Origin of the sequence: Rhizobium subbaraonis (assembly GCF_900220975.1) — a bacterium.
In the GTDB taxonomy this organism is placed as follows: Bacteria; Pseudomonadota; Alphaproteobacteria; order Rhizobiales; family Rhizobiaceae; genus Mycoplana; species Mycoplana subbaraonis.
Genome location: NZ_OBQD01000028.1, coordinates 1 through 53,880, shown reverse-complemented (window position 1 = coordinate 53,880; position 53,880 = coordinate 1). Strand labels below are relative to the sequence as shown.

At 59.2% G+C, this 53,880-nt stretch carries 48 protein-coding genes and 2 pseudogenes; 34 read left to right on the top strand and 16 right to left on the bottom strand.

Annotation, left to right across the window (positions count from 1 at the left end; all coding sequences use genetic code 11):
• Positions 1-568 precede the first annotated feature (568 nt).
• The 5 genes from katE to CRO48_RS27725 all read right to left on the bottom strand — a co-directional run bounded on the left by katE (position 569) and on the right by CRO48_RS27725 (position 8,455).
• Positions 569-2,719, bottom strand: coding sequence for a catalase (gene katE / locus CRO48_RS27745; RefSeq protein ID WP_097142944.1), 2,151 nt, complete (start codon positions 2,717-2,719; stop codon positions 569-571).
• 69 nt (positions 2,720-2,788) lie between these two features.
• Positions 2,789-3,292, bottom strand: a complete 504-nt coding sequence (locus CRO48_RS27740) for a YciE/YciF ferroxidase family protein (RefSeq protein WP_097142941.1) — start codon at positions 3,290-3,292, stop codon at positions 2,789-2,791.
• A 43-nt stretch (positions 3,293-3,335) separates the two neighbouring features.
• A complete protein-coding gene (locus CRO48_RS27735) occupies positions 3,336-3,839 on the bottom strand; it encodes a DUF3597 domain-containing protein (protein WP_097142940.1) in 504 nt (167 codons plus the stop codon).
• Positions 3,840-4,288: 449 nt separating this feature from the next.
• A complete protein-coding gene (locus tag CRO48_RS27730; RefSeq protein ID WP_097142939.1) occupies positions 4,289-6,439 on the bottom strand; it encodes a sensor histidine kinase in 2,151 nt (716 codons plus the stop codon).
• Positions 6,440-6,763: 324 nt separating this feature from the next.
• Positions 6,764-8,455 (bottom strand): FAD/NAD(P)-binding protein, encoded by a 1,692-nt coding sequence (locus tag CRO48_RS27725; protein WP_097142938.1) that lies wholly within the window; start codon positions 8,453-8,455, stop codon positions 6,764-6,766.
• A gap of 275 nt (positions 8,456-8,730) precedes the next feature.
• Between CRO48_RS27725 and CRO48_RS27720 the strand changes: the two genes are divergently transcribed.
• The 8 genes and pseudogenes from CRO48_RS27720 (at position 8,731) to CRO48_RS27685 (ending at position 17,990) form a co-directional block, all read left to right on the top strand.
• A complete protein-coding gene (locus CRO48_RS27720) occupies positions 8,731-12,177 on the top strand; it encodes a response regulator (RefSeq protein ID WP_097142937.1) in 3,447 nt (1,148 codons plus the stop codon).
• Positions 12,174-13,007, top strand: coding sequence for a CheR family methyltransferase (locus CRO48_RS27715; RefSeq protein WP_097142943.1), 834 nt, complete (start codon positions 12,174-12,176; stop codon positions 13,005-13,007). Before CRO48_RS27720 ends, CRO48_RS27715 begins: the two co-directional genes overlap by 4 nt.
• Entirely contained in the window at positions 13,004-13,576 is a 573-nt protein-coding gene (locus tag CRO48_RS27710; RefSeq protein ID WP_097142936.1) for a chemotaxis protein CheB, read from the top strand. Before CRO48_RS27715 ends, CRO48_RS27710 begins: the two co-directional genes overlap by 4 nt.
• Complete coding sequence (locus CRO48_RS27705) at positions 13,573-14,751, top strand: hybrid sensor histidine kinase/response regulator (protein ID WP_097142935.1); 1,179 nt, start codon at positions 13,573-13,575, stop codon at positions 14,749-14,751. The genes CRO48_RS27710 and CRO48_RS27705 overlap by 4 nt, the downstream gene beginning before the upstream one ends.
• 485 nt (positions 14,752-15,236) lie before the next feature.
• Positions 15,237-15,644 carry an IS66-like element accessory protein TnpA gene (gene tnpA, locus CRO48_RS27700; RefSeq protein WP_097142934.1) on the top strand — a complete coding sequence of 136 codons (408 nt, stop codon included), beginning with the start codon at positions 15,237-15,239 and terminating at the stop codon, positions 15,642-15,644.
• Positions 15,641-15,991 carry an IS66 family insertion sequence element accessory protein TnpB gene (tnpB, locus tag CRO48_RS27695; RefSeq protein WP_060583062.1) on the top strand — a complete coding sequence of 117 codons (351 nt, stop codon included), beginning with the start codon at positions 15,641-15,643 and terminating at the stop codon, positions 15,989-15,991. The genes tnpA and tnpB overlap by 4 nt, the downstream gene beginning before the upstream one ends.
• A gap of 60 nt (positions 15,992-16,051) precedes the next feature.
• Positions 16,052-17,691: pseudogene (tnpC, locus tag CRO48_RS27690) on the top strand (IS66 family transposase).
• On the top strand, positions 17,691-17,990 hold the full coding sequence (locus CRO48_RS27685) for a hypothetical protein (RefSeq protein WP_097142933.1): 300 nt from the start codon (positions 17,691-17,693) through the stop codon (positions 17,988-17,990). Before tnpC ends, CRO48_RS27685 begins: the two are co-directional and overlap by 1 nt.
• A gap of 10 nt (positions 17,991-18,000) precedes the next feature.
• On the opposite strand, the gene CRO48_RS27680 is transcribed toward CRO48_RS27685, so the two are convergent.
• A complete protein-coding gene (locus CRO48_RS27680; RefSeq protein WP_097142932.1) occupies positions 18,001-19,236 on the bottom strand; it encodes an HWE histidine kinase domain-containing protein in 1,236 nt (411 codons plus the stop codon).
• A gap of 304 nt (positions 19,237-19,540) precedes the next feature.
• On the opposite strand from CRO48_RS27680, the gene CRO48_RS27675 reads away from it, so the two are divergent.
• The 3 genes from CRO48_RS27675 (at position 19,541) to CRO48_RS33570 (ending at position 22,616) form a co-directional block, all read left to right on the top strand.
• On the top strand, positions 19,541-20,368 hold the full coding sequence (locus CRO48_RS27675) for a hypothetical protein (protein ID WP_141402139.1): 828 nt from the start codon (positions 19,541-19,543) through the stop codon (positions 20,366-20,368).
• 350 nt (positions 20,369-20,718) lie between these two features.
• Entirely contained in the window at positions 20,719-21,915 is a 1,197-nt protein-coding gene (locus CRO48_RS27670) for a GGDEF domain-containing protein (protein WP_097142930.1), read from the top strand.
• Entirely contained in the window at positions 21,912-22,616 is a 705-nt protein-coding gene (locus CRO48_RS33570) for a transposase (RefSeq protein ID WP_210202033.1), read from the top strand. The genes CRO48_RS27670 and CRO48_RS33570 overlap by 4 nt, the downstream gene beginning before the upstream one ends.
• 377 nt (positions 22,617-22,993) lie before the next feature.
• Here the strand turns inward: CRO48_RS33570 and CRO48_RS27660 are convergent, their stop codons facing one another.
• The 5 genes from CRO48_RS27660 to dsbD form a co-directional block, all read right to left on the bottom strand.
• Entirely contained in the window at positions 22,994-23,752 is a 759-nt protein-coding gene (locus tag CRO48_RS27660) for a L,D-transpeptidase (protein ID WP_077549660.1), read from the bottom strand.
• A 104-nt stretch (positions 23,753-23,856) separates the two neighbouring features.
• Entirely contained in the window at positions 23,857-24,468 is a 612-nt protein-coding gene (locus CRO48_RS27655; RefSeq protein WP_077549659.1) for a DsbA family protein, read from the bottom strand.
• Positions 24,469-25,164: a L,D-transpeptidase gene (locus CRO48_RS27650; protein WP_097142929.1), complete on the bottom strand. Its 696-nt coding sequence runs from the start codon at positions 25,162-25,164 to the stop codon at positions 24,469-24,471. It abuts the gene before it with no gap.
• Positions 25,161-25,976 (bottom strand): TlpA disulfide reductase family protein, encoded by an 816-nt coding sequence (locus CRO48_RS27645; protein WP_077549658.1) that lies wholly within the window; start codon positions 25,974-25,976, stop codon positions 25,161-25,163. The genes CRO48_RS27650 and CRO48_RS27645 overlap by 4 nt, the downstream gene beginning before the upstream one ends.
• A complete protein-coding gene (dsbD, locus tag CRO48_RS27640) occupies positions 25,973-27,817 on the bottom strand; it encodes a protein-disulfide reductase DsbD (protein ID WP_097142928.1) in 1,845 nt (614 codons plus the stop codon). The genes CRO48_RS27645 and dsbD overlap by 4 nt, the downstream gene beginning before the upstream one ends.
• A 104-nt stretch (positions 27,818-27,921) precedes the next feature.
• Here dsbD and CRO48_RS27635 point away from each other — a divergent pair, with 104 nt between their 5' ends.
• Positions 27,922-28,584 carry a response regulator gene (locus tag CRO48_RS27635; RefSeq protein WP_077549657.1) on the top strand — a complete coding sequence of 221 codons (663 nt, stop codon included), beginning with the start codon at positions 27,922-27,924 and terminating at the stop codon, positions 28,582-28,584.
• Positions 28,581-29,948 (top strand): ATP-binding protein, encoded by a 1,368-nt coding sequence (locus CRO48_RS27630; protein ID WP_097142927.1) that lies wholly within the window; start codon positions 28,581-28,583, stop codon positions 29,946-29,948. The genes CRO48_RS27635 and CRO48_RS27630 overlap by 4 nt, the downstream gene beginning before the upstream one ends.
• 31 nt (positions 29,949-29,979) lie before the next feature.
• Here CRO48_RS27630 and CRO48_RS27625 read toward each other — a convergent pair.
• A pseudogene (locus CRO48_RS27625) lies at positions 29,980-30,428 on the bottom strand (hypothetical protein).
• 119 nt (positions 30,429-30,547) lie between these two features.
• On the opposite strand from CRO48_RS27625, the gene blh reads away from it, so the two are divergent.
• The 7 genes from blh to CRO48_RS27590 all read left to right on the top strand — a co-directional run bounded on the left by blh (position 30,548) and on the right by CRO48_RS27590 (position 35,537).
• Positions 30,548-31,846 carry a bifunctional sulfur transferase/dioxygenase Blh gene (gene blh, locus CRO48_RS27620; protein WP_097142926.1) on the top strand — a complete coding sequence of 433 codons (1,299 nt, stop codon included), beginning with the start codon at positions 30,548-30,550 and terminating at the stop codon, positions 31,844-31,846.
• Positions 31,837-32,184, top strand: coding sequence for a sulfite-sensing transcriptional repressor BigR (gene bigR, locus CRO48_RS27615; protein ID WP_097142925.1), 348 nt, complete (start codon positions 31,837-31,839; stop codon positions 32,182-32,184). Before blh ends, bigR begins: the two co-directional genes overlap by 10 nt.
• Positions 32,181-32,591, top strand: coding sequence for a YeeE/YedE family protein (locus tag CRO48_RS27610; RefSeq protein WP_097142924.1), 411 nt, complete (start codon positions 32,181-32,183; stop codon positions 32,589-32,591). The genes bigR and CRO48_RS27610 overlap by 4 nt, the downstream gene beginning before the upstream one ends.
• The gene (locus CRO48_RS27605; RefSeq protein WP_097142923.1) at positions 32,588-33,019 is read left to right on the top strand and encodes a YeeE/YedE family protein; all 432 of its coding nucleotides are present in this window, start codon (positions 32,588-32,590) and stop codon (positions 33,017-33,019) included. Before CRO48_RS27610 ends, CRO48_RS27605 begins: the two co-directional genes overlap by 4 nt.
• Positions 33,001-33,798, top strand: coding sequence for a sulfite exporter TauE/SafE family protein (locus CRO48_RS27600; RefSeq protein ID WP_097142922.1), 798 nt, complete (start codon positions 33,001-33,003; stop codon positions 33,796-33,798). Before CRO48_RS27605 ends, CRO48_RS27600 begins: the two co-directional genes overlap by 19 nt.
• Positions 33,799-33,998: 200 nt before the next feature.
• Entirely contained in the window at positions 33,999-34,802 is an 804-nt protein-coding gene (gene dsbG, locus CRO48_RS27595; protein WP_077549651.1) for a thiol:disulfide interchange protein DsbG, read from the top strand.
• A 114-nt stretch (positions 34,803-34,916) separates the two neighbouring features.
• Positions 34,917-35,537: a tyrosine-type recombinase/integrase gene (locus CRO48_RS27590; protein ID WP_097142921.1), complete on the top strand. Its 621-nt coding sequence runs from the start codon at positions 34,917-34,919 to the stop codon at positions 35,535-35,537.
• 254 nt (positions 35,538-35,791) lie between these two features.
• On the opposite strand, the gene CRO48_RS27585 is transcribed toward CRO48_RS27590, so the two are convergent.
• Entirely contained in the window at positions 35,792-36,901 is a 1,110-nt protein-coding gene (locus CRO48_RS27585) for a sensor histidine kinase (RefSeq protein WP_176526923.1), read from the bottom strand.
• Between the two features lie 509 nt (positions 36,902-37,410).
• Between CRO48_RS27585 and CRO48_RS27580 the strand changes: the two genes are divergently transcribed.
• Together CRO48_RS27580 and CRO48_RS31905 are read left to right on the top strand one after the other, a co-directional pair.
• Positions 37,411-38,967 carry an ISL3 family transposase gene (locus CRO48_RS27580; protein WP_097142919.1) on the top strand — a complete coding sequence of 519 codons (1,557 nt, stop codon included), beginning with the start codon at positions 37,411-37,413 and terminating at the stop codon, positions 38,965-38,967.
• Positions 38,968-39,092: 125 nt separating this feature from the next.
• The gene (locus CRO48_RS31905) at positions 39,093-39,317 is read left to right on the top strand and encodes a hypothetical protein (RefSeq protein ID WP_141402138.1); all 225 of its coding nucleotides are present in this window, start codon (positions 39,093-39,095) and stop codon (positions 39,315-39,317) included.
• Positions 39,318-39,580: 263 nt separating this feature from the next.
• Here CRO48_RS31905 and repC read toward each other — a convergent pair whose 3' ends face one another.
• The 3 genes from repC to repA all read right to left on the bottom strand — a co-directional run bounded on the left by repC (position 39,581) and on the right by repA (position 43,252).
• Positions 39,581-40,825, bottom strand: coding sequence for a plasmid replication protein RepC (gene repC / locus CRO48_RS27575; RefSeq protein WP_097142918.1), 1,245 nt, complete (start codon positions 40,823-40,825; stop codon positions 39,581-39,583).
• 156 nt (positions 40,826-40,981) lie between these two features.
• Entirely contained in the window at positions 40,982-41,977 is a 996-nt protein-coding gene (gene repB, locus CRO48_RS27570; protein ID WP_097142917.1) for a plasmid partitioning protein RepB, read from the bottom strand.
• An 84-nt stretch (positions 41,978-42,061) separates the two neighbouring features.
• Positions 42,062-43,252, bottom strand: a complete 1,191-nt coding sequence (gene repA / locus CRO48_RS27565; RefSeq protein ID WP_097142916.1) for a plasmid partitioning protein RepA — start codon at positions 43,250-43,252, stop codon at positions 42,062-42,064.
• Between the two features lie 375 nt (positions 43,253-43,627).
• Between repA and traI the strand changes: the two genes are divergently transcribed.
• From traI to trbI, 12 genes are read left to right on the top strand one after another with little or no spacing between them, the layout of a single operon-like run.
• Positions 43,628-44,263, top strand: a complete 636-nt coding sequence (gene traI / locus CRO48_RS27560) for an acyl-homoserine-lactone synthase (protein WP_097142915.1) — start codon at positions 43,628-43,630, stop codon at positions 44,261-44,263.
• Positions 44,260-45,231 (top strand): P-type conjugative transfer ATPase TrbB, encoded by a 972-nt coding sequence (gene trbB / locus CRO48_RS27555; RefSeq protein ID WP_064334923.1) that lies wholly within the window; start codon positions 44,260-44,262, stop codon positions 45,229-45,231. Before traI ends, trbB begins: the two co-directional genes overlap by 4 nt.
• Entirely contained in the window at positions 45,221-45,625 is a 405-nt protein-coding gene (gene trbC, locus CRO48_RS27550; protein ID WP_097142914.1) for a conjugal transfer pilin TrbC, read from the top strand. The genes trbB and trbC overlap by 11 nt, the downstream gene beginning before the upstream one ends.
• Positions 45,618-45,917, top strand: a complete 300-nt coding sequence (locus tag CRO48_RS27545; RefSeq protein WP_097142913.1) for a conjugal transfer protein TrbD — start codon at positions 45,618-45,620, stop codon at positions 45,915-45,917. Before trbC ends, CRO48_RS27545 begins: the two co-directional genes overlap by 8 nt.
• Before the next feature lie 9 nt (positions 45,918-45,926).
• A complete protein-coding gene (locus CRO48_RS27540; RefSeq protein ID WP_097142912.1) occupies positions 45,927-48,395 on the top strand; it encodes a conjugal transfer protein TrbE in 2,469 nt (822 codons plus the stop codon).
• Complete coding sequence (gene trbJ / locus CRO48_RS27535) at positions 48,367-49,176, top strand: P-type conjugative transfer protein TrbJ (protein WP_097142911.1); 810 nt, start codon at positions 48,367-48,369, stop codon at positions 49,174-49,176. The genes CRO48_RS27540 and trbJ overlap by 29 nt, the downstream gene beginning before the upstream one ends.
• Positions 49,173-49,403: an entry exclusion protein TrbK gene (trbK, locus tag CRO48_RS27530; protein WP_097142910.1), complete on the top strand. Its 231-nt coding sequence runs from the start codon at positions 49,173-49,175 to the stop codon at positions 49,401-49,403. The genes trbJ and trbK overlap by 4 nt, the downstream gene beginning before the upstream one ends.
• The gene (gene trbL, locus CRO48_RS27525) at positions 49,397-50,593 is read left to right on the top strand and encodes a P-type conjugative transfer protein TrbL (protein ID WP_097142909.1); all 1,197 of its coding nucleotides are present in this window, start codon (positions 49,397-49,399) and stop codon (positions 50,591-50,593) included. The genes trbK and trbL overlap by 7 nt, the downstream gene beginning before the upstream one ends.
• A gap of 16 nt (positions 50,594-50,609) precedes the next feature.
• Complete coding sequence (locus CRO48_RS27520) at positions 50,610-51,287, top strand: conjugal transfer protein TrbF (RefSeq protein WP_097142908.1); 678 nt, start codon at positions 50,610-50,612, stop codon at positions 51,285-51,287.
• Positions 51,288-51,303: 16 nt separating this feature from the next.
• Complete coding sequence (gene trbG / locus CRO48_RS27515; RefSeq protein ID WP_097142907.1) at positions 51,304-52,158, top strand: P-type conjugative transfer protein TrbG; 855 nt, start codon at positions 51,304-51,306, stop codon at positions 52,156-52,158.
• Complete coding sequence (trbH, locus tag CRO48_RS27510) at positions 52,158-52,631, top strand: conjugal transfer protein TrbH (protein ID WP_097142906.1); 474 nt, start codon at positions 52,158-52,160, stop codon at positions 52,629-52,631. The genes trbG and trbH overlap by 1 nt, the downstream gene beginning before the upstream one ends.
• 11 nt (positions 52,632-52,642) lie before the next feature.
• A complete protein-coding gene (trbI, locus tag CRO48_RS27505; protein WP_245423689.1) occupies positions 52,643-53,833 on the top strand; it encodes an IncP-type conjugal transfer protein TrbI in 1,191 nt (396 codons plus the stop codon).
• Positions 53,834-53,880: the final 47 nt, after the last annotated feature.

Here is a 53,880-nt window from a genome sequence, read left to right as displayed (position 1 = left end):
CGGCCGGTAATTGATTGGAATAGTGGCCGGCTTCAAATCGGAACGGTGGCCGGTAATTAATCGGAATGCCGGCCGGCTTCAGACCGGAATCCGCACGTCGCTGGGTGCGGCAACTTTGCAGTATCACAACAGCGCTCGACGATGCCCCGGACGATCAACACGCCTTCTTGATTGAGCGGATTGCTTAGCGCGGAACTATCCAGGCCGAAGACCGTTGTCTGACTGGGAAATGCGCCGTGTCAACCGGACACGATGATATGGAAAACACGAGGATTTTTCCGGTTTCTTCTCATGGCCAACGAAACGGCAGACGAGTTCCTACGTCATCCGGCGCATTTCCCATCCCCGACATTGTCCTTGCCGAGAGGCAGGTCGGTGGGAATGGCCACGTCTTATTGCAGCCGTCCGCGGAAGAACTGCACCAGTCGCGATCTAACTCCGACCTATGCAAATTTGGCCTGAAGTGACAGGATCGCAGGCCGATACTGATTTATCGCATCCACCGTTTTCCCAAATGGATAGGATGCTGTCGCCTCTGCGACAGCATCCTACGTGGATGATCTCGCACTTAGGTTTCAGGTGAAGATGCCTTACCCAGCTTGATACCAGGTTCTCTGCCCCAGACCCGAAGCTTTCCGAGCTCGGATACGAAGGCGGCAAGTCCCTCGTCGCCAGGAAGCAAAATCGTACCCTCGTCGAGATCGTTCGCAATGCCAGCTTTGACGAGAAGCGGGAAGGCGTTCTCATCATAACCAATGAACTTGCAGTGCTGAAAGGCATCCGCCACGAAGTCTCTTGCGGTTGCCTCCATCTCTAAGTCCTCGATCCCAGCTGGAGACGCCAGAACGGCGACCGCGTCGAACAGCACTGAGGGACCGCCATCTATCATGTGATGCGCCTCAACTCGAGACCCATCCGACGCCGTCACGCCGCCAACCTTCGGCGCGATCAGCTCAAGCAAAGCCTTCTCCTTCTCGATTGTGGTCTTGAGCTTTTTGAGGAGCTTTGCGTCAACGCCATCGGTAACAAGCACGCCTAGCTTGCGACCTTCAAACCGTTTGGGGCCGTTCTCGACGATGCTGAGCGCGGGGGAGCGTTCCAGATCCTGACGAGTCGGGATGGCAGCGTCAGCCGGCTTAGGCATGGCTTGGATACCAAGCTTTTGGGCGACAGTCGTGGCAAGTGTCTCGTCGATGTTTAGCAGGTGCGAAATCATCCGTTCGCGTATAGCAACGGTTTCGACCTTACTCAGTTCGAACGTCAGAGCCATCGCGATGTGTCGCTGTTCAGCCGGCGTTTGGCTGAGGAAAAACTGTCGGGCTTGACTATAGTGGTCGGCGAAGCTCTCCGGGCGTAGCCGAACTTTTTGCCCGTTTTCGTCAGCTGCGAAGTGTTGATACCCCTTGGACGGAGACTGCCGTGGACCTTCTCCGAATGAATTCGGCTGGTAGTTCACCCGGCCGACTGGATTGCGCATTGCCATGTGTCCGTCTTGCTGGAAGTTGTGGAAGGGACACTTTGGCGCGTTGATTGGGAGGTGCGTGAAGTTTGGACCGCCAAGGCGCTTGAGCTGGGTGTCTAGGTAGGAGAAGTTTCGGCCCTGCAGAAGTGGATCGTTGCTGAAGTCTATTCCTGGCGGCACGTTCTGTGTCATGAACGCAACTTGCTCGGTTTCCGCAAAAAAATTACCGGGCATACGGTCTAGCACCATCCGCCCAATCGGCTTCACCGGCAAAACTTCCTCGGGGATGATTTTCGTCGGATCGAGAACATCAAAGTCGAAATTGTCGGCAAATTCCTGATCGAAAAGCTGAACGCAAAGTTCCCATTCCGGAAAGTTGCCTGACTGGATTGCTTGCCAGAGGTCACGACGATGGAAGTCGGGGTCAGCACCGTTGATCTTGACAGCCTCGTTCCACGCCACCGACTGTAGGCCGAGCTTGGGCTTCCAGTGAAATTTGACGAATGTCGACGCGCCTTTCGCGTTAACGAATCGGAAGGTGTGGACCCCGAACCCTTCCATGAACCGAAAAGATCGCGGAATTGTGCGGTCTGACATGATCCACATGACCATGTTCATGCTTTCTGGCGTCAGGCTAATGAAGTCCCAGAAATTGTCATGGGCGGTTTGCGCTTGAGGGAACGCGCGATCAGGTTCTTGCTTGGCAGCATGAATGAGATCTGGGAACTTGATGGCATCCTGAATGAAAAAAATTGGAATGTTATTGCCAACGAGATCCCAATTACCTTCTTGGGTGTAGAATTTGACGGCAAAGCCGCGTACGTCGCGGGCAAGATCCGCAGACCCTTTGTTGCCGGCGACGGTTGAAAAGCGGACGAAGACAGGCGTCTTTTCACCTGCCCGCTGAAAAAGATCCGCTCGTGTGATCTCCGTTAGAGGCTCGTATGTTTCGAAGAACCCGTGAGCGCCGTAGCCTCTTGCGTGGACCACCCGTTCAGGAATGCGTTCATGGTCGAAATGGAAAATCTTCTCCCGGAAATGGAAATCGTCCACGAGCAAAGGACCTCGGGCACCGATCCGGAGAGAGTTCTGATCGTCTGCGACAGGTCCGCCCTGCGACGTGGTAAGCAATTCGGCGCCGTCTTCCGCAATCTGGTGAAGCTCGCCGCCTTTCCCGCGGTGAAGCTGCTGGTCATGGATGGTGACGATATCCGTCGATGATGTCGAGCCGGTAGCCCGTGTCGTACGTTTTGCCACAATGGTCCCCTGCGATAGGTTGAACACGGAAAAGGCCGCCCCGGAGGACAGCCTCTAGAGGTCAGGACCTCAAGCCTTTTTGCTTTTGCCCTTGGTGTTTGCGGAAGCCTTGGCGAGCTTCGTGAGCTTTTCGTCCGTCGCCTTCTCTTCCGCGAGGTTAGCTTCTAGCAGGGGAACTGCATCCTTCAGCCCGAGCTGGTTGGCCCACTCAATAAGGGTACCGTAACGCGCAATCTCATAGTGCTCGACGGCTTGGGCCGAAGAGATAAGGCCTGCATCGAGAGCCGGAGAATCCTTGAATTCTTCCATAATTTCTTCGCCCTCGGCGATGATCCCCTGGATGGCTTCGCAGGTCTTGCCGCGTGCCGCCTTGCCAAGCAGCTCGAACACCTGTTCCAGGCGGTCAATCTGGCCTTGGGTTTCTTCACGGTGCTGCAAGAAACCTGCCTTGCCCTCTTCCGATTGAGCAGCGCGGGCCATTTTCGGAAGAGCCTTAAGGATCTGCTTTTCCGCAAAGTAGATGTCCTTGAGTGTGTCGAGAAACAGGTCATCCAGTGTCTTTGTAGCTGCCATGTTCAGTTCTCCTTGGTGTCCAGCTTTTGATCTGGGGAAGGGTTCAGTCGAGAAGCTCCGCGGGCACCTTGCCGCCGTTCTCCGACAGTTTCTTCATCAGGGCCTTGTGGAGGAAGGTGTTCATCTTGGCGCTGTCGCCGGGATCACCTGTATAGCCAAGCTCACTTGCGAGCTCTTTGCGCTCGGCCAAGCTTGCATCCATACCTAAGGCCTTCATCAGATCGACGATGGAATGGCGCCAGTCAAGTTGTTGGCCGGATCGTGCGACTGCCCGATCAAGCATAGTCTCGACATCAATCGAGGTTGTTTCCCTCTCTGTGTCGGACGCGCGACCGTTAGCCGTATCCTGAACAACAGCCGGCTGGGCCGATGTTGACCCTGCTGCCGGAGCTGGAGCAGGAGTAGCCGCCGGGGCAGATGAAATTGCAGCTTCCTCGTGAACAGTCGATTGCATGGAGGGTGGTGATGGATCGCCAGATGTCTTCGCCGCGGGCTCGGCACGGGCTTCGCCGAAGATCGCATCCTTAATACGGTCGAAAATACTCAATGAGGCCTCCTCAAAATGGGTGGTCGTAAATGACCGGCTTAGTGGCATCGGCACTGTGTCGCGTGCCGCGACAACCCCCTGTCGGACACGATCCGTGAGACAGTGACCAAAAGGTGATGGCCATTAACGCGGTCCCTGCACGAGTGTTCCACCTGCATGCCATGGTTGGGGAATGAGGCCGACGAGTTGAGCAAAGCAATGGAAGATGTCTGCCCGCAGTCGGTCTGCATCATCGTGTTCACGAGATCTGATGCTGGTTGATTGCGGAATACCGGGCCATGTTGCAGGCGGTTGACCCGTTGCAGCTTAAGGGCAGAGCTCCAGCCGTACCTTTGCGCCAGTGCGAGACGCAATTCCTCGAATTATCGCGCGCTGAAGGGACGTGCGATGTGTCAGGTCTGGACAGCAAATGGTGCTACTGTCTCGTCGTGCTGAGGTGCTCTGTCTCGTCAGCTTGAGCGAAATGCGTCGCCGAACGGGAGTTTCACGTCGACCTGCAAGCCTTCTTCCCGCCAAATGTGATCAAGCTTGGCATCCAGCTGGGCTGTGACTGCTTTGCCGAGGAGGAATGATCCAAAACCCAGTTGAGCGGGCGGTCCGGCAATATGCGGCCCGCCCGTCTCTTGCCAGCGAAGCAGGATAGAGCTTTCGCCTATCGACCATTGCACAGAGACTTTTCCGGCGGGAACTGACAACGCGCCGTACTTCACTGAGTTGGTTGCCAGTTCGTGGAACACCAGGGCCAAGGGCGTCAAGGTATGTCCGGTGCACAGGATCGCCGGTCCGGCAAGAGCGCATCGCGTATCATCGGCCCCAACGAAAGGTCCGAGAATGCGATCAAGAAGTTCATTGAGACAATAGGCGCCAGGCTGTTCGGTGTTCTGCTGCGGCAGAATGATGTCATTCGATGAGGCCAAGGCATTCAAACGCGTCCGGAAGTCCGACACGAATTCTCTAGCCTCGGGATGGTATCGGCTCGAAAGTTGAGCGATGCTTTGGATGACCGAGAAAAGGTTCTTGATGCGGTGAGACAATTCGCGCGCAATGAGTTCTTTTTGCGCTTCGGCCGTTTTCAGATCGTGGACGTCCGTACACGTCCCGTACCAACGGACGATGGTCCCATCTGAGCCGCGAAGAGGAAGTGCTTTTCCAACAACCCACCGATAGACCCCTGTTCGGTGTCTTAACCGGTATTCAATATGGTAGGGCTCTCCGGTGCTCAATGAGTGACGCCATGTCTCCCAAGTTCGCGCCTGATCATCTGGATGAAACAATTCGCTCCAGCCGTCTCCGTCCGTGGTTCCCTTCTCAACGCCTGTAAACTCATACCAACGCTCGTTGAAGTAGTCATGATGGCCATCAGGCAATGTCGACCAGATCATTTGGTCAATCGAGTTTACGATCGCCTTCAGCCGCTGCTCACTGTGGAGTAGCGCATCCTCCATTCGTCTGCGAGCCGTGACGTCGATCAGGACGCCCGGAAAATTCACAGGATTGCCATTGGCCGTTTTGCATTGGCCTCGAGCCATGGCCCAGCGTTCCCTACCTTCTGCGTCAGTAACTCGATACTCAGCGACGAAATCGCCTCCAATGGCTAAAGCCTCGGCAATTTTTGCCTGGACTTGCGCTCGGTCGTCGGGATGAATGCGGTCAGTGAATGCTGAAACCGGTAATCCCACTTCGCGGTCGTAGCCGATAGTGCCGAAGAAGTGGAGAAACGCTTCATCGGCGTAGACGCGGTCGTTCACGATGTCCCAGTCCCAGGCGCCTATTCCTCCGCCTGCCTGAAGTGCGAGCCGGAAACGTTCCTCCATGGCAGTGGAGCGCGCCTCGGCGCGCTTCTGTTCCGATAGGTCTGCAAACATGACGGCAAAGCCATCATTCACTTTCGTGGCGACGGCGCGGACGAAAATGTCCAATCCTTCGTGTCTGTATGGAAAATTCTGAACCCAGGGTGTCCCCCGTTCAACGACACTCTTATACGCATCGAACAAGCCGTCAGTTCGATTGCCGGGCATCTCTACCAATAAGCGGCGCCCTTCAAACCAGATCGGATCTTTCCCTATGATCTCTGCCGCAGCAGAGTTTGCGTACGACCACTGGAAGTCGACGATTTGACCACTCCCGTCGCGCACGCTTTCAAACAGCATGAAGCCATCGAGGGCTCCATCGAGAGCCAGTCTGAATTGAGCGTTCCTCGGCTCGCTGTTCGGGCAAGAAGATGCGTCTTCGTGTTGCTGCGGCAGATCACTGACCAGCGTGAACATCACAGCGGGGTCAGCGTCCGTCTCTCCCTGGCGTTGCGCTGAGATTCGAACCGTCACACCATCAGCGAGGGCGAGATCGTTAGTCACGAGTCCTGTCTGGGACAGAGCGATCCTTCCAACCTCTCGCAGCTTTCCAACCAGGGCTTTGTCGATGGATAAGCAATCGATCGAGGTGTCGGCCAACCTTGTATGATCGCCAGGCCGTGCTGGGGCAATCCATTGCACGATGTCCATCTGCGCATTGCACGCGAATACGACCAACTGCTGCTTTACAGTCTCCCTGAGGTCGTCGCGCATCTCCGTTTGAGTTCGGTCGTCTGCAGCGTTCAGCATCTTCCAACCCCCCGAAGTCTCCGCAACCCCGCCCTCATCATGTAGTCAGCAGCCACAGATCTGTCTTGCAACAACCATTTTGCTTAAGTCAATGGCGTCGTGATGCACAATTTCGTTGAGGTCTTCAAATCATGCAACCGACCCTGACATCGGCGATTAGTTCCTGCGCATTAAACCCAGACCGTTTCAATCGCCAAGTCCATTGACGTCCTAACTACTCATGTCGTCTGATGGCAAAGGGCGAAAGTCCTTGGAAAGTCATTAAGGCATCTTTTTCTACCTTGCGCCCACAGCACCGGTGACGATCTCCGTGGGCGACCCGGTCTACGCAGAAATCTGAAAGAGCGGTTCGTCGGACTTTGCGACATCCGCCAGGATCGCCTTGCCGACGGTTTCCCCGATGTCCCTCGCGCTGGTGATCCCTTGCACGAAGGGCTCCTTGTGCAACAGGAAGGCGATCGCCGCGCAATAGAGCCTGGCCGTCGAAGGCAGACCGAGCCGCGGACGATAAAACTCATCGACGTCGATCCCGCCGGTCCGCACCATGGCGGGGTCCCGATGGGGCAACTGGAACGCGCCCGGTTTCGGCGTCGCCGATTCCCGCACCCCGCCCTGCGCGACAAGGGTCGGAAATGGCAGATCCGTTGCCGACAGCGTCTCCTGTCCGGTCGCATCGATGAAGGCGCCGAAGCGATGGGTGGTCTCGCCCACCACGACCTCGGCGCCATGATCCAGGCCGTCCTCGGCGGTGCGGATCTTGTAGTCTTCGCCGAGCCGCAAGATGGACAGTTTGCCCGAGCGCGACAGCGCAAGCAGACGCCGGATCGACATCAGCGGCACCGTTGCATAGTCGTCGATGAAGATGCCCTTGAAGTGGCGATGGAAGCGCTTGAGGTCTTTCTCGTCCAGATGCGGAATGACGCGCGCGACAATCTCGTGGGTGATCAGGATCGCATAGCGCCACGGCACGGTATAGCGCTTCGCGCGGTTTTCTTCGGTCTCGGCCAGGTTCTTCGCGGCCCAGACAAAGGGATCGTTTTCGGTACGGTCGGCATAGTAGGCCGCCGCGAAGGTCTCGACCGTCAGCTGTGACAGGCCGATGCGCGCGGCATAATCCGGATCGCGGGCAACGATTTCACTGCGGAAGAGATCGAAGACGTCGTCGAGCAGGTCGTGACGACCTGTTGCGATCAGCGCGTCGACGGCTTCCTCGGTGCAGACGAGCGGCGTCACATAAGGCAGCGGACAATAGAAGTCCGCTTCCGGCAGGATGCCCTTGCGCGACATCAGCGTGGCGGTGAGGCCTTCGGTATCGGCTGCCGGCTGGTATTGCAGGTCGCCTGCCGCATCGCTGTAGAACATGCCATGCGCGGTCGCCACCGTCATCAGCGCGTCGATGCCGCTCAAGGATGTGCCGAGAATGCCGACGGCCTCGTTGCGGATCGACGTCAGCACGGTCGCCGGCCAGGGTGAGACGAAATAGCCGGGGCGGATTTCCGTGCTGTCCGGCCAGTTGTGGCCCGTCGCCATCACGACGTGATCGAAACTCGCATCTTCCTCACCCTCGGAATGGGCGACGCGCAGGCGGATCGCTTCCGGCTGGATTTCGATGTCCACCACCTTGTGGCGCGCGCGCACATAAATCTCGTGGCCGTGATCGGCGGCAATGGCCAACATCCGCTCTAACTGCGCCTGCATGTAATCGCCCAGCACGAGGCGCGGGTAGAACTCCCGCTCGTCGATCGTCTCGCGGCGAATGCCATGACGCATCAGCGCCTCGTCATCCTGCCGCCGCAACCAGTCGACCAGGGTCTCGGTGAAGGCCGGCAGTTCGATGCTCGGGATGTTGGAGAGCATCGCCGGATCGTTCATGTCGGGGTGGTAGGGCGTTCCCTTTCCGGGCTCACCTTCCGCTTCGTAAAGGGTGATCGAGAGGGGAGTTGTGGGGCTGATCAGTTGTTTGAACGTGTAGAGGCCGGTGGGACCGGTACCGATAATCGCAATTCTGGGACGCATGGACACCTCGCTTGCCCAGAACTTGTCTGTCTCAGGCTCCGGATAATGGCAGCGGCGTGAACAGGTTCCCTGTACCCCCCGAAGAATCGGACACCTTGTCGTGACCCAAGCTGCAAATGCATTTCAATGGCTTCTTCACGACGGGGGCGTCGGTACCGTAGCAGCCGACACGCGCCCATCGCCGAATGGTGAGGACCTCATTGAATTCGAGCGCTAGACTCAATACCTTCCAGCCGAGTTGGGCGGCAAATCCTACAAACGAAAAGAGTTATCTGATGCATCGAAAAGCGTCCGCGACGGCAGCTACGCACTCATTTGGCTTGGAGCGGAATGTCTTCATCGGTCTTTCTTGCGCGTTCATCTTTCTACTCATCAGCACCGCAGTTTCGATTTACACCATCGACAATGTAAGGAGAAGCAACGCGAGTGTGACGCAAACACACGGGTTCATCGTCGCACTTGACCTGCTACTAATCGACATTCAAGACGCCGAAAGCGGACTGCGAGGGTTCCTGCTAACCTCCGATGAGCCCTATCTTTTGCCCTATCTCCGCGCCGTCCCCCAGATCGAAAGCCGCATCGCGAGCATCAATTCGACCGCCACTGATGAGATGCGTCAACGCGGAACCGTTGAGGCACTACGGGCCTACGTTTCTTCGAAGTTGGAAATTATGGCGCAGACCCTTCAGTTATTCCAGCGACAAGGAGAAGTGGAGGCGTTGGCCCTCGTGGCGTCGGACCGCGGCCGCAGTGACATGGAGGGTATTCGCGAAATGGTGGGCCAACTGCGGGATGAAGCGGGGGAAGATCGTAGCCAACGCCTGGCCGCGATGGAGACTTCGTACCTCATCGCGTGGGCCAGTGCTTTGTCTGCCGGCGTACTTGGTATTCTCCTGACACTCGTGATTTCGGCGCTGGTTCGCAAATCAGCCTTGAAGCAAAAGCGCGAGCAATGGTTGCGCGAGGCACAACTCGGGCTTACGTCTTCTGTGACAGGCGATCAGCCTATTAGTGAACTTGGAGCCAACATCCTTCGTTTCCTGACAAACTATCTCGGTGCGGTAGCCGGCGTTATGTATGTCGAGAACGCTGGCAGGTTCCATCGGCTAGCCGCACATGGCGTACCATCAGACGCTGTTATGCCCACAAGCTTCGGTCAAAATGATAGTCTTTTTAGCCACGTTCTGCGGGATCACCATCCCATCGCGGTCGGGGAAGTGCCCGATGGCTACATCAACTTCGGCTCCGGCCTTGGACGAGAGAAACCCCGTTATCTTGCCTTGGCGCCTGCGATCGTCGAAGGCGACATCCGGTGCATGATTGAGCTCGGCTTTCTCTCGCCCATCAATGACCAAGTCCTGAAGCTTCTCGAGCACGTCTCCGAACTCATTGCGGTTGCGATCCGGTCGGCGGAGTTTCGAACGCGTCTCCAAGCGCTGCTTGAAGAGACGCAGCGGCAAGCAGAAGAACTGCAGGTTCAAGGAGAGGAACTGCGCGTTTCGAACGAGGAGCTGGAAGAACAAGGGCGCGCGCTGCGCGAACAGCAGGCGCGCCTTGAGCAGCAGCAGGCCGAACTTGAGCAGACAAATTCGCAGCTTGAAGAGCAGGCAGAGGAACTGGCGCAACAGCGCGACAGTCTCGAGCGCTCCAAGAATGCTATCGAAGCCAAGGCTAGAGAGGTCGAACAAGCAAGCCGCTACAAATCAGACTTCCTGGCAAACATGTCTCACGAACTGCGGACGCCTCTTAACTCATCGCTGATTCTGGCGAAGCTGCTTGCTGATAATCCGGAAGGCAACCTGACAGCACAGCAGGTGCAGTTTGCCCAGACGATCCAGTCCTCCGGCAACGATCTGCTGAACCTGATCAATGACATCCTTGATCTTTCGAAAATCGAAGCGGGTCACGTAGAGATCCATCCTGAAGCTGTATCTGTTGAGCGCATGGTCAATAGTCTGCGCCACATGTTCGAACCGCTGGCAACCAGCAAGGGACTGGAGCTGAATGTCACTGTCGCGGCATCAGTGCCCCCCATCGTTCAGACCGACGGACAGCGTCTCGAACAGGTGCTCAAAAACCTCTTGGCCAATGCTTTAAAGTTCACCGAGAAAGGTAATGTGTCGCTGGACGTTCGCCGACACGCCGATAGGCAACTTGCATTCGACATAAAGGACACAGGCATCGGCATACCCGAAGAGCAGCAAAAGCAGATATTCGAAGCCTTCCACCAAGCAGACAGCACGATAAGTCGCAGATTCGGCGGCACGGGCCTAGGGCTGTCGATCTCGCGCGAGCTCGTCCGACTGCTTGGCGGCTACCTGTCACTGGAAAGCAGGGTTGGTAGCGGCAGTACGTTTACGGTTGTCATCCCCGCTGAATTCAAAACCAAGCTCGCCCCGCCAGCAGGGCAAGAGGTCGCTCGTCAGACTGAGACAGCCGCGATGCCAGTGTTGTCTCCCCCCTCCGAGAACTTTGCGAGTAAAGCAGAGGCGATTGCCTTCATCGAGGATGACCGGGCCACAGTCACCGATGCGGAGCGTAAGCTGCTCATCGTCGAGGACGATAAATCTTTCGCGCTCATCCTGCGCGATCTTTCCCAAGAACTTCGCTTCAAAGCCTTGGTGGCCGGCACCGCACACGAGGCTTTAGAGCTCGCCCATAAGTTCCTGCCGAATGCCATTCTTCTCGACGTGGGCCTTCCTGACCAGTCTGGATTGTCTGTGCTCGATCGCCTTAAGCGTGACGTTCGGACACGCCATATTCCTATCCACATTATCTCTGCTGAGGATTACTCAGAGCGTGCGCTTTCACTCGGCGCCGTCGGGTACGAACTTAAACCCGTCCAGCGCGATCATTTGATTTCAGTAATGGAATCTCTGGGTGCCAGGGCTGAACAAACACAGCGGCGCGTGTTGATCGTCGAGGACAACGTAGTGCAGCGCGAGGCCTTATCGAAGCTTCTCTCCTCGCACGACGTTGAGACAATCGGTGCCGGCACAGCTGCGGAGTGCATCGCTCTCCTTGCAGAACAGACCTTCGACTGCATGGTGCTGGATCTCTCCCTACCGGATGCTTCCGGCTTCGCGCTTCTGGAGACACTGAGCCAGGAAGGCATGCACTCGTTCCCGCCTGTCATCGTCTACACCGGTCGCGTTCTTTCCGCGGAGGAAGAGCAGAGGCTGCGCCGCTATTCGAAATCGATCATCATCAAGGGCGCCAAATCGCCGGAACGGCTCCTGGACGAGGTCACCCTCTTCCTCCACCAGGTGGTATCCGAACTGCCCGACGAGCAGCAGCAGATGATCCGCAAGGCGCGCAATCGCGACGAACTGCTGGAGGGACGCCGCATCCTGATCGTCGAGGACGACGTGCGCAATGTCTATGCGCTGACCAACATCCTCGAACCGCGCGGCGTGCTGGTTGAAATCGCCAGGAATGGCGAGGAGGCGATCGACAAGCTGGAGCAGTCGCTCGACAAGCCGGACGGACGCATCGATCTCGTTCTGATGGACGTCATGATGCCGGTGATGGACGGACTGACGGCAACACGGCATATCCGCAAGAATGCGGCCTGGCAGAAGCTGCCGATCATCACGCTGACGGCCAAGGCCATGCCGGACGACCAGAAGCGCTGCATCGAGGCGGGCGCCAACGACTATATGGCAAAGCCGCTCGACGTTGAAAAACTGCTGTCGCTCGTGCGCGTGTGGATGCCGCAGTGACCGAGACATTCGAAAAGGTCGAGGACATCGAGATCCGGCTTTTGCTGGAAGCCCTCTATCATCGCTACCATTACGATTTCCGCAGCTATGCGATGTCGTCGCTCCGTCGACGGCTCCGCCAGGCGCGGGAGCAGCTGGGCTTTGCGACGATTTCGGCCATGCAGGAACGGGTGCTGCACCATCCGGACATGCTTGCCGACATGCTGCGCTATCTGACGGTGCAGGTGAGCGAGATGTTTCGGGATCCCACCTATTTCGCGGCCATGCGCGAAAAGGTCATTCCGCACCTGCGCACCTATCCCTCGCTGAAAGTGTGGATCGCCGGATGCAGCTCGGGTGAAGAGCTCTATTCCTTTGTCATCCTGTTTCGTGAAGAGGGTCTTGAAGAGCGCACCATCTTCTACGCCACCGATATCAACCCCAATGCCCTCGCCCATGCAGAGGCCGGGATCTACGACATCGAGCGGATCAAGCTGTTTACGGAGAACCATCGCGAATCCGGCGGCAAGGGCTCTCTGTCCGACTACTACTCCACCGGCTACCGCCGCTGCATTTTCGACAAGAGCCTACGCCGAAACGTGGTGTTTTCGGATCATAGCCTGGTGACCGACCAGGTTTTCGGAGAGATGCAGCTCGTCTCCTGCCGCAATGTGATGATCTATTTCGACAGGGAACTGCAAGACCGCGCGGTTGGCTTGTTTCGGGATGCATTGCCGCGCCACGGGTTCCTCGGCCTTGGCTCGAAAGAAACGCTGCGGTTCTCCGCCCATGCCGAAAACTTCCGGGAGTTCGTTCGCGAAGAGAAGATCTATCAGAGGATCGGCTCATGAGCGACCAGGCTAAGGGGGCTGTGATCATTGGCGCATCGGCCGGCGCCCTTGAGGCTCTCACGGTGATCCTGGCATCGCTGCCGCCAAGATATCCGTTTCCAATTTTCGTTATCGTGCATCTGCCGCCGAAAAAGCGCAGTGTGCTCGCCGAAATCTTCGGAAGAAAATGCCAGCTCCGGTCCATCGAGGCGGAAGACAAGGAGCCGGTCGAGGCCGGCGTTATTTACTTCGCACCACCGGATTACCATTTGTTGCTCGAGGGGCGCGGTCAGATTTCCCTGTCGAATGAAGAAGAGGTGCTGTTTTCGCGCCCGTCTATAGACGTGGCTTTTGAAAGTGCGGCAGATGCATGGGGTGACAAGCTGACTGCCATCGTTCTCACAGGTGCCAACAATGACGGGGCGCATGGGCTCGCCGCTGTTGTGCGCGCCGGTGGCAAGGCAATCGTTCAGGAGCCGAGCGGCGCCTATGCGCAGGCCATGCCCCAAGCCGCCATTCGCGCCTGCCCGCAAGCACAAATCATGACGTTGTCCGACATTTCAAGCTTTTTGCAGAATAAATCCCAATGAACCCCGCTGTTAAATTCCTTCTCGTCGACGATCTGCCGGAAAACCTCCTCTCCCTGGAGGCCCTGCTGCAGCGCGACGACCGCGTGCTCCTCAAAGCCCGCTCCGGTAACGAGGCGCTGGAATTGCTTCTTCATCATGACGTGGCGCTGGCTTTGATCGACGTCCAGATGCCGGGCCTCAACGGTTTCGAACTGGCAGAACTGATGCGCGGAAACGAGCGCACCCGACGGGTTCCCATCATCTTCGTCACCGCCGGAACCCATACCGCCGAACGGCGCTTTCAGGGGTATGAAGCGGGCGCTGTCGATTTCATCCAAAAGCCGATCGAGCCGGATGCGCTTCGGAGCAAGGCGGAAGTGTTTGCCGAGCTTTACCGTCAACGCAAGAAGCTCGCCGAACAACGCGATTTGCTGGAAGACCAGACGCGCGCTCTGCAACTAGCGGATCAGCGCAAGAATGAGTTCATCGGGATCCTCGTCCACGAGTTGCGCAACCCCTTGGCAGCGCTGAACGGCGGGCTAAAGCTTCTTTCGAGACAGCCGGATAAAGCCAAGACCGAACAAATCCACGGCCTCATGCATGAGCAGATGGACCACATCATCCGGCTGGTTGACGATTTGCTGGACGTTTCGCGCATTACGCAGGGCAAGATCAATCTCAGCAAATCGGAATTCGAGTTAAAGGAAGCGATATCGACCGCACTGGAAATGACGCGCCCAACCGTCGAGGAGAAGCGCCATGCACTGACTTTGAGCGCACCCGAGCAGCCATGTATGATCTTGGCGGATAAGGTCCGATTGACGCAATGCGTTTCGAACCTTGTCAACAATGCTGCGAAGTACACCCCTCACGAGGGTCGTATCCAGATCACGCTAGAGCAGCATCCAGCCGGTTACCAAATCACCGTGACGGATAATGGACTGGGCTTAACCAAGGAAAGTTCAGAGGCGATCTTCAAGCTGTTCGAGCAAGTCGAAGAGCATAGAGACCACGCACATGGGGGCTTGGGCATAGGCCTTGCACTCGTCAAGCAACTCATCGAATTACATGGGGGTAGCGTTTCTGTGTCGAGCGACGGGCCGGGTCAGGGCAGTACCTTTAAACTCTATCTTCCTAAAGTGACTGAAGCGCCTGCGTGGGCGCCCGCTGCACCAGAGGACGATCGCGCTCTCTAAAGGAGAAAATTCGCTCCCTTGAACGACAGTAGCCCGGCCCTAAGCCGCCAGCGCTTGCCAATCGCAGAGCGCGCATTTGCAGTCATCGTTTGCCGTTCCATGTTCAATGCGTCGTCCCATCGGAAATCGAGCTCAGCGGGATATCGATCTTCATAAGGTAGCGCTCGTGAACCTGGACATCGATGGTCCCGTGCCATTTGCTGACTACGAGCTGTTGGATCAGTTTCGTCCCAAAGCCATTTGACGATGAGGACGGGGCCCGCGCGACTTTTGTCACAGGATCGTCCCAGCGTATATGAAAAGTGCGGCTCTCTGGTTGCCCGGAGATATTCCAGGCCAAGGAAACAATACCATCGTCACCACCCAGACTTCCGTACTTGACGCTGTTTGTGCAGAGCTCATTCAGTACAAGACCTAGGTCAAAAGTATCCCTCCGCCGAAGGCCGTCTGCCCTGATTTGCTGATTGGCTTTAAGTCCATGCCTTATGTCATGCGCTACAGTAATTTCTCCCATTGAGGTCTTGTCCGCCGACGATCTTGGTCGTCGTCGGGATTGGTCGGACGAAGAGAAGGTTCGGATCGTTGAGGAAAGTCTGCAAGGCTTTCGGCAGGGATCGGTGACGGCGCGGCGATATGGATTGTCGCGGTCATTGTTGACCCGTTGGCGTCGGGAATACCGTAGGGGCCTTCTGAACGGTTCCGCTTCAATGGGCTTCGTGCCGCTTTCCATTTCGCCGCCAGCGGCAGCCTCTTGCGAGGCGGCCCCCACTCAGCGATCTGATGAGGGCCAAACGATTGAGATCGGCCTGCCGAACGGCCGACGGCTGACGATCCCGGCTTCGCTTGATCCCACCATTCTTGCCCGCCTGTTGCCCGTCCTGGATGCGCCATGATCGCGTTTCCGGCCGGGGTGAAGGTATGGATCGCGGGCGGGGTGACGGACATGCGCTGTGGCATGAACAGCCTGGCGCTGAAGGTGCAGGAAGGCCTTGGGCGCGATCCTCATGGCGGCGAAGTCTTCTGCTTCCGCGGCCGCAAGGGTGATTTGATCAAGGTCCTGTGGCATGACGGGGTCGGCATGTCGCTCTACATAAAGCGTCTCGAGGCCGGTAAGTTCATCTGGCCGGTCAGCCAGAACGGCTCCGCTGTGTCTGTGTCGGCGGCGCAGTTGGGCTACCTTCTGGAAGGGATCGATTGGCGTAATCCGCGTTGGACGCAGCGGCCTTCCAAAGCAGGTTGATCGCTTCTATTTTCCCTGTTTTTGTTGGGCTTTCGGCGTGCTCCATGATAGCTTTTGGCCATGGATGACACTGCTTCGGAGATAGCCGGATTGCGCGCCGCGCTTGCGGCGTCCGAAGCGCGTGCTGCCTCCGCCGAGGCCGACCTTGCGCAAGTGCGAGCCGTCGTGACAACCTCAGAGGCGATGATCCGGCACCTCAAGCTCGAGATCGCCAAAATGCGCCGCGAGCAGTACGGACAAAGTTCGGAACGGCGCGCTCGGCTGATCGATCAGATGGAATTGCAGCTCGAAGAACTCGAGGCCGACGCCACCGAGGATGAGATCGCCGCGGACCGCGTGGCAGCGAAGATCACAAATGTCTCCGCCTTCGAGCGCCGCCGGCCTGCCCGTAAGCCGTTTCCCGAGCACCTGCCACGTGAGCGCCTATTCATCGAAGCTCCGGCGACCTGCACCTGCTGCGGCTCGGCCCGGATCGTGAAGATGGGCGAAGACATCACAGAGACGCTGGAGACGATCCCGCGTCAGTGGAAGGTGATCCAGACGGTGCGCAGCGAGAGAAGTTCACCTGCCGAGACTGCGAGAAGATCAGCCAGTCACCGGCCCCCTTCCATGCGACACCGCGGGGATGGGCAGGTCCCAACTTGCTGGCGATGATCCTGTTCGAGAAGTTCGGCCAGCATCAGCCATTGAATCGCCAGGCCGAGCGCTACGCCAGGGAAGGCGTCGATCTCAGCCTCTCCACGCTGGCCGATCAGGTCGGAGCCTGCGCGATCGCCCTGCAGCCGATCCATGAGCTGATCCGCGCCCATGTGCTGGCAGCCGAACGGCTGCATGGTGACGACACCACCGTGCCGCTCCTGGCCAGGGGCGCAACACGGCAGGCAAGGTTATGGACCTACGTGCGCGATGATCGTCCGTTTGCGGGCGGTGCACCGCCTGCAGCACTCTTCCACTTCTCACCCGATCGCGAGAAGACCCATCCCAATCGGCACCTCGTCGGGTGGCATGGCATCCTGCAAGCCGATGCCTACGGAGGCTATAACGATCTCTATCGTGCCGATCGAAGTCCGGGGTCGGTCAAGAGTGCACTTTGTTGGAGCCATGCGCGGCGCAAGTTCTTCAAACTGGCAGACATCGCCGGCAACGTGCGCAAGGGCAAGCCAGCCCATGAGATATCGCCTGTCGCGCTTGAGGCCGTTGCCCGCATTGATGCGCTCTTCGACCTTGAACGCGGCATAAACGGCATGCCTGCCGAGGCGCGGCTCGCAGCGAGACAGCAACATGCTCGTCCACTCGTCGAGGAGCTGCACGATTGGCTCACGGCCCAGCGTGCCCAGATGTCGAAGCACAATCCCGTCGCCAAGGCGATCAACTACATGTTCGAGAAGGACGGACGTTGGGAAGCCTTCACCCGGTTCCTCGACGACGGCAGGCTTTGCCTTTCGAACAATGCCGCCGAACGCGCCCTGCGCGGTATTGCTCTGGGAAGAAAGGCGTGGCTATTCGCCGGTTCCCAGCGCGGAGGCGAACGTGCTGCCTTCATGTATTCCCTGATCGTCTCGGCAAAGATGAACGATATCGATCCGCAGGCCTGGCTGGCGGACGTGCTCGCCCGCATGCCCAGCCTTCCAGTATCAAGGCTGCCGGAACTATTGCCGTGGAATTGGTCCGCCGGAAGCGCCCGGCAGGTGGCGGCCTGATGGCGCGCCCGACGCATGTCTACACGATCGACTATGTCGCCACGCTGATCGGTGAGAACATTGAACTTCTCCAGCAAATCGCCAGCAACTCGGACAACATCGATTACGGCGAGATCATCCATGCCCATGACGGCACCGAAGAGGGCATCACTACATTCACCAACCGGGGCGTCGAGAGCATGAAGGAGTTCCTCGCCGATATCCGCACCTGGGACGGGGGTGTAAGGCAGTTCCTTGTCGACGAGCAATGCGATCAGGAAAAGATCGAACGCATCATGACGGACGAGCCGAAATCATAACCCCTGCGGTCTACGCCGGATGGATACGGTCAAAACAAAGCTCAGCAGGAAGCTGTATATCACGTCCTTCCATCCGGATTCTGGCCGCTACCGGCGAGAGCGTATCTTCAGCAACTTTCTGGAAGCGAGTGTCGCTCCAGCCCTGCTGCGCGATTGCATGATTGGCGCGAGCAAGAGATGCCAGGCGCTGATTAAAAGCCTCCCGGGCCTCATCAGGGTCCTTTGCTTGGCGAAAAGTTTGGGCGGCTATCGAACTTACTAGTTGCAGCATGTTACCTGCGCGGTGCGACATTTCCCGAATTAGCAGAGTGCTTTGAGTTTTGGCCGCTTCTTTGCGCACGGCATTGGAGATGATGGCGGCAAGCGAGAGCAGGAAGTCTCGGTCGCCTCTGTCAAAGGCTCTTCGGTCTGTGGCGTGGATCCCGATCACGCCGTAGGGCCGCCCTTCTGGTCCGGCTATGGTGACGCTCATACCGCTGACCACCCCATGCTCCTTTAGCAGAGGCGGCCCGGAAAACCGTTCTTCGAGCGCCAGCTCGTCAACGATAATCAGCTCCCCCGAAAGCAGCGGGTAGCCAGCTTGGGATTCACGCTCGATACCGACACTCGCTACGCCAACAAGTCCTTCTGCCCATCCAACTCCCGCGACCAGCTTGAGTTGATCTGCAGTATCTTCAAACGCCAGCACCTTGGTCAGTGGGACATCAAGCGCTATCGCCGCTGCCTCAACTATTCTGTTGAGAACGATCTGGAGCGCGGTGTCTTGAAGAGCCAGTTGTCCGATTTCAGCAATTGCAGTCTGCTGCTGCAATCTTCGCTCCGTCACCCTGAGCGCCTGATCCTTTTCGCGCGCAAGCCGTTTGCGCTCCGTAATCTCAACGGCAGCCACACTTGCGCCGACAATATGCCCCTGCACGTCCGTGACTGGGGACCAGAATTCCATCCAGAAACGCTGCTCTCCCGGCTCTGCGGGAGTTTTGCCAGCGACCTCGAACGGGCCAATTGTTTCGCCAGTGTCTGTAATTTTCTTCATCAGGCCGCGCGCGACGTCCTCCATATCTGGAACGATCTCGGAGACTGTTCGCCCTATGTGCTCTTCCGGCGCATAACCGTTGAACATAGCCATGGTTTCGTTTACGCGCAGAAATCGCAAGTCGCGACTGAGAACGCACAATCCTACAGGAACGGCGTCGTAGTCAGACGCAGCAGATTGCTGTGCTGATAAACCGGAGCTGGATGCGTGCATTATCTCCTCCCGTCATGGGCCAAAGCGTGAGATAGGCAGCTTCATCTACCGTATGACAAGTTCGCACACGCAGCCTAACCGCGCAACAGTTCTCATAGCCTATAACATAAGGCGAGGATATCGAGGAGCTGCACCCGCTTGCATCAGTGTAGCACTTGCCCGACAGACGCGATCCCACGTAAAAACACGAACAGTTAGATCTTTCTGACGGACGATTTATACCGAGGAAGCATAGAACGAATCCAGCTCGGAACAAGCTAACTCCGATATTCGCATAAGCGAAAATAAATTGAGGCTGAAAGCTGTGAACAAAGTCGTCCTTGCGCGTTACAAAGAAGATATAAGCTGGATCTTGGACATACCCGTTGATTTCAAGGTGATTGTCTACAATAAGGGGGACGAGATCACATCAGAAGAAATCTTGGAGCGAGCTGAGGTTGTTAATCGACCGAATATCGGTCGTGAGTCCGAGACGTACATCCATCACATGATGACATCTTGGGAAAACACCGAAGATTATACAGTCTACAGCCAAGCTGACCCGTTCCTGCACAGCCCCGATTTTCTAAAGCTGCTGGCGGCGTGGCGTGATTGGGATGATGTCCAGGCGCTCTCCTGGTGCTGGAAGGAAGAACGGGACGTCCCGCCGCGAGATTTGCTGTCCGTCGCCAGAGCATCGTTGGATGGTCGACTCCTCGTGAGGCCCGAGCTCTACTCGCTTACCAACTGGGGGCCGCTGGAGTTTTTCGACAAGGGCGCCCGAGGGATGGGCTTGGTCTATACCATGATCAACGGTGGTGCTCCGGAGCAGTTCAACATAGCGGCGCATGTATTTCGGCGGTGCAAGCTGGAAGCCTTGGCACAGGCTGCAGAAGCACATGCCGTGGGGGTCTTTTCGTACGGGGCTATCTTCGCCGCACGCAACACATGCGCTTACAGTATTCCGCGGGAAGCGCTGATACATCTGCGGAATTTCGCATGCGAGCCCATACCTGCGCATGGCTACATGCTGGAGCGTCTGTGGCTTCATCTCATGGGAGCACCCTTTGTCAGGCCGAAATCGAAAACGATCGAAGCCCGACCCGCATATGAACTACCATCTCATTTGGTGCCTGTCCTGCGGGTGAAATAAACGTGGGTGTTGTTAGCCTCCTGAAGCCTTCGGACGCAAGTACCGACCGCGGGTCTGGGAGCTCGCTGCTGGTGGCATGTGAAGGCCGCGTCTGCTGTGGGCTCCCGGTTGATCGCTTCGTTAAGCTGCAACTTAAACCTATGGCCTCATCAAGACATCCAGATGAGTGTTTCAGTGCGCGACAGAAAAAATTCTATACACGCATGAAAGATCAGATGTTCACACTTGAACAGTTAGATTTGACACTTGCTAGATCTTCGCTGGCAATTACTGAGTTTACTCAATTGCAATACTCGGCAGGGTAAGAATCGATCTTGCCGTTTTATCGTCTTTGACGCTGGGGTCATGTCGTGCCAGATGCCGGTTTTCTGCTGCTCATCAATGTATCGATAGGCGTGCTGTTTGCCGCTTCCTTTGTCGGATTCTCCCGGCAAAACGGTTTCAAGCTGGGCTATTGGTGCGCTGCGGGTTTCGTGGCAGCGGCCTTGACCCCTTTGGCTGAATCCTTTGCGGAAACCCTTCCCGCTAAGCTTGTATCCAGCCTTTCTTATGGGTTTTTGCTCACCGCGCTTTCGTGCATCTTTATTGGGGTCTGGCAACATTATCATGTCGCGCGAGCGCGTATGCCTACTCTTGTCTTCAGTTTCACATCGATACTGTTCCATCAATTTGTACTGCTCGAAGCTCCCCGCGACGGAGCTTTGCATGCAATCGGCTACCAGCTCAGCTTTGCAGTGTTGAGCTTTGCCTCAGCGATAGCGATCATAGCCGGACGCCGTCGGCGGTCGCTGGACTTGGCTGTTTCTGCAATATTTGCCCTGTCGGGAATCCAGTTCCTGATCAAGAGTTGGCTGGCCTATCAGCTGACAACCGGAACCAGCACCCAAACCTACATCTACAGTCAATATGCCCTCTACTCACAAACGGCAGGCGCCATATTGTCTCTGTCGCTCGGCGTTGGTCTGCTCGCTCTCGTCGTCAGCGAAGTTTACGGAACTCGTCTTGATCGTGCATTTCGCGACAGTCTTTCAGGACTGCTCGGACGCGATGCCTTCATAGAGGCCGCAACTCATGGTGAAGCCATCGATGGCTCTTGGCGACAGGGCTGTTTCTTGCTGGCGGATCTTGACCGCTTCAAAACCGTGAACGACACCTTCGGTCATGCGGCTGGAGACATGGTCATATCGACCTTCGGCAACCTCTTGCTTGAAGTGGTTCCATCTCGATCCCTCTGCGGTCGCTTCGGCGGTGAAGAATTCGCGGTGCTCTTGCCGGAAATCGAGCTTGCCCAGGCTCGCGAGATTGCGCATGAAGTGGCCGCGCGGCTCGAACACCATAAGTTTGCATTCGCACCTGAAACCCACTTCACGGTCAGCATCGGCATTACTGTTTTCCGACATCGCGAACAGTTTTCGACCGTCTTGAAACGAGCCGATGTTGCCCTCTACCGCGCCAAGCGGCTTGGCCGAAACCGACATGAGATAGACCTCCCCGATCAGGGAGTTGGCCGCGAAGAGAGGCGCGAGTTAGCAAAGAACGTTGCATGAGCGAGTTACAGAACAGAATTATACAACGGGTTTCCCAAACTGGAGTGGCTGTAGGTTCAGGCGTCCCCTATGCTCGGCACGCCTCTTTCCTTGCTGCGGCATTTGAGCTTTTTCGTGCGGCGGGAGGACACCCAGAGGACGCGCTTCAAGTCCTGAATTCACATGAGCCTGCTCAATTTGATGTCGCGAGTGCGGTTGCACATCTACTGGTCGAGACTGCGATTGTGAGCCAGGTTTCGGTGCTGTTTGAGACTTTTCTCGAACTCGACCGGCGCGTACGCAGGGCAGCCCGCGAAGATGCTATTTGCACCCGTTTCATGGGCATACCAGGTGTCGGTGAGATCACAGCACTGAGCTTCAAGGCTGCTGTTGACGATCCCACTCGCTTCAAGAGTTCGCGTACCGTGGGTGCACACTTCGGGCTAACGCCGCGGCGCTTTCAATCTGGGGAAAAGGACAATCCCGGCCGAATCTCTCATGCCGGGGACGCGGACGTACGTGCGACGCTCTACGCTGCCGCCAACGCGATGCTTATGCGATCGATTGCGTGGAGCAGCTTGAAAGCTTGGGGTGTGCGGTTGATGAAGACCAAGGGGCGGCGGCGAGCCATCGTTGCTGTCGCCCGCAAGATTGCCGTCGTACTGCATCGTATGTGGCGCGATGGCACAGAGTTCCGGTTCGGATCGGAGGCTGCTGCATGATCTAAGCGAGCCCAACAAACCGATCCTGGCCGGATCGTCCCATGCGGACGACGGGATGGATGAAGCCGATAATGACTGCTGCGCTTCGAGCGCGCCCAACAGCGAGGCTCTCCAGACCCTGATCCCATGCATGCGTGCAGCGGCTCCAAACGCGAGGGGCCAACAGACTGCGAAGAGAAGCGTGACCCGCGTGAACGATTAGGCCAACGACCATCAGAAAGAGCTTGACCCAAATGCCCGATTAGAGAAGCGGACATTGCAGTCCAGCGCATACGGCTGCGTTGCGGCAATTTCTAAAGCGAGCCGAACGCGGCGATTCCTGCCCCAGGATCACAGGTTGACCCGCTGGTGATGTGACACGCGGGTCAACCTGAAGTTCATCCCACAAGCAGATGGCTCATCGCCGGGTCGGGAATGACGACGATGCGGCTGCCATCTCTTGCCTCGTCGTGAAGATGGATCACATCCTGATTGATGAGCCGAATGCAACCTGAGGAAACGGCCTTCCCGATGCTGAACGCCTCAGGCGTGCCGTGTATCCGATACAGCGTGTCCTTCCCGTTTTCATGGATATAGAGGGCGCGAGCACCGAGTGGATTTTTGAGTCCGGGATCCATGCCTCCATTTGCAATGCTGTAGGGCTCCAGCCCTGGCTGCCGCGCAACCATTGAATCAGGCGGTGTCCAGCGCGGCCATTCCCGCCTGTAAGCCATTATGGCCTCCCCAGCCCAGGCGAACCCCTCCCGTCCTACTCCGATTCCATAGCGGGTCGCGCGGCCACCTGCCTTAACGTGGTAGAGATATTTGGCTGGCGTATCGACGACGAGGGTGCCTGGCTTCTCGTTCGTCGGATAGTCCACCTCGGTTCGCCAGAACTGCGGCGGTAGCTGGCTGATGTCGACCTCCGGGATCGGAAACCTCTCATTGGGCATTGCATAGTACATCGGCGGCACCACCGGCGCAGGCGCTGGCGGAGGTTCGGCGATCGTCACGACGGGCGGCGGTTGGGTCGATACACAGCCAGAGACGGCGATCGCCCCTACACCAAGGATGAAGGAGCGCCTTGGCAAGCCTGCACCCACCCACCGTCCATTTGAGCTGCTCGTTCTCTCTTCAGTCTGACTGTCATAGGCCATGTCGGTACTCTCTGTTAATCTCGCGGGCTGCTTCCAAGCCTGCCCGCCTTAGGGCAACCTTAAGTGACGAATGGCGGAGGCCAGTGCGCCGTGGAGCCACCCGCTCAGGCCGCGCGGGCCTCTGCGATCGCCTTCTTCAGCCCCTTCTCATCCAGCACACCTGCGAACGTGGTCCGGCCGATGACGAAGGAAGGCGTACCTGCGAAGTTGAAGGCGAGCGCCTGGCTGTAGTTGCGGTCGAGCAGCCCCGAGATCTTGGTGCTGTGCTTGTTCACGGCGGCAGCAATTTCCTTCATCGTGAGGCCGGTGCTCGTGAGCGCCTTCTCCACGGCTTCTTCAGTCAGTTTGCCCGTCGTCTTCATCAGCGCCTCCATTGCAGGCTCGTACTTGCCGATCTGGGCGGCTCCGAGAACTGCCTGGGCAGCAAAGATCGAGGCACCGCCGAAGACGGGCCAGTCCTTCAGCACCAGCCGGACATTGCCGTCCTCGCGAACGACCTTCTCGAGCATGGGATGGATCTTCTTGCAGTAGGGGCACTGGTAATCGAAGAATTCGACGACCGTGACGTCCCCTTTGGGATTGCCGAGAACTGGTGCGTCCGGATCATGGAAGACGGTCTTTTCGGTGATCTCCTGGCCGAACGCCAGGCGCGGGAGGACGGCAGCCACTGCGGCAGTGCCCGCGGTGACGGCGAGCAGGTTTCTGCGGGTAATCATTCATACTTCTCCTTTTCGCGATTCTTCAGGTCCGAGCACGACGACCTTGGAGCCCTTCGGCACGCGGCGATGCAGGTCGATGATGTCGTGGTTCAGCAGCCGGATGCAGCCGGACGAGACCGACTTGCCGATGCTCCAGGGTTCATTGGTCCCGTGGATTCGATAGAGCGTGTCCTTGCCGCCCTGGTAGAGGTACAGGGCACGTGCTCCCAGAGGGTTCTTGATGCCACCCTCCAGGCCCGATGCTAAAGGGCCGTAGCGCTCCGGATTGCGCTTGATCATGTTCTGGGTGGGCACCCAGCCCGGCCACTGCGCCTTACGGGCGATATCGGCCTCGCCCTCGAATTCCATGCCGGCCTTGGCGACGCCGACGCCGTAGCGCATCGCCTTGCCACCCTCCATGACGAGGTAAAGAAAACGGGAGTGGGGATCGACCACGATAGTGCCTGCCGGATAGCCGGTCTTGTAGTCCACAACCTGGCGGACATTCTTCGGATCCATCTTGGAGACGTCGACGCCGGGGATGGTTTCGTCTCCATCCTTGATCGGCGCATACATACTGGCCAACGACGGGTCCGCTTTCGGGGCTTCGACCTTTGCGGGCTCCGCGGCGGTCTGCGCGCAGGCCGACAACCCCATGACGAAAAGCGAGGCGGTCAACGGTCGCCACAGATCGGCCGCTCGGGCAGGGATCATTCGGATATTCCTTCTTCAGATTTGAGTTCCTGGATCTTCTGCGCGAGAACCTCGCGGGAAATCTCGCCGAGGTGAGAGCCGGCCAGCGTGCCGTCGGCTGCTAAGAAGAGTGTTGCGGGCAGACCGACCGCCGAATAGTGGCGGCTGAGCAGAAGCTGCGGATCGAGCACCGCCTGCGGCAGATCGAGGTTCGCACTCCGGAGGTAGTCAGCGATCTTGGCCGCCTGCTCGCCCTGGTTTGCAAAGACGAAGTCGACATCGGCCATGTTGGCAGCGAGTTCCGCCATCATCGGCAGTTCGCGGCGGCAAGGCGGGCACCACGTCGCCCACAGGTTCAGAACCGTAGGACGACCGTTGGCACCGATCCCTCTTTCGGCACCATCAAGTGTCCGGAAGCTGGAGGTGACGGGCGCTAGCTGCGGGTCAGAATAGGTCAACGCCAGCGTCGCCGCTGTCGCAACCATGCCAGCGGCAAGGCTAGCCACGGCCCATCCGACAAGCTTTCGGCTCTTCAGGAACAGCAGGACCAGCACCACGGCGACGCCTGCGGCCCCTCCGCTCCAGGAGAACCCGCCTTGCCACACCGCAAGGATCCGCCAAGGCTCCGAAGCGAAGCTCCCGGCATGCTGCAGAACATGCCCCAGGCGCGCCGCCGCCAGTCCGACCAGAGCCGTCCAAGACGACCAGCGTCCGAGCCTGTCGTCGACCCGGTGGGCAAGAACGGACGCTGCAGCGAGAAACACGACCATGCCCACGATGGCAGCGAAGCGCTCGGCGTCGAACGCGAAGGGACCGAAGGAGACGGCGTTCATCGAAGGGCGCTCTTGGCTGCTGATGCAGACGTCGTAACGGTGTCTGCACTGATCTCTCCCACCAGCCTGCTGTCGGCAATCTCATCGTTGTTGCCGTCGAGGAACAGCATTGTCGGGGGCCCGACGACCTGAAGGTCCTTCATCAGCGACTGGTTGGCCTCGGTGATCTCACTGAGATCCACCGAGATCAGGCGGATGCCGTCCAGCGCGTTCACCACCGTCGGGTCCGGAAAAACGGATCGCTCGATCACCCGGCAGGTGACGCACCAGTCGGCCGTGAAGTAGACAAGCGAGGGGGTGTCTCCCGCGTCGGCTGCCAGCAGCGAGGACAGTTCGGAGGAGGAGGCAGCGAACTGGAAGGAATCCTTGTCAATCGCTTTCGTTGGTGTTGCGTCTCCGGAGCGCGCGACAGTGATGGGCGCGAGAGGCTTCAGAGGATCGGTTGCGCCCGAAAGGCCGCCAATCGCTAGCATGACGCCGTAGAGAGCGGCCAACATGCCAGCAGATTTGGCAAATCGTGCAGCGCTGCCGGCCTCAGGTCTCATCTGATCGAAGGCTCCGATGAAAACCCCGAAGGTGATCGCCAGGATAGACCACAACAGAAGACCAGTTCCGGCAGGCAGCAGACGGTCCACGAGCCAGACCGCGGTGGCGAGGAACAGGAAGCCGAAGACCTGCCGGACCCGTTCCATCCATTGTCCTGCACGCGGAAGCAGGCCCGACCCGAAGGTCCCCATCAGGATCAAGGGGATGCCCTTGCCGATGCCGAGCGCGAACAAGGCCGTCGCGCCGAGGACGACGTCTCCGGTCTGCGCAATGTAGAGAAGCGCGCCGGCGAGCGGAGCCGTAACGCAAGGTCCGATCACCAGAGCGGATGAGAATCCGAGCGCTGCCGAAGACGCCAGTGAACCTCCCGAATCGCGGCGTGGGGCGAGCCGGTTCCTGAGAAAGGAGGGAAGCTGGAGTTCGAATATCCCGAAGCTTGAAAGTGCCAGAGCCACGAAGATGGCTGCAACGACGAGTGTGGCAGCGGAAGACTGGAGCGCGATCTGGAAGCTCTGACCCCACCATGCAGCGACCACGCCGAAGAGACTGAAGGCAGCCGCCAAAGAAAGGACGTAGGTTGACGACAATACAAATCCACGTCCAGCCGACAGGCTCTCGCCCTCCCTCGAAAGGGTCGCGGCGAGGATAGGGTACATGGGAAACACGCATGGCGTGAAGGCCAGCAGGACGCCGAGCCCCATGAAGCCGGCGACCAGCAACAGCACTCCACCGCGATCGAGCAGAGATCCCACGAGTCCGTTGGAGGACTGGTCAGAGATACGGATTGCAGCCGTGTCGGCGGGTTCCGGCGCGGCTTTGGACACCAGAGGAAAGGCTGCCTGTGACTGAAGCGCAGTCTGAAGACCAGCCGGTTTTTTGCTGGCTACAGGCGTCAACGCAGCAGGGTCGAGATCGACCGTGGTCGGAGGATAGCAGAGACCGCCATCCTGGCAGCCCTGGTAGGTGACCTTGACGAAACCAGTGACCGGTCCGGCGATCGTTGCCGTAGCCGTCCCATAATAAACCTCGGTGCTTCCGTATCCGGGATCCTCCTTGATGACGCCCGGCGGGGTTGTCATTTCGAGAGGTCTGCCGTCGGCGTCTTTCACACTGAGGTATTCTCGGTAGAGATAGTAGCCGTCTTCAAGCTGCCATCTTAATGCGATGTCAGGACCGTCGCGTCCTGCCTCCATGCGAAAGGCCTGATCCATTGGAAGCGGCGGTTCGATAGCTGACGCCACCGCCGAGACGGCTAAGGCCACGATGAAAGATGAAACCGACAGGAAGAAACGCAAGGTCCGCTCCGTTGCTTGGGTTGGAGCGGCGGTCTCTCCTCCCAACCTTAAGGCAGCCTTAAGGTAGCCGGCGCAGGGAGGACGCGAAGTCAGATGAGGATGTGATGCGCCTGCTGGTCGTGGAAGATGACGAGATCCTGTTGGACGGCCTGAAGGTCGGGCTGCAGATGTGCGGCTTCACGGTCGACGCCGTGACATCGGTTGCCGATGCCGACGCTGCGATCGAGGCCGACAGATTTGATGCCGTCATCCTGGACCTGATGCTCCCGGACGGAACTGGCCTCGATGTACTGGCAAGGATGCGACGGTCCGGCGACCGCACCCCTGTTCTCCTGCTGACTGCGAAGGACGAAGTTGCCGATCGAATAGCAGGGCTGGACTCGGGAGCCGACGACTATCTCGGAAAACCTTTCGATCTCGACGAGGTCGCTGCCCGGCTCCGTGCCATCGTCCGTCGTGGACACGGCAGGGCCACAGGGCTTCTCGAATGGAAGGACGTGAGCCTCGACCCGGCGCGCATGTCCGCATCGCGTGACGGCATGGCGATCTCCCTCTCGCGGCGGGAGTTCGTCATCCTGCAGGCGCTGATGGAGACGCCCGGCGTCATCCTGTCCCGGTCTAATCTCGAGGAGAAGCTTTATGGATGGCAGGAGGAGATCGAGAGCAATACGGTGGAAGTTCACGTCCACAAGCTCCGATCCAAGCTGGGCGCGAGCTTCATCGAGACCGTTCGGGGCGCAGGCTATCGATTGAGGGCGGCACAATGAACTCCATACGGATCCGGCTGTTTGCAATCCTGATTGCCACGACCGGCGCGGTGTGGCTCTTCGCTGCCGCCTGGATCTATGCGAGCACGCAAGCCGAAGTCGAGCGCGTACTGGACGCGCGCCTGATGGAAGCGGCACGCATGGTGAGTTCGCTGATCACGGATCACCAGATCGATCCCTCCGCGGCAGCCAATGCGGCAACTGCCGATACTCCCCCTCCGCCATTTAAGGAAGCCGGCGGCGGCTATAGCCGTCAACTTTCCTGCCAGATCTGGTCGCTTCAGGGCAGCCTCGTCAGCCGCTCTGAAAGCGCGCCTGCAACCTCGCTGGCGAGCCATACAGATGGCTTCGAAGAAACGGAGATCGAAGGAGAACGGTGGCGGGTCTACGCCGTCGTCAATCCCACGCTTGGCGTCCGTGTGCTGGTCGGTGACAGTCTTGAGATCCGAGACCGGCTGATCGGCGACGTCATCAAGGGACTGCTTCTCCCCGGGATCGTCATTCTCCCCGTCCTGGCAGCGTTGATCTGGTTGAGCGTCGGGCGTGGCCTTGCTCCACTGACGCGTATTGCCGAAGGGCTTGCCGGCCGTTCTGCATCCGAACTCCACCCGGTGGATGCGGGATCGGTTCCGCGGGAGGTTCGGCCGGTCATCCGGGCGCTGAACAGCCTGTTCGGTCGCGTGGCTGAAGCGCGCGACCGCGAACGGAGCTTCACCGCCTATGCAGCGCATGAACTGAAGACGCCGCTCGCAGGTCTCAAGACCCAGGCGCAGGTGGCCCTTCGAACCGACGAACCGAGCGTCCAGCGTGACGCGCTGTCTCGCATCTCCACCAGCGTCGACCGAACCAGCCGGATGGTCAGGCAGCTTATCGATCTTGCCGCCGTAGATGCGTCGCAGGACGTCACGAGCGATGAGGAGGTCGATATCGCAGTCCTTGTCGGGGAAGTGGCCTGGGAGTTGGAGAACCAGCTCGCAGCGAACGACGTCCATGTGGCGATGGAACTTTCAGACCAGGCTCAGCCACCCACCGTCATCCGGGGCGACAGGATCCTTGTTCGTCTGGTCCTCCGCAATCTGCTTGAAAATGCCATCCAGCATTCCCCAAAGGCCGGCGAAGTCAGGTGCCGCGTCCTGGCGAGGACAAACGAAGTCTGCGTTGAAATCCTGGACCAGGGACCGGGAATTAAGCAGGAGGACGAAAAGCGCGTCACGGAACGCTTCTTCCGGGGATCAAAGGCGCATGGTCATGGTAGCGGGCTTGGATTGTCGATCGTCCAGATGGCGCTCGCCCGTCTAGGCGGAAGCCTGACCTTCGAGAGAGGTGCTCGCTGGTTTGTTGCGAAGGCGTCGTTTCCGATCTGAGCCCTTGGCGGCTGGCCCTGTCCTGTTGCGCTTATGGACCCCGTCTGACCCCGACGGCTCGTAGCGCAGCATCGAGCCTGTTGCCGCCCTTGGCGTCGAAGTCACCTCTGAGCGCTTTCAACGCATATCGCTCCTGGTTGATTTCCTCCGCCGTCCGAAACCCCATGCGGCGCAATACCGGCAGGGGCGGACACCAGCCTTGGATGGCGTGCTGGAACAGGAAGCCGGTTACGATTGCCGGCAATGCAGCCATCGTTTGTCTACTGTCGCCGCCAAAATGGTCCCTGTGAATGCCAAAGAGGAGGCATTTGCTTCGAGCGTCCGCTCGATGTCCCACTCCCGATCAAGTTCCGCGAGCCTCGCTGCGATCTGGTCGGGGTGGGCTTCGTAGTAGGCGAGCCTCTCTTCCATCTGCCAGCGAAGGCGGTTGTTGATCTCGTCGGATGTCTGGGCGCTGACCCGGTTCGCTGTCGTGGCCATGGTTTTGATCTCCTTTGCGCGGGAACCCCAGGGGAAGCACAAAGTTCCGTGACCGGCCTTGAAGGTGACTCACTATATAATATATTAGAACGTATAACGATATTTACGCGGAGCTAGTTATGCCTGTCACCAGTGTATCCGAGAAGCTTTCGGTCTCGTCTCAGCCAAGCGTCGAAGACATCCGTTCGCTGCGCGCGAACGGGTTCAAGACACTTATCAATAATCGCCCGGATGGCGAGGAGCCCGGACAGCCGGGAACCGAAGCCGAAGCGCAGGAAGCAAAGCACTGCAACCTGTCCTATGCGTTCATTCCAGTCACCGGAGCCACCATCACCGAGGCGGACGTGCGCGCCTTCCAGCGCGCGATCGATGAATCTAAGGGCCCCGTCTTCGCCCATTGCAAGACCGGCACCCGGTCGCTGAACCTCTATGTGATCGGAGAGGTCCTCGACGGCCGCCTGCGTGCCGACCAGGTCATGGACTTCGGACGTGAACGCGGCTTCGACACAAGGGGCGCTGCAGCCTGGCTGGAGAAGCAGGCCCCCCGCCGACCGCAGGTCAAGGGCTTCTTCGACAAGCGCACCTGGAGCGTCCAGTATGTCGTCTCCGATCCGGAGACGGGCAAGTGCGCCATTGTCGACCCGGTTCTCGACTTCGATGAGAAGGCAGGTGCGACGGCGACGCTCAATGCCGACGCCATCCTCGACTACGTCCGCGCCCAAGGACTGACGGTCGAGTGGATCCTGGACACCCATCCGCATGCCGACCACTTCTCGGCCGCCCAGTACCTGAAGGAGAAGACCGGCGCGCGCACCGCCATCGGCGAGCGCGTCGTGGACGTGCAGAAGCTGTGGAAGGGTATCTACAACTGGCCCGAGCTTGCCACCGACGGATCGCAATGGGACCAACTGTTCGCCCACGGCGATACGTTCAAGGTCGGGTCTATCGATGCGAAGGTGATGTTCTCGCCCGGACATACGCTCGCCTCCATCACCTATGTGATCGGCGACGCAGCCTTCGTCCACGACACGCTGTTCATGCCCGACAGCGGCACGGCGCGTGCCGACTTCCCCGGTGGTGATGCACGGGTGCTGTGGAGGTCGATACAGGACATCCTCGCGCTCCCGGACGAGACCCGGATCTTCACGGGCCACGACTATCAGCCGGATGATCGGGCGCCTCGGTGGGAAAGCACCGTGGCCGAGCAGAAGAAATCCAACCCGCATCTTGCCGGCGTGAGCGAGGAGGAGTTCGTCGCTCTCAGAACCAAGCGTGACAAGACGCTGCCTATGCCAAAGCTCATCCTGCATGCCCTGCAGGTGAACATCCGCGGCGGGCGTCTGCCGGAGCCGGAAGCCAACGGCAAGCGCTACCTCAAGTTCCCGCTCGATGCATTGCAGGGGGCGGCATGGGAATGAGCACCGACCTGAAGGCAATGTTGAAGGCAGGGCTTTCCCCGGTCGAAATGGCGAGCCGCGCCGAAGAGGTGGCAAACCTCCTCAAGACGCTGTCCCATCCGGCGCGGCTGATGATCGTCTGCACGCTGGTGGAGGGAGAATACTCGGTCGGCGAGCTTGAAGAGAAGCTCGATCTGCATCAGCCACATTTGTCACAGCACCTCACGGTGCTGCGTGGCTCCGGCATCGTCGAGACACGGCGGGACGGCAAGCAGATCTTCTATTCCCTGACCGAGGAGAAGGCGGCCCAGCTGGTCGCCGCCCTCTATGACATCTTCTGCGTGAAGGACCACACATGAGCCAGTATCTCCCATCATTGACCGGCGGCATGCTGATCGGCCTGTCAGCGGTCATGCTGCTGCTCCTCAACGGCCGGATCGCCGGGATCAGCGGCATCGTCGGCCGTCTTGCCCAGGGTGTCGGCCTGACCACCAACCTGGCCTTCGTGCTCGGCCTGCTGCTCGGGCCATTGGCCTACCTTGTCATGTTCGATGGTTGGCCAGAGGTCGAGATCACTGCAGGCTGGCCGCTGATCATCGTCGCCGGGTTGCTGGTAGGATTCGGCTCGCGGATGGGATCCGGCTGCACCAGCGGGCATGGCGTCCTCGGGCTGGCCCGCCTGTCGCCGCGCTCGATCGTGGCTGTCGCCACCTTCCTGACAGCCGGCGTGGTTGCCGTTACCCTTCTGCGAGGTCTTGGATCATGAACCGGAATATCTACCAGTTCGCTGCCGCGCTCGCATCAGGCATCGTCTTCGGTTTCGGCCTGTCCCTCTCCGGGATGCTGAACCCGGCACGCGTCCAAGGCTTCCTCGACATCTTCGGCACGTGGGATCCAAGTCTTGCCTTTGTTCTCGGCGGTGCCGTCGTCGTCGCATTCATCGGTGTTCAGGTGATGAAGCGGATGCGACACCCGGCCTTGGGCGACAGCTTCCATGTCCCGACCAATCGGCAGATCGACCCGCCGCTCATCATCGGATCCGCCCTGTTCGGCCTCGGCTGGGGGATCGGTGGCTTTTGTCCCGGCCCGGCGGTCGCGTCGCTGCCCATCGGCATCCCCCAGACGGTACTGTTCGTCATCGCCATGCTGGTGGGCATGACCTTGCACGACCGAGTATGGAGCAGACGGACGTGACCACCTCAATTCTTGCGGCAGTCGGCTCCGGCGGGATCGTCGGCTTCATGCTCGGCCTGCTCGGCGGCGGTGGGTCGATCCTAGCGACGCCGCTCCTCCTCTACGTCGTCGGCGTCACGCAGCCGCATGTTGCCATTGGAACGGGCGCGCTTGCGGTTGCCGTGAACGCCTTTGCCAACTTTGTGAGCCACGCGATCAAGGGGCATGTCTGGTGGCGGTGCGCGGCCGTCTTCTCCGCGCTTGGCGTGGTTGGCGCGCTTGCCGGCTCAAGCCTCGGCAAGGCGATGGACGGAGACCGACTGATCTTCCTGTTCGGCATCCTGATGGTGGTTGTGGGCGCTCTGATGCTCAAGCCCAGGAAGGCAGTTGCGATCGAATGCCGTCCTGTCGACCTCCGGATGTGCCTCGCCACCGCGGCCGTCGCATTGGCCGCGGGCGCGGCATCCGGCTTCTTCGGCATCGGCGGAGGCTTCCTGATCGTTCCCGGCCTGATGCTGGCGACCGGCATGCCGATGATCAACGCGATCGGTACCTCGCTCCTCTCCGTCGGCGTGTTCGGGCTGGCGACCGCCTTGAACTACGCCAGCTCCGGTCTGGTGGATTGGTGGCTTGCCGCCGAGTTCATTGGTGGTGGCATCATCGGCGGCGTGCTCGGAATGCTCCTCGCCACACGCCTCAGCGCCTACAAGAACATCCTCAACCGCCTGTTTGCCGCGCTGATCTTCGTGGTCGCAGCCTACATCCTCTATCGCAACTGGGGGACGTCGATGATTGGCTGAGGGCGGCCAATCTCAATGTGGCGACCTCCTGGCGCCTCATAGCGGTGCCGGCGCCGAGTGAACGTCTATTCAGGACGCCGTTAACAAAGCGACACTTACTCGGACAGAAGCAAGGACCGGCGCTGCCACATGCACAGGGGCCGCTCCTTAAGGCTGCCTTAAGGTGAGCAGGTCAAGCGACAGCTTTTGAAGGAACTCCAATGCGCCTCTTCATTGTCACCAATCTCAGACCCACCCTGATGCTGTTCACAGCGCTGCTGTTCGGTTCTGCACCACAGATCGCCGCAGCCGAGGATGTCCCGCAGCCCCAAGAGTATCCCCGGATCCTGAAGGCGATCGAGCAGCAGGGACTGACAATCCTTGGAGAGATGAAGGTGCCAGGCGGTCTGAGAGCATTCGCCGCAAAAGCTGGCGCTCAACCTCTGGCACTTTACCTCACCCCGGATGGCGAACATGTGGTCGTTGGCACACTTGTCGACGCAGCAGGACAGGACATGGCGGAGACCCAACTCAAGGAGATGGTAGAAGCGCCGATCTCGGAAGAGGGCTGGCAAAAGCTTGAGCGATCCACATGGGTGAAGGACGGAAGCCCAAACGCGCCAAGGATCGTCTACGTGTTTACCGATCCAAACTGTCCCTACTGCCACCAATTCTGGAAGTCTGCCAGACCATGGGTCGAAGCGGGCAAGGTGCAGTTGCGGCATGTCATGGTCGGCGTGATCAGACAGGATTCGCCTGCCAAGGCGGCTGCCATTCTTGAGGCTAAGTCTCCTGAGGAGGCATTGGCCGAAAACGAACACAAGTACGAGGACGGCGGCATCGCCCCTTTGGAAACGGTCAGCCCCGCAATGGCGGAAAAGCTTGAGCACAATGCCACCCTGATGACCGAGCTTGGCTTTTCCGGCACCCCTGCGATTGTCTTCAGGAAGGCAGATGGTAGCATCGGACAGATGGCTGGTCTGCCTCAGGATGCCGCGCTCGAGATGATCTTGGGTTCGAGATAGCTTAACCCGCTCCGCTCTTCTATGTCTGCAATGGGCCGCACAGCGACAAAGCGTGCTATGATCCGACCGCCTGAAGAGAGGCGACGTGGTGGGAGGTGTGGCGGAGGCTTTGGCATGGACACCGCCGTACTGCGTAATCGATATCCATGGAACAAGGGAATTCTAGTCGGCCAGAAGCGGCCACTGCAGCCGAAGAACGTGTGGTCGATCCGCGTTCGGCTCGAAATGAGCGGCGCGATCCGTGAACTGGCGCTCTTCAATCTTGCCATCGACAGCAAGCTTCGCGCGTGCGATCTCGTCAGGCTGAGGGTTGAGGACTTGTGGTCAGGTAGCTCGATCCGGGATCGGGCGACCATCATTCAGAAGAAGACCAAGCGGCCCGTGCAGTTCGAGGTCACCGAGCAGACGAAGACCGCGCTGATGGCGTGGCTACCCTTCGTTCGAAGGAACGGCGGCAGCTATCTGTTTCCGAGCAATCGGAAGAGGTCGCAGCATCTTTCGACAAGGCAGTATGCTCGGATTGTCCAGCGATGGGTCGCGTCAATCGGGCTCGATGCCAGCGCATATGGCACCCACTCCATGAGACGAACCAAGGCAGCGCAGATTTACAAGAAGACAGGTAACCTCCGAGCTGTCCAGATTCTACTCGGTCACACGAAGCTGGAAAGCACGGTCCGATACCTCGGCGTTGAGGTGGACGATGCGCTCAGGATTGCGGAGCAAATTGAGCTATAGGCTCTTGACCATCGGCGACAGCCGGTGGTCTCTCTCGCGCCAAAACCCGACGTAGTCCCACCCGTTGATGAAGGACCTATTTCGACCTCATCTCGGACCGATAGTTTGGTTGTCTCCGTGACTCCAAACCCGCCATCGGGTGACACCGATCATGGACTTAAACGGGGTCGGATGCAGGTGCGATACGCGCTTATGAAAAGTGAGGCCAAGCTCTGGCAGGGCAAGCAGTTGGCTGTAGGAGCAAGCACACGAAGTCAGTTTAAGAACCGCTGGTCGGGGAACACTACTGTAAAGCAGCAACCCCCATCACCAGGGTTGGGAGCGGCAGAAACATGCCCGCCGAGTTGGTTCGCGAGAGCCTTGACCACCTTCATTCCAAGACCGCCTGAGTTGTGGTCCAGATCGAAGCCAACAGGCAAGCCGTTGCCGTCGTCCCTGACGCTGAGTTGGTGAGCGCCACCCCTGAACTCGTAGACAACGTTGATCTCTGTCGCGCCGTGCTTAGCAGCGTTGGTGACGAGCTCATTCACAATTAGACCAATTGGCTGGATGCTTTCCGTGGGAACGTTTCCTTCATCGCCATCCACCTTCACGAGCTTGTCGAGGATGTGGGAGAGATCGCCGCACAACCGACGCAGGAAACCCACGCAGGATATCTCGTCGGCAGCTTCGGTGTAGAAGTTCTGGTGAACCCGGGCGACCGCCCCCACACGATTTGCCGCCATCTGCAACTGCTCCGAGGCGGCAGGCGGAAGATCGGGCAGACGACCCTGCATGTTCAGCATAGCCGAAACGAACTGAAGGCTGTTCTTGACGCGGTGGTCGATCTCACGAGCCATGATTTCCGCTTTGGCGACCGCCTGCCGTGCGGATAAGCGCAGTTCCATTTGGTCCATCACCACCGAGGCAAGGTCTCTGAGCTCATCAATCTCGCCCTCAGTTATTGGACGGACTTCCTTGTCGATGATGCACAGCGTACCAAGATTGTAGCCATCGCTGGTCCTTAGCGGAACACCTGCATAGAACCGGAGCCCGAACTCCCCCGCAACCAGTGGGTTCGCGAGGGAGCGGGGATCGACCTTGGCGTCGGTAAGGATGTAGGGGTCCGCAGACAGAATGGCGGAGGCGCACAGCCCCGGATCGCGTCCGATCTGCTCCACCGGTACGCCGTGGTGCGATTTGAACCAGATGCGGTCGTGATCCACAATGCTGATGATGGAGATCGGCACCTTGAAACGGCGGGCGGCGATGGCAGTGATCCGGTCGAACGATCCGTCCGCCGGCGTGTCGAGTATGTCGTAACGCTTTACCGCAGCAATGCGCTGCGGCTCGTCTTCGGGAATGATACTCGGTTCAACGTCCAAGGCGGTGCTTCCACTTTTTGACAGGTATCGACCGCTACAGCCATCCATGGGCGGCGTGCCATCATTGTTAGGACATATGTGGTAGTGCATCAACCTTGTCTTCAAACCGGCACATGAGCCACCAGTAGGCTTCCATTCTGAAGGAGTGGCCGAACGTCATTCGCCGGATAGATTTTCAATTGCCGCGGCAAGCGTGCTAATGTCCGCACTATACGGTGGTTGCCCAGCAGCGGACAGACGGCTGACCACCCCCTCTCAGACATGTGTAGTCAGTTCTGGAATGGCCGGTTAGGGCCGATAGCGGAAATGGTGTCCGCTCTGCGCCAAAACCGGACGTAGCTACTTTGATGAAGTTCGTGTTTCGACCCCATTGAGGTCATTCGTTCTGCGCGTTTGGAATGGCGGCTTCGAGTCAAAAGCTGTCAATCGGCATCGAAACGGGGCTCTGACTCACTTTTGATGAATTCTGGGCGTCGGCTGGCGTTGGTTTTGCAAAAGGAATCAGCGCCATGGTTCATTCGCTTCGCCCCTCCGCACTCGTGCCCCGAGGCTTTGTCATCGACGAGACAGCTTCTGCTGACGACTCGATAATACTCGCTGTCCGATCGGCGGATATGTCCAGTCCTTGTCCAGGCTGTGGAACAAGATCTGAGCGGATACACAGTCGTTATCATCGACGTCTAACGGATCTTCCCATAGCGGGAAAGTCTGTGCGATTGGTAATTGCCGCACGCCGGTTCTACTGTGACGCAGTGCTGTGTTGCCGAAGGATCTTTGCCGAGCGCTTCGAGGCAGATGTCCTGGCGCCGTGGGCCCGGCGTACTGCGCGGCTTGATCATATCGTCCATCATCTCGGGCTTGCTTTGGGTGGGCGACCGGCGGCGACTATCGCCCGCAGACTGATGGTGCCGGTCAGCAACGACACCTTGCTGCGTGTTGTCCGACGGCGCGGCACCCCGCGTATCGTTCCGCCGACGGTGATCGGCATCGATGACTGGGCATGGCGGCGCAACCAGCGTTACGGGACGATCATCTGCGATCTCGAACGGCGCAAAACCATCGCACTTCTGCCGGACCGAGAGCCGGCAACCGCTCAGGCCTGGCTTTCGGATCAGCAACAGATCAGTATTGTCGCCCGCGATCGCGGTGGCGCCTACGCCCTTGCTGCAGCCAAGGCATTGCCGGACGCAACCCAAGTGGCCGATCGATGGCATTTGATGGAGAACGCCAGTCGGGCATTCCTCGACGCCGTCCGCAAATCGATGCGTCAGATCAGAACAGCGATCGGCTCGGTAACGATCAACCCGGAGCTGCTGACGGCCGCTGAGCGGATCCAATATCAGGGATATCTGCATCGAGAAGACACGAACGCCGTCATTTTGGACTTGGCCAAGTCCGGTGTTGCAATCAAAGAAATCGTTCGTTGCACAGGGCACAGTCGCGGCCTTGTCAGGCGGGTACTACGTGGTCAGCGATCCGACGTGTTCCGCGTGCGGGAGAGCTCCCTTGAAGTTTATCTGCCATGGCTCGACGCGCAGTGGAGCGCCGGTCACCGCAATGGCACACAGTTGTGGCGAGAGCTGACGCGTCAGGGATTCCGGGGCTGCCTTCGTGTTGTCACCGAGTGGGCGACGCGTCGGAGAAAGGCGGAAAAGATGGATTGCGAGGCTTTGAGCCGTACGCCGTCGGCACGGACTGTCGCACGCCTCATGACCATCGGTCGCGACGATCTCTCCAAGTCTCAGACCGTTACGGTTGCCGCGATTGAAGGCGGCGTGCCGCAACTCGTCGAGGCGCGGGAAGTCGTCGCCGCCTTCCAAGCCATGATCCGCAAGAAATCTCTCGCCGATCTCGAATCATGGCTGGAACGGGCCCGATCAAGCTTGGTCGCGGCCTTCGCCAACGGTGTCGCCAAAGACCGGGCAGCCGTGAGTGCCGCGATCAGTTCGCCTTGGTCGAATGGACAGACAGAGGGGCAGATTACCAAGCTCAAGCTTGTAAAACGCCAGATGTACGGCCGAGGGAAAATCGACCTCCTTCAGGCCCGCGTCATTGGCGCCGGATAGACCTCTGACCACCAAAACTGCGTCAGAGCCCTTATTCCATGCCGAAACACAGTGTAAGGCGCCGAGTGAAAAGACAGAGTGCTCCCGTAGCACTTTGTCCTGTCTGCCCAAAAGAAATGGTCACGATGGAGGAGGAGAAAATGGGGGTAATTTTGCATTTCAGGCCATCTGCCGCGCGCGGTGAAGAGAACCAACCTGAAGCAGCTCCGTCATCGCTTTCGGATTTGGAGCAGCTCCTGCAATCTATGCAGGCCGTGAACGGCGCACTGTCTGAAATAAGAAGCCATTTGTTGGCCGAAGACACTCGACGTGCAGCGGCTGGCACGCCAGACTTTTCAGGACAAATCTAGACTTACTCTGGAGTTCGATGTCGAATGGCGCTTTGAATGAGGCCTCTCACGTCTACACGGTCCGTTGCGATGTCCACTTTTGGCGCAAATCGGAAGAAAACAACAAAGCCTAAGAGGCTTACCATCCGCTGTCGGAATTTAGCCTTCAAAACCCGTAAAACCCTGTATTGCAACAGGAAATTGCGAAAAAAAACGGCTGACAAGTCGCATGCCCCGAGAGAGCCCGTGCGCCGATTTCCTTCGCCCGTCTCGCCTCACTGACGTCAAGCAGTCCTTCGATTTCCCGGGTCATTCACTTTCATGAGAGCCATAAGCATCGGCCCGAGTGAAAACTCCCCACGTTCCGAGCGCCTGGTGAGATCCCGAAGATAGCCACCGGCAGATGTAATAAAGTTCGACCGTTCAAGAATGCAGGCCATAGCCACCGCCGCATTTTCCGGCCCCATCGCGCTGCACGCCTCCTCGTAGGCTGACGGACTGACGCCGAGCATGGAGCGCACCACGACGGCGGCCTTCATGAGCTCGCGCCAGTTTTCTATACGTCCGCCGGGACCATAGTCGGCAATCTGCGGGCAGGCCCGAAGTACCATCCCGAGTGGGAAGGCCTTTATTGGCTCTGGCTTGGCCTTCGCTCCCCCGTTCGCCTCGCTCTTGGCCTGACGTTCATCCTCCGGGTTTCCGCCCTGCTCTTTTCCAGAGCTAGGTTCAAGTTCATAGATAGATTCGGTATTTGAATTCTGTATGTGCCGGTCATCCTGGCCGGCATTGCCGTGCATATTTTCAGATTCTAGCTGCATTTCCAGGATGTTCAGGATCTCTGCCCGAAGCAGCTGCATTTCATCGAGTGCGAGGTCTATCTGGGCCCTCTCCGGATAGCGTGGAAGGCGGGCAAGAATGCCGACATAGACCGCTTCTACCTGCCCCCAGTTGCCGGGCGCGCCCTCCTCCACCGCTGCTGAGATGAGCTTGCGCACGTCTCGCCGGCAGATCGTAAGAGCTTCTTTTGTCCGACGGAACCGTGTTCGCTCCGCAACGACATCCTGTGCGATTTGCGCAAGTTCATGGGCGCGAGCCAGAAGAGGGGTCAGATCGAAGCCGTAGGCCTGCTCGACCTCACCGTCACGACTGCGATGGGCGTACCGCTTCCCGTTAGGGCTGTCGCGACGCAAGATGAGCCCCGCCTCAACGAGGGCCGCAAGTTGGCGTCTGAGTGTGCTTTCCGTGATCCCATGAGCGCGAACCGATAGCTGCGCATTGGATGGGAAAACGACGAGCCCGCTGCTCGAATCGAGCTCCCCGTGCGGGTAAAACGTCAGGAGGGCATCGAGAACGGCCAACGCCCGATCCTGAATTCCAAGGCGTTCTCGCGCCTCGCAGACATCGCGAAACACTTTCCACTTTTCAATGCGCGTGTTGTGATCCGGATCCTTGATCGCCATCTGTCTTTTGACCAGGGCAAGCGACATCGACCGCCGCCCAAAGGGCGTCGTCACATCTCCCGTTTGCATTTTTCTCTCACCTTTCTTCAGGCAAAGAAAATCCGCTCACCAAAATGGCGCCAAGACTCTTGACTGTGATTCCGGGAAATGCGATTCTCGATCCTGCTAGAGATGACGAGAGAGGCTTCCACGGTTCGCCGTTTGGGGGCCTTTTTCTTTTGCGGTTTAGTCTCCGTTGGTTTCGTTTTGCGACCCCTTGTACTCCTCGTACAAGCGATCCATGCGAGAAGACAGCCATTCGCTGAAAGGCTTGGCTTCTACATTCGTGAGCTCGATGGCAACCTTCTTCGCTTTGGCGGTCATCGCGAAATTCAGCGAGCGATCAGACGAGATCCAGTCTTTTGCTGCGGTATCGGCTTTGGGCTTTTTCGCAGCCGATTTGGCCTTGTATCGCTTCACGTAGTCATGAAGTTCATCAAACCGCTCGGCTTCAGGAAGCTTTTGAAAGTCGGCCGAAGCTGCGTGCTCAACAGCGACCTTCGAGAGGGCAGGGGCGAGTAGCAACTGCCGGAGGCTGAGCCACCGGTCGCGCCCAATTTTCTTCGATGCACCCAAGACCTGAATGACTGACGCTGGCACGGCCTCGACGACAGCAAGCATCTTCGACAGCATCGCCTCATCGATGGCGAGCGACGAACGAACCGTTTCCTTGTTCATCCCAGACGCTATCAGGTTCTGAGCGAAGTAGGCGCGTTCAATGAAAGACAGGTTTGAACGGGCTGCGTTTTCCTGTCCCTGCACGATCGCGGAGGTGATATCGTCGAGCTTCTTTACGATCGCCTTGACCGGAACTCCGAGTTCGCGAGCCACCCTGAGGCGACGGTGACCGAACACGACCATGTATCGCTTGGCATCCATGGAACTCGGGCGGACAAGGATAGGCGTCGTCTGTCCCGATTCCTTGATTGCCTGAAGCAGTTCCTGAAATTCTTCCCCGTCGTCTGAAAGGCGGTCGGCCACGAAGGACACGTCAATCAATCGCGGATCGAGATCCACGATCACCTCACCTTCCATGAGCTTCTTGGTGTTCTCGGCCATATCTTCAATGGAGCGAACAACCGTCTTGGCGGCGCCTGTCATGCCATAACCAGGCTTTGTCGGCGTCTGGCTCGCCGAGATTGCGTCCATATCCAGACTGGCGAACGGATTTTTACGGGACATAGGCGCACTCCAAATCTTGCGTCAACGCCGGTAAGGGACTGGCAAAGTTAGAACAATTGGCGAAAAAAACGGCTGACAAGCTGCTCATTTCCTCCCCCAAACCCCATGGATGAGTTCCACGATTTCGGCGTTGGTAGAATTCAAGCTCTCCATGGCCCTGTCATAGGTTGCCCGGACAAATTCACCCCGCTCAACCTCGTACAGGGTTTGCTTCTTGATGGACGCGTCGGAAATCGCAGTGGACTTAAGAACGTGGTTTCTCAGCATTTGCTGTGCGAACATCGACTGCATGAACCCGACCATCTGTGCCTGCGGAATATCCGTGGGCTCAAAGCGGGTGATAAGATACCGGAACCACTGAACACGCATCTCGGCCCCGGCCTCCGCAACCGGCCCCATGATGCCCCCGAGCATCATGAGAAACTGGCTCATCGACATGATGTCCAGCATCTGAGGATGAATGGTGATAAGGATCCCGGTCGAAGCCATGAGGGCGGTAATCGTCAAATAGCCCAGTTGAGGAGGGCAATCGATGACGACTACATCGTACTTGTCATCCACCTGCTTCAGAGCGCTGGCGATCCGCATATAGAACAGTCGGCCATCCTCCCCCTTCTTGGAGGAAATCGCCAGTGGCACGTCATATTCGTATTCCTGCAGAACCAGGTTGGCGGGCACGACATCCAGTCCAGGAATGTTGGTCGGCTGGATGACGTCAGCGATTGACTTCCGCTCGTCGTCAAATCGAAGAGCCTCATAAAGAGAGGCAGTATCGTCAAGCTCCGGCTGGATCCCGAAAAGCGACGTGAGTGAAGCCTGTGGGTCAAGATCGATCGCCAGCACACGATGGCCGGTGAGGGCGAGATATTGCGCCAAATGCGCGGCAGTGGTGGTCTTGCCGCTTCCGCCCTTGAAGTTGACGACCGATACAACCTGCATCGGCTCTCCTTCTTTACGCCTTGGCACATAGTATCTCTTGTCGGACTTCTTGTTTGCCTCAAGATAGTCCCGAAGCTCGAGCATCTGGTCAGCTGTATAGTATCGGCGCCCACCGATGGACTCAATCTCGGGTCCTTTCCCGTCAGAGTGCAGTTGCCTCAGATGCGTCTGAGTGACACCCATGAAGTCCGCTACTTCAGCAAGCTGAAACTTGCGCAGCCCCTTGCGAGCATCAGGCGGGTACTGCTGGCTGCGCAACATATGCAACGCGCTTGAGATCTTCGCCCCTTGCTCGGCAATCTCAATATCAAATCTGTTGGGCAGCATATTGCTCATTTTGCGAACTATTTCCCGGAGGTCGTCAGTTTCGAAAAAATGGCTCGAACGCCATCATTTGCGAAACTATCCTGCGATTCCGGCATCGTCGCAAGAGATTTAAAGTTAACAAGTAGTTAACGGGACTGCCGGAGGGGCTGACAGAATATCGATTCATCCAAAGACTTCCGCATGTTAGCCCGGCTTTGTCCGCCGGCACCACTGAACGCGAAATGCAGATCTGCACCTCTTATCAACATCCTAGAACCCGGTTCCCAACCGGCGTTTGAGACGTATAGCGCCGATTCGGTAGAATCACTGGGTGCAAATCTGCACATAGCCACACGCAACACGAGATGATTTCCCTTCGCCTGACCAGTTCATGCGGAGATCACAATGCAGATTCTGAGCGTCTCGGCCAACCACTACGCAAGCAACCGCAACTACCTGAACCAGATGCACCGTCTTAGGGCCGCCGTGTTTGGCGACCGCCTGGAATGGGATGTCACGATTACGGACCAGGGAGAGCGGGATCAGTACGATGATCTCCACCCAACCTACATTCTGACGATCTCAACCGACCAGAAAGTCGTCGGCTGCGCGCGCCTGCTGCCTGCATCTGGCCCGACGATGCTGGAGCAGACATTCGCGCAACTGCTGGAGCGCGGTTCGCTCGACCCCCATGCCGCAATGGTCGAGAGCTCACGCTTCTGCGTCGACACGTCGCTTCAAGCGGGGAGGAGAGGTAGCCTCCATCACGTCACGCTCACCATGTTCGCCGGCATCATCGAATGGTCGATGGCGAACGGTTACAGCGAGATCGTCACCGCGACCGATCTTCGTTTTGAACGGATCCTGAAGCGTGCGGGCTGGCCAATGCACCGCCTCGGCAATCCGGTTGCGATCGGGAACACCGTCGCCGTCGCGGGCAGTCTGCCGGCTGATCGCGCCAGCTTCGAACAGGTCTGCCCGCCAGGATACCGCTCGGCAATCGTGCGCAACGGTTCCGGCCTCTTCAGGAGCGCCGCGTGACCCAACTCCGCTCCCATCCCCGCCTCGTGCGCAAACTCCAGGACGCCCTCGGCGACCAGCTCTGCATCGCACTCGACGACGCGACGGTCGTCGAGATCATGCTCAATCCCGACGGAAAGCTATTCATCGAACGGTTGGGGCACGGGGTCGCCCCGGCCGGCGCCATGAGCGCTGCCACGGCCGAAATCGTCATCGGCAGCGTCGCCCATGCGCTGCAATCGGAAGCAGACGATGAACGGCCGATCATTTCAGGCGAACTACCGATCGGTGGTCACAGGTTCGAGGGGTTGCTGCCGCCCGTGGTATCGGCGCCAGCGTTTACCATCCGGCGGCGAGCATCGCGGCTCATTCCGCTGGACGACTACGTGACATCGAAGGTGATGACCGAAGCGCAGGCCTCGGTTTTGCGAAGCGCGATCGCCTCGCGCATGAACATCGTCATCTCAGGCGGAACCGGGTCGGGAAAGACGACGCTTGCCAATGCCGTTATCGCCGAGATTGTCGCAACAGCCCCCGACGATCGCATGGTCATCCTGGAAGACACCGCCGAGATCCGGTGCTCGGCAGAAAATGCCGTGTCGCTTCACACCACCGACACGGTCGATATGGCCCGGCTGCTGAAAAGCACAATGCGTCTCAGACCCGACCGCATCATCGTCGGCGAGGTCCGGGACGGCGCGGCACTGACGCTGCTCAAGGCCTGGAACACCGGCCATCCCGGAGGCGTCACCACGATCCATTCCAATACGGCGATGTCAGCACTCCGCCGGCTGGAGCAGCTGACGGCGGAAGCGAGCCAGCAGCCGATGCAGGAGGTGATCGGCGAGGCCGTCGATCTGGTCGTTTCCATCGAGCGCACGGGCAAGGGCAGACGGGTCCGGGACGTGATCCATGTCGAGGGGTTCAGCAATGCCCGCTACCGGACCGAACACTACGCCCAGATTGATGAGGACAGCCATGCCGCATGAGACAAGGATAAATCTCGCCACCCTAGGCCTCGCCACCATCGCTTTAACCCTCGCAGAACCGGCACTGGCCTCCTCGGGCGGCGGCGGCCTGCCATGGGAGTCGCCGCTGCAGCAGATCCAGCAATCGATCACCGGACCCGTCGCCGGCTTTATTGCCCTGGCAGCCGTTGCCATCGCCGGCGGCATGCTGATCTTCGGTGGCGAACTGAATGATTTCGCGAGAAGGCTTTGCTACGTCGCCCTCGTCGGTGGGGTTCTGTTGGGCGCCACGCAGATCGTCGCCCTCTTCGGCGCGACCGGCGCCAGCATCGGCGAGGCCGAAGCGCGATCGGCGTCTCACATCACCGAGCCGACGCCAATGGATCGCCCGGAAGGGGAGGGGGCGCATGGCTGATGCCGGTTCGAACCTCTCCCGCTCGCGTGTGCATCGGGCGCTGTCGCGTCCGAACCTGCTGATGGGTGCCGACCGCGAGCTCGTGCTGCTCACGGCGCTTGCCGCCGTCATCCTGATCTTCGTCGTGCTGACCTGGTATGCGGCGCTGTTCGGCATCGCGATCTGGCTGATTGCAGTCGGGGCGTTGCGCATGATGGCGAAAGCCGATCCGCTGATGCGACGGGTCTATATCCGCCACATCTCTTACAAGGCGTTCTATCGCGCGACGTCGTCGCCCTGGCGCAAGTTCTGAGGGTTTTCGATGGTTGCCCTCAAAACCTTTCGCCATTCTGGGCCGTCCTTTGCCGATCTCGTGCCCTATGCCGGCCTGGTCGACAACGGCGTGATCCTGCTCAAGGACGGTTCGCTGATGGCCGGCTGGTATTTCGCCGGACCGGACAGCGAGAGCTCGACCGACGCCGAACGCAACGAGGTGTCGCGGCAGATCAACGCGATCCTGTCTCGGCTCGGCTCCGGATGGATGATTCAGGTCGAGGCGGTTCGCGTGCCGACGGATGATTATCCGGTCGATACCGATTGCCACTTCCCCGATCCGGTCACGCGGGCGATCGACGCCGAACGGCGGGCGCATTTCCAGAAGGAGAGGGGGCATTTCGAGAGCCGGCACGCACTGATCCTGACCTGGCGGCCGCCGGAGCCGCGGCGCGCGGGGCTGACCCGCTATATCTATTCGGATCCAGCCAGCCGCTCCGCCACCTATGCCGACAAGGCATTGGAGACGTTTCTGACCTCGATCCGCGAGGTCGAACAATATCTCGCCAATGTCGTGTCGGTCCGCCGGATGATGACGCGCGAGACCGAACAACGCGGCGGCTTCCGGGTCGCTCGCTATGACGAGCTCTTCCAGTTCATCCGCTTTTGCATTACCGGCGAGAACCACCCGGTCCGTCTTCCGGACATCCCGATGTATCTCGACTGGCTGGTGACGGCCGAGTTGCAGCACGGGCTGACACCGCTCGTCGAGAACCGTTTTCTCGGCGTCGTGGCGATCGATGGCCTGCCGGCCGAGAGCTGGCCGGGGATCCTCAACAGCCTCGACCTGATGCCGCTCACCTATCGCTGGTCATCGCGTTTCATCTTCCTCGATGCCGAGGAGGCAAGGGCAAGGCTCGAACGCACCCGCAAGAAATGGCAGCAGAAAGTCAGACCTTTCTTCGACCAGCTGTTTCAGACCCAGTCGCGCTCAGTCGATCAGGACGCCGTGTTGATGGTGGCCGAGACCGAGGACGCGATCGCCGAAGCCTCATCCCAGCTCGTCGCCTATGGCTATTACACGCCCGTGATCGTCCTCTTCGACGAGGACCAGTCTCGCCTCCAGGAGAAGTGCGAGGCGGTCCGCCGGCTGATCCAGGCGGAAGGTTTCGGTGCACGGATCGAAACGCTGAATGCGACCGATGCCTTTTTCGGCAGCCTGCCGGGCGTTTCCTATGCCAACATCCGCGAGCCGCTGATCAATACGCGCAATCTCGCCGATCTTATCCCGCTCAATAGCGTCTGGTCGGGAAGCCCAACGGCGCCTTGCCCCTTCTATCCGCCTGGCTCGCCGCCGCTGATGCAGGTTGCCTCGGGCTCGACACCGTTCCGGCTGAACCTGCATGTCAATGATGTCGGGCACACGCTGATCTTCGGGCCGACCGGCTCAGGCAAATCCACCTTGCTGGCACTGATCGCCGCGCAGTTCCGGCGCTACGCAGACGCGCAGGTCTTCGCCTTCGACAAGGGCGGCTCAATGCTGCCGCTGACGCTGGGGCTCAATGGCGATCACTACCAGATCGGCGGCGATTTCGCTTCTTCAGCGGAAGGCGAGGGGAGGGGACTCGCCTTCTGCCCGCTCGCCGAACTTTCGACCGATGGCGACCGCGCCTGGGCGTCGGAATGGATCGAGATCCTGGTGGCGCTGCAGGGTGTGACCCTCACGCCGGACTATCGCAACGCCATCTCCAGGCAGATCGGGCTGATGGCGGAATCGCGCGGCCGGTCGCTCTCCGATTTTGTATCCGGCGTCCAGATGCGCGAGATCAAGGACGCTCTGCACCACTACACCGTGGACGGTCCGATGGGCCAGCTTCTCGATGCCGAGGAAGACGGACTGGCGCTCGGTGCGTTCCAGTGCTTCGAGATCGAGGAACTGATGAACATGGGCGAGCGCAATCTCGTGCCGGTGCTGACCTACCTGTTCCGTCGCATCGAGAAACGTCTGACCGGTGCACCCAGCCTGATCATCCTCGACGAGGCCTGGCTGATGCTCGGCCATCCGGTTTTCCGCGACAAGATTCGTGAGTGGCTGAAGGTCCTGCGCAAGGCGAACTGCGCCGTCGTGCTCGCCACCCAGTCGATCTCAGATGCGGAGCGCTCGGGCATCATCGACGTACTGAAGGAATCCTGCCCGACAAAAATCTGCCTGCCGAATGGAGCTGCCCGCGAGCCCGGCACGCGAGAGTTCTATGAGCGCATCGGCTTCAACGAACGGCAGATCGAGATCGTCGCGACGGCGCTTCCAAAGCGCGAATACTACGTCGTCTCGCCCGAGGGCCGCAGACTCTTCGACATGGCGCTCGGCCCCGTCGCGCTCTCCTTTGTCGGGGCATCCGGCAAGGAAGATCTGAAGCGCATCCGCGCCCTGCATTCCGAACACGGGGCCACATGGCCTTGTCCTTGGCTCCAGCAAAGGGGGATCGCCCATGCCGAAACACTCTTCCCGGCCAAGTAAGGTGGCGTGCGCCACCTTTATGGCGGCTATTATGCTCTCCACGACTCTACCAGTCCCCGCTCAGGCCGGCGGCGTCACCGGGCAGGCGACCGAGTGGACACAGCTCGCCAACAATGCCGAGCTAGTCTCGCTGGTCGGCAAATCAGCGGAACAGGTGAACAACCAGATCACCCAGATCTCCCAGCTTGCCGAGCAGATCCAGAACCAGCTCAACATCTACAACAATCTCCTGCAGAACACGGCGCAGCTTCCGAACCACATCTGGGGCCAGGTCGAAAGCGACCTGAAGAGCCTGCAGGACGTCGTCGCGCAAGGACAGGGCGTCGCCTTCTCGATGGGCAATATCGATGACGTGCTGAAGCAGCGTTTCCAGAGTTTCTCGGAGATGAAGAGCAATCTGCCGGACGGGGCGAGCTTCTCCACGACCTACCATAATTGGTCCGACACCAATCGTGACACGATCGCCGGAGCGCTGAAGGCGGCGAACCTGACGGCCGACCAGTTCTCGAGCGAAGAGAGCACAATGTCGTCGCTGCGCTCGATGTCAGAATCGGCGGACGGCCAGATGAAGGCGCTGCAGGTCGGACACCAGATCGCCGCCCAACAGGTTGCGCAGATGCAGAAGTTGCGAGGCCTCGTGTCCCAGCAGATGACCATGATGGGCACGTGGTTCCAGTCCGAGCAGGCACAGAAGGACCTGGCGCAGGCGCGGCGGGAGCAGTTCTTCAGCGGGACCGAGCGTGACATCCGCAGCGGCCAGACGATGGAGCCCCGCTGGTGAGCCCGCGTCTGATTATCATCCTCGTATTGGCGGGCATCGCCGCACTCGGCGCCGGCATCGTCACCTGGAACGTGGTCCAGTCGCGTCCAGTGCCCGTGTCAGGATCGAGCGCGGTATCGACGCCACCTGCCTCCGAGGCAGAGCGCCGCGAACACCGGGAAAAGTTCTTCAGTGGCGATCCGGACCGCGACATCCGCGGTGGCCAGGAGATGAAGCCGCGATGGTAATCGTCCACCCCTCCCGAAAGCTGGAGCTCGTGTTCATTTCGATCGGTCTCATCCTGTTGGTTTCGACACCGGCGCTTGCCCAACAGGGATCGGTTCTAACCACACTGGAAAATTCCGTCGTCACGGCCGCCAAGGGCTGGGAGACGACAGTGATGAACGCGGCGCGTTCGCTGTTCTGGATCCTGGCTGGCATCGAGGTCGGGGTCGCCGCGGTTTGGCTGGCGATCAACGCCGCGTCACTTGACAGCTGGTTCGCCGAGCTCGTCCGGCGGATCATGTTCATCGGCCTCTTCGCCTTCATCCTCGACCAGGGTCCGTCCTTCGCGAAAGCCGTGGTCGATAGCCTCTACCAGATCGGCGCCGGCGGCGGCTCGGCCTCACCGGCAAACATTTTTGATGCCGGCATTCGGGTCGCGACAAAAATGTCCGAACAGGCGAAGTTCGGTTTGTGGGAAGACAATGCACTGGCGATCGCCGCGGTCTTCGCCATGGTCGTGGTCGTCGTCTCCTTCTCACTGGTTGCCGCGATTTTCGTCGCCGTCATGGTCGAGATGTATGTCGGCCTGCTCGCCGGCATGATCATGCTCGGTCTCGGCGGCTCGTCCTTCACCAAGGATTTTGCGGTCAAATATCTTGTCTATGCCTTCTCCGTCGGCATGAAACTGATGGCGCTGGTAATGATCGCCAAGATCGGCTCCGACATCCTGCTGGGGCTCGCCGAGGCGCCGACGGCCACCTCCGAGCAGTTCATCACCACGCTTGCGATCGCCGGCATCTCGGTGGTGGTCTTCGTCATCGCCATGTATGTGCCGCCGATCCTGCAGGGCGTGGTCCAGGGCGCCTCCATAGCCGGCGGCATGGAAGCGATCCGCCACGGCGGCCAGGCAGCGACCTTTGCAGCCGGCGGCGCTTTCCTCGGTGCGAGTGCTGCAACGAAAGGGGCGCAGACAGCGAGTTCGGCGCGGGCAGGGGGCTCGTCGATGGCGGGTGCAGCACTGCGCGGCATGGCGTCCGGTATTGGAAGCGCTGGATGGGCTGCCGGATCGGCAGCCAAGGATAAGGCGATCGCGTCTCCCGGTGCCTATGCCGGGTCACTGCTCGGGCTTGCCAACGCCAAGCTCGACCAGGCGCGTCAGCCGGGCCGACCAACATCGCCACCTCCGCCCCCACCCATCAACGAGAACAAGTAGCTGGAGGTTTATCCCCATGGCCGGACGCAATCCGCCAAATATTCCCCATATCGCCAATCCTTATCTCGCTGCGCGCAACGAATGGAACGAGCGCTATGGCTCCTATGTGAAGGCGGCCGCGGCCTGGCGCATCGTCGGCATCACGGGCATGACCATGGCGGTGATCGGCTTCACTTACGCACTTTATCAAAGCACGCAGGTGAAGCTCGTTCCCTATATCGTCGAGGTCGACAAGCTCGGAACGGCCTCCAATGCCGGCTTCCCGCAGCAGATCGAATATGCCGACCCGCGTGTGGTGCGCGCCACGCTCGGCAGCTTCGTCTCGAATTTCCGGAGCGTGACGCCGGATGCGGTGGTGCAGAAGCAATATATCGACCGGACGTATGCGCTACTCAGGACCTCGGACCCTGCAACAGAGAAGGTCAATGCCTGGTTCCGTTCCAATTCGCCCTTCGAGAAAGCGAAGACTGCGACGGTGGCGGTCGAGGTCAACAACATCGTCGCTCTATCGAACCAGTCCTATCAGGTTGACTGGACCGAATTCGAGCGCGACCGCCGCGGCAAGGAGACGGCCACCCGCCGCTTCCGCGGCATCGCAACCGTGACCCTCACGCCACCGCAGGACGAGGGCGTCATCCGTCTCAACCCCATCGGTCTCTATGTCAGGGACTTCGACTGGACTGCGCAGCTTTGAAAGGCATGGCCCGAACATGAATATCCGATTTGAGAATTATTCGGCCATGCTGACTGCCGGCGCCATCATATCGGCGGCGCTGGCGTTCTCCGCCCTTGCACATCTCGATGCAGTTGCGGCCGATGGCGTCACAGCCAATGAGGCGAAGGGCGTGAGCATCTCCGGCCAGTGGCGCGGATCGCGTGGTCTCGTGACCAAGGGCGCCGACGGCAAGGTGATCTTTCTTTACGGCGAGGTTCAGCCGTCGGTCGTCTGCTCACCTCTGCAGGTGTGCGACATCGAGCTTCAGGGAGGCGAGGTCGTTCGCGACGTACTCGTTGGCGACACTGTGCGGTGGAAGATCGAACCTGCCACATCAGGGGCGGCGGGCGGCCAGGCGATCCACTTGATCGTCAAGCCGTCTGAGCCCGGTCTCCTCACCTCGATGGTGGTGACGACATCACGGCGGACGTATCATATCCAGCTCAAATCGCATTCGAGCCAATATATGGCCCGCGTCGGCTTCGAATATCCGGAAGACGTTTCGGCGAAACTCGCCGACATCAATGCCCGCCTCGAGGCGAGCACCATACCCGGCGCCGGCGTTCCGGCCGAGCAGCTCAACTTCTCCTATTCGGTCTCAGGCAGGGCCGGCTGGCGGCCGACACGGGTCTACTCCGATGGCCTGAAAACCTACATCCAGTTCCCGCGCTCGATTTCCGGCCAGGATGCACCGGTTCTCTTCGTTACATCTGGCGGCCAGAACCGCATCGTCAACTACCGGATGAAGGGCGACATGATGGTGGTCGATTATCATGTCGATCGCGCGGTGCTCGTCTCCGGCGTCGGCTGGAAACAGGAGAAGGTGACGATCAGAAGGGGAGGGCAGTGATGCGAACCTTTGCCGACAATCTCCTCTTGCGCCCCATCCGCACCCTTGCCACAGCCTTCGCCCTCACCATACTCCTTTCCGGATGCCAGTCGTTGGGGACTAACGGTCTCGTCGCCAGCAACGCACCGGCGGAAATCTCCGGCCCGGCGGCAAGCGCCATCGCCGGCGATATGGTCAGCCGGCTTGCCGAGCAGATCGGCCCTGGCAAGGCGACCGTTGCGCTGAAGGCAGATACTTCACCCTTCGGGCAGGCTCTGGAGGCGGCGCTGAAAGGCTGGGGTTATGGCGTCGTAACGGACCAGAAGACGGACGACGGCACGAAGATCATCCCACTCGCCTATATGATCGTGCCCTTCGACGGACAAGTGCTGGCGCGTCTTTCGACCGATAATGTCGAACTTGGCCGCGCCTACACCGTGACTGCCAGCGGTGCTGCGCCTGCGAGCGCACTCTCGCTGATGCGACGTGGCTGAAGGGAAGCATCATGGTCCAATCCTTGCAACTCGGTGGCACAACAAATGCTGAGGCGGAATCAGGCATCAAGCGGATCAATCGCCTGCCGACTATAGTGGTGATCGTGCTGGTCATCGCTTTCCTGGGCGTGATTTTCTACGGGCTTTCCTCCCGTGGTCTCTACTTCGGAAAGGACAGCGGTCCCGAAACGAGCTCGGGCAATCCGGCCTCGACCTTCGCCGACCAGATCAAGCGCGGCGTGACGGACGGCATCATCGGCGAGCCGCAGCAACAGACCACGTTCCAGCCGACACCCGTCGAGACAAGACAGGACGAGAAGGCGAACAATCCCTTCACGCCGCAGCCGGGACAAAACCAGGAACAGCAGCGCGGGCAGGAGTTGGAAAACGAAGCGGTCTGGCGCGCCCGCCTCGAGCGCGAGCAGAGGGAGCAATACCTGCGCGAGCGCCATCGCCAGCGGATGGCTCGATTGCAGGCGAATGACGCGGCCTATGACGCGCCGCTCGCGATTGACCGTAGCAAGCTGGAGGCGAGGGCAGACGAGACAAACTCGGCAAGAACGACTACGAACGCTGCGTCATCGACGACCACCGACGCCACCTCGGATCTATATGCCGCCGCGTTGCGGGCCGGGCTCGGGGGGCAGAATGTCGATCCGAACGGACAGTCCTCCAAGGAGGACTTTTTCAACGCCGATCTCAAAGAACTCGGATATCTCCCCAATCGGGTCGTGCCTCAGCAATCACCGTATGAACTCAAGCGCGGTTCGGTCATTCCGGCGACGCTCATATCAGGCATCAATTCGGACCTTCCCGGTCGCATCACAGCCCAGGTAAGTCAGAATGTCTACGATAGCGCTACAGGGCATCGCCTGCTGATCCCGCAAGGAGCGAAGCTCTTCGGGCGCTACGACAGCAAGGTGTCGTTCGGGCAAAGTCGCGTTCTCGTCGTCTGGACCGATATCATCTTCCCTGATGGATCCACGCTACAGATTGGCGGGATGGCGGGCACGGACACGCAAGGGTACGGTGGCTTCCACGACAAGGTGAACAACCATTATTGGAGGACGTTCGGCTCAGCGGCGCTGATCGCGCTGATTGGAACCGGGATCGATGCGTCAATACCCGAAAGTTCGACGCTTGCCACGCAGGATAGGGGCTCCGTGGGCATTTCTACATTAATACACGCTAAGGGAATTTGAAGTTGTTTGGATTGAAGCGGTTAGCCCGGATTGGCCTGAAGCGTTCG

Bases quoted from the DNA above. Each gene is read 5' to 3' on its own strand.
- CRO48_RS27740 (WP_097142941.1), bottom strand. From the start codon at position 3,292: ATGGCAGCTACAAAGACACTGGATGACCTGTTTCTCGACACACTCAAG.
- CRO48_RS27730 (WP_097142939.1), bottom strand. From the start codon at position 6,439: ATGCTGAACGCTGCAGACGACCGAACTCAAACGGAGATGCGCGACGAC.
- CRO48_RS27725 (WP_097142938.1), bottom strand. From the start codon at position 8,455: ATGCGTCCCAGAATTGCGATTATCGGTACCGGTCCCACCGGCCTCTAC.
- CRO48_RS27720 (WP_097142937.1), top strand. From the start codon at position 8,731: ATGCATCGAAAAGCGTCCGCGACGGCAGCTACGCACTCATTTGGCTTG.
- CRO48_RS27710 (WP_097142936.1), top strand. From the start codon at position 13,004: ATGAGCGACCAGGCTAAGGGGGCTGTGATCATTGGCGCATCGGCCGGC.
- CRO48_RS27705 (WP_097142935.1), top strand. From the start codon at position 13,573: ATGAACCCCGCTGTTAAATTCCTTCTCGTCGACGATCTGCCGGAAAAC.
- tnpA (WP_097142934.1), top strand. From the start codon at position 15,237: ATGTCATGCGCTACAGTAATTTCTCCCATTGAGGTCTTGTCCGCCGAC.
- tnpB (WP_060583062.1), top strand. From the start codon at position 15,641: ATGATCGCGTTTCCGGCCGGGGTGAAGGTATGGATCGCGGGCGGGGTG.
- CRO48_RS27685 (WP_097142933.1), top strand. From the start codon at position 17,691: ATGGCGCGCCCGACGCATGTCTACACGATCGACTATGTCGCCACGCTG.
- CRO48_RS27680 (WP_097142932.1), bottom strand. From the start codon at position 19,236: ATGCACGCATCCAGCTCCGGTTTATCAGCACAGCAATCTGCTGCGTCT.
- CRO48_RS33570 (WP_210202033.1), top strand. From the start codon at position 21,912: ATGAGCGAGTTACAGAACAGAATTATACAACGGGTTTCCCAAACTGGA.
- CRO48_RS27660 (WP_077549660.1), bottom strand. From the start codon at position 23,752: ATGGCCTATGACAGTCAGACTGAAGAGAGAACGAGCAGCTCAAATGGA.
- CRO48_RS27655 (WP_077549659.1), bottom strand. From the start codon at position 24,468: ATGATTACCCGCAGAAACCTGCTCGCCGTCACCGCGGGCACTGCCGCA.
- CRO48_RS27650 (WP_097142929.1), bottom strand. From the start codon at position 25,164: ATGATCCCTGCCCGAGCGGCCGATCTGTGGCGACCGTTGACCGCCTCG.
- CRO48_RS27645 (WP_077549658.1), bottom strand. From the start codon at position 25,976: ATGAACGCCGTCTCCTTCGGTCCCTTCGCGTTCGACGCCGAGCGCTTC.
- CRO48_RS27635 (WP_077549657.1), top strand. From the start codon at position 27,922: ATGCGCCTGCTGGTCGTGGAAGATGACGAGATCCTGTTGGACGGCCTG.
- CRO48_RS27630 (WP_097142927.1), top strand. From the start codon at position 28,581: ATGAACTCCATACGGATCCGGCTGTTTGCAATCCTGATTGCCACGACC.
- blh (WP_097142926.1), top strand. From the start codon at position 30,548: ATGCCTGTCACCAGTGTATCCGAGAAGCTTTCGGTCTCGTCTCAGCCA.
- bigR (WP_097142925.1), top strand. From the start codon at position 31,837: ATGGGAATGAGCACCGACCTGAAGGCAATGTTGAAGGCAGGGCTTTCC.
- CRO48_RS27610 (WP_097142924.1), top strand. From the start codon at position 32,181: ATGAGCCAGTATCTCCCATCATTGACCGGCGGCATGCTGATCGGCCTG.
- CRO48_RS27605 (WP_097142923.1), top strand. From the start codon at position 32,588: ATGAACCGGAATATCTACCAGTTCGCTGCCGCGCTCGCATCAGGCATC.
- CRO48_RS27600 (WP_097142922.1), top strand. From the start codon at position 33,001: ATGGAGCAGACGGACGTGACCACCTCAATTCTTGCGGCAGTCGGCTCC.
- dsbG (WP_077549651.1), top strand. From the start codon at position 33,999: ATGCGCCTCTTCATTGTCACCAATCTCAGACCCACCCTGATGCTGTTC.
- CRO48_RS27590 (WP_097142921.1), top strand. From the start codon at position 34,917: ATGGACACCGCCGTACTGCGTAATCGATATCCATGGAACAAGGGAATT.
- CRO48_RS27580 (WP_097142919.1), top strand. From the start codon at position 37,411: ATGGTTCATTCGCTTCGCCCCTCCGCACTCGTGCCCCGAGGCTTTGTC.
- CRO48_RS31905 (WP_141402138.1), top strand. From the start codon at position 39,093: ATGGAGGAGGAGAAAATGGGGGTAATTTTGCATTTCAGGCCATCTGCC.
- repC (WP_097142918.1), bottom strand. From the start codon at position 40,825: ATGCAAACGGGAGATGTGACGACGCCCTTTGGGCGGCGGTCGATGTCG.
- repB (WP_097142917.1), bottom strand. From the start codon at position 41,977: ATGTCCCGTAAAAATCCGTTCGCCAGTCTGGATATGGACGCAATCTCG.
- repA (WP_097142916.1), bottom strand. From the start codon at position 43,252: ATGAGCAATATGCTGCCCAACAGATTTGATATTGAGATTGCCGAGCAA.
- traI (WP_097142915.1), top strand. From the start codon at position 43,628: ATGCAGATTCTGAGCGTCTCGGCCAACCACTACGCAAGCAACCGCAAC.
- trbC (WP_097142914.1), top strand. From the start codon at position 45,221: ATGCCGCATGAGACAAGGATAAATCTCGCCACCCTAGGCCTCGCCACC.
- CRO48_RS27545 (WP_097142913.1), top strand. From the start codon at position 45,618: ATGGCTGATGCCGGTTCGAACCTCTCCCGCTCGCGTGTGCATCGGGCG.
- CRO48_RS27540 (WP_097142912.1), top strand. From the start codon at position 45,927: ATGGTTGCCCTCAAAACCTTTCGCCATTCTGGGCCGTCCTTTGCCGAT.
- trbJ (WP_097142911.1), top strand. From the start codon at position 48,367: ATGCCGAAACACTCTTCCCGGCCAAGTAAGGTGGCGTGCGCCACCTTT.
- trbL (WP_097142909.1), top strand. From the start codon at position 49,397: ATGGTAATCGTCCACCCCTCCCGAAAGCTGGAGCTCGTGTTCATTTCG.
- CRO48_RS27520 (WP_097142908.1), top strand. From the start codon at position 50,610: ATGGCCGGACGCAATCCGCCAAATATTCCCCATATCGCCAATCCTTAT.
- trbG (WP_097142907.1), top strand. From the start codon at position 51,304: ATGAATATCCGATTTGAGAATTATTCGGCCATGCTGACTGCCGGCGCC.
- trbH (WP_097142906.1), top strand. From the start codon at position 52,158: ATGCGAACCTTTGCCGACAATCTCCTCTTGCGCCCCATCCGCACCCTT.
- trbI (WP_245423689.1), top strand. From the start codon at position 52,643: ATGGTCCAATCCTTGCAACTCGGTGGCACAACAAATGCTGAGGCGGAA.